42 protein-coding genes, 3 tRNA genes and 1 riboswitch (1 of these 46 only partly in view) are annotated in these 43,996 nt (G+C 51.6%); of the genes, 29 read left to right on the plus strand and 16 right to left on the minus strand.

What is annotated here, in order from left to right; genetic code table 11:
- The 4 genes from ACLQ3M_RS07240 to ACLQ3M_RS07255 form a co-directional block, all read left to right on the plus strand.
- Positions 1 to 404, plus strand: the end of a protein-coding gene (locus ACLQ3M_RS07240) for an alpha-amylase family glycosyl hydrolase (RefSeq protein WP_411677023.1). Its footprint begins 1,144 nt before the window's first position; only the last 404 of its 1,548 coding nucleotides appear in the window; its start codon lies beyond the left edge, outside the window; it ends in the stop codon at positions 402 to 404.
- 428 nt (positions 405 to 832) lie between these two features.
- Complete coding sequence (locus tag ACLQ3M_RS07245; RefSeq protein WP_411677024.1) at positions 833 to 1,198, plus strand: HsmA family protein; 366 nt, start codon at positions 833 to 835, stop codon at positions 1,196 to 1,198.
- A 135-nt stretch (positions 1,199 to 1,333) separates the two neighbouring features.
- Positions 1,334 to 3,130 (plus strand): adenine deaminase, encoded by a 1,797-nt coding sequence (gene ade / locus ACLQ3M_RS07250; protein ID WP_411677025.1) that lies wholly within the window; start codon positions 1,334 to 1,336, stop codon positions 3,128 to 3,130.
- A 40-nt stretch (positions 3,131 to 3,170) separates the two neighbouring features.
- Positions 3,171 to 4,199, plus strand: a complete 1,029-nt coding sequence (locus ACLQ3M_RS07255; protein ID WP_411677026.1) for a hypothetical protein — start codon at positions 3,171 to 3,173, stop codon at positions 4,197 to 4,199.
- Positions 4,200 to 4,274: 75 nt separating this feature from the next.
- Here the strand turns inward: ACLQ3M_RS07255 and ACLQ3M_RS07260 are convergent, their stop codons facing one another.
- The 3 genes from ACLQ3M_RS07260 to ACLQ3M_RS07270 all read right to left on the minus strand — a co-directional run bounded on the left by ACLQ3M_RS07260 (position 4,275) and on the right by ACLQ3M_RS07270 (position 5,673).
- Entirely contained in the window at positions 4,275 to 4,700 is a 426-nt protein-coding gene (locus ACLQ3M_RS07260; protein WP_411677027.1) for an Hsp20/alpha crystallin family protein, read from the minus strand.
- Between the two features lie 74 nt (positions 4,701 to 4,774).
- Positions 4,775 to 5,200 (minus strand): Hsp20/alpha crystallin family protein, encoded by a 426-nt coding sequence (locus tag ACLQ3M_RS07265; RefSeq protein ID WP_411677028.1) that lies wholly within the window; start codon positions 5,198 to 5,200, stop codon positions 4,775 to 4,777.
- Positions 5,201 to 5,250: 50 nt separating this feature from the next.
- The gene (locus ACLQ3M_RS07270) at positions 5,251 to 5,673 is read right to left on the minus strand and encodes an Hsp20/alpha crystallin family protein (protein WP_411677029.1); all 423 of its coding nucleotides are present in this window, start codon (positions 5,671 to 5,673) and stop codon (positions 5,251 to 5,253) included.
- 329 nt (positions 5,674 to 6,002) lie between these two features.
- On the opposite strand from ACLQ3M_RS07270, the gene ACLQ3M_RS07275 reads away from it, so the two are divergent.
- Positions 6,003 to 7,112, plus strand: coding sequence for a hypothetical protein (locus ACLQ3M_RS07275; protein ID WP_411677030.1), 1,110 nt, complete (start codon positions 6,003 to 6,005; stop codon positions 7,110 to 7,112).
- A gap of 114 nt (positions 7,113 to 7,226) precedes the next feature.
- On the opposite strand, the gene ACLQ3M_RS07280 is transcribed toward ACLQ3M_RS07275, so the two are convergent.
- Both ACLQ3M_RS07280 and ACLQ3M_RS07285 read right to left on the minus strand, forming a co-directional pair.
- The gene (locus ACLQ3M_RS07280; protein WP_411677031.1) at positions 7,227 to 8,966 is read right to left on the minus strand and encodes an ABC transporter ATP-binding protein; all 1,740 of its coding nucleotides are present in this window, start codon (positions 8,964 to 8,966) and stop codon (positions 7,227 to 7,229) included.
- Positions 8,967 to 8,977: 11 nt separating this feature from the next.
- Positions 8,978 to 9,493 carry a peptidylprolyl isomerase gene (locus tag ACLQ3M_RS07285; RefSeq protein WP_411677032.1) on the minus strand — a complete coding sequence of 172 codons (516 nt, stop codon included), beginning with the start codon at positions 9,491 to 9,493 and terminating at the stop codon, positions 8,978 to 8,980.
- A 272-nt stretch (positions 9,494 to 9,765) separates the two neighbouring features.
- Here ACLQ3M_RS07285 and ACLQ3M_RS07290 point away from each other — a divergent pair, with 272 nt between their 5' ends.
- Both ACLQ3M_RS07290 and ACLQ3M_RS07295 read left to right on the plus strand, forming a co-directional pair.
- On the plus strand, positions 9,766 to 10,560 hold the full coding sequence (locus ACLQ3M_RS07290) for an exodeoxyribonuclease III (protein ID WP_411677033.1): 795 nt from the start codon (positions 9,766 to 9,768) through the stop codon (positions 10,558 to 10,560).
- Positions 10,551 to 12,143, plus strand: a complete 1,593-nt coding sequence (locus tag ACLQ3M_RS07295) for an MBL fold metallo-hydrolase RNA specificity domain-containing protein (RefSeq protein ID WP_411677035.1) — start codon at positions 10,551 to 10,553, stop codon at positions 12,141 to 12,143. Before ACLQ3M_RS07290 ends, ACLQ3M_RS07295 begins: the two co-directional genes overlap by 10 nt.
- Before the next feature lie 52 nt (positions 12,144 to 12,195).
- Here the strand turns inward: ACLQ3M_RS07295 and ACLQ3M_RS07300 are convergent, their stop codons facing one another.
- The 3 genes from ACLQ3M_RS07300 to ACLQ3M_RS07310 all read right to left on the minus strand — a co-directional run bounded on the left by ACLQ3M_RS07300 (position 12,196) and on the right by ACLQ3M_RS07310 (position 17,958).
- Positions 12,196 to 13,518 (minus strand): diguanylate cyclase, encoded by a 1,323-nt coding sequence (locus tag ACLQ3M_RS07300; RefSeq protein WP_411677036.1) that lies wholly within the window; start codon positions 13,516 to 13,518, stop codon positions 12,196 to 12,198.
- Between the two features lie 45 nt (positions 13,519 to 13,563).
- A riboswitch (cyclic di-GMP riboswitch) is annotated at positions 13,564 to 13,647 on the minus strand.
- 100 nt (positions 13,648 to 13,747) lie between these two features.
- A complete protein-coding gene (locus tag ACLQ3M_RS07305) occupies positions 13,748 to 15,046 on the minus strand; it encodes a 2-hydroxyglutaryl-CoA dehydratase (protein ID WP_411677037.1) in 1,299 nt (432 codons plus the stop codon).
- Positions 15,047 to 15,060: 14 nt separating this feature from the next.
- On the minus strand, positions 15,061 to 17,958 hold the full coding sequence (locus ACLQ3M_RS07310) for an acyl-CoA dehydratase activase (RefSeq protein WP_411677038.1): 2,898 nt from the start codon (positions 17,956 to 17,958) through the stop codon (positions 15,061 to 15,063).
- A 173-nt stretch (positions 17,959 to 18,131) separates the two neighbouring features.
- Between ACLQ3M_RS07310 and pyrB the strand changes: the two genes are divergently transcribed.
- The 3 genes from pyrB to ACLQ3M_RS07325 all read left to right on the plus strand — a co-directional run bounded on the left by pyrB (position 18,132) and on the right by ACLQ3M_RS07325 (position 21,808).
- Positions 18,132 to 19,205: an aspartate carbamoyltransferase gene (gene pyrB, locus ACLQ3M_RS07315; protein ID WP_411677039.1), complete on the plus strand. Its 1,074-nt coding sequence runs from the start codon at positions 18,132 to 18,134 to the stop codon at positions 19,203 to 19,205.
- Between the two features lie 84 nt (positions 19,206 to 19,289).
- Complete coding sequence (locus ACLQ3M_RS07320) at positions 19,290 to 20,036, plus strand: YebC/PmpR family DNA-binding transcriptional regulator (protein ID WP_411677040.1); 747 nt, start codon at positions 19,290 to 19,292, stop codon at positions 20,034 to 20,036.
- Between the two features lie 44 nt (positions 20,037 to 20,080).
- Positions 20,081 to 21,808 carry a PASTA domain-containing protein gene (locus ACLQ3M_RS07325; RefSeq protein WP_411677041.1) on the plus strand — a complete coding sequence of 576 codons (1,728 nt, stop codon included), beginning with the start codon at positions 20,081 to 20,083 and terminating at the stop codon, positions 21,806 to 21,808.
- Positions 21,809 to 21,937: 129 nt separating this feature from the next.
- On the opposite strand, the gene rpsR is transcribed toward ACLQ3M_RS07325, so the two are convergent.
- The 5 genes from rpsR to ACLQ3M_RS07350 all read right to left on the minus strand — a co-directional run bounded on the left by rpsR (position 21,938) and on the right by ACLQ3M_RS07350 (position 25,142).
- Positions 21,938 to 22,195, minus strand: a complete 258-nt coding sequence (gene rpsR / locus ACLQ3M_RS07330; protein ID WP_066643583.1) for a 30S ribosomal protein S18 — start codon at positions 22,193 to 22,195, stop codon at positions 21,938 to 21,940.
- A gap of 37 nt (positions 22,196 to 22,232) precedes the next feature.
- A complete protein-coding gene (locus ACLQ3M_RS07335) occupies positions 22,233 to 22,697 on the minus strand; it encodes a single-stranded DNA-binding protein (RefSeq protein WP_411677043.1) in 465 nt (154 codons plus the stop codon).
- Positions 22,698 to 22,703: 6 nt separating this feature from the next.
- Positions 22,704 to 23,048: a 30S ribosomal protein S6 gene (gene rpsF, locus ACLQ3M_RS07340; protein WP_411677044.1), complete on the minus strand. Its 345-nt coding sequence runs from the start codon at positions 23,046 to 23,048 to the stop codon at positions 22,704 to 22,706.
- 135 nt (positions 23,049 to 23,183) lie between these two features.
- Positions 23,184 to 24,059 carry a UTP--glucose-1-phosphate uridylyltransferase GalU gene (gene galU / locus ACLQ3M_RS07345; protein ID WP_411677045.1) on the minus strand — a complete coding sequence of 292 codons (876 nt, stop codon included), beginning with the start codon at positions 24,057 to 24,059 and terminating at the stop codon, positions 23,184 to 23,186.
- Between the two features lie 12 nt (positions 24,060 to 24,071).
- Positions 24,072 to 25,142: an RING finger protein gene (locus tag ACLQ3M_RS07350; RefSeq protein ID WP_411677046.1), complete on the minus strand. Its 1,071-nt coding sequence runs from the start codon at positions 25,140 to 25,142 to the stop codon at positions 24,072 to 24,074.
- A gap of 229 nt (positions 25,143 to 25,371) precedes the next feature.
- Between ACLQ3M_RS07350 and prfB the strand changes: the two genes are divergently transcribed.
- Positions 25,372 to 26,496: a peptide chain release factor 2 gene (gene prfB / locus ACLQ3M_RS07355; protein WP_411677072.1), complete on the plus strand. Its 1,125-nt coding sequence runs from the start codon at positions 25,372 to 25,374 to the stop codon at positions 26,494 to 26,496.
- A 30-nt stretch (positions 26,497 to 26,526) separates the two neighbouring features.
- Here prfB and ACLQ3M_RS07360 read toward each other — a convergent pair whose 3' ends face one another.
- Entirely contained in the window at positions 26,527 to 27,534 is a 1,008-nt protein-coding gene (locus tag ACLQ3M_RS07360) for an ATP-binding protein (protein ID WP_411677047.1), read from the minus strand.
- Positions 27,531 to 28,532 (minus strand): DnaD domain protein, encoded by a 1,002-nt coding sequence (locus ACLQ3M_RS07365; RefSeq protein ID WP_411677048.1) that lies wholly within the window; start codon positions 28,530 to 28,532, stop codon positions 27,531 to 27,533. The genes ACLQ3M_RS07360 and ACLQ3M_RS07365 overlap by 4 nt, the downstream gene beginning before the upstream one ends.
- Positions 28,533 to 28,678: 146 nt before the next feature.
- Between ACLQ3M_RS07365 and ACLQ3M_RS07370 the strand changes: the two genes are divergently transcribed.
- The 7 genes from ACLQ3M_RS07370 (at position 28,679) to ACLQ3M_RS07400 (ending at position 35,134) form a co-directional block, all read left to right on the plus strand.
- Positions 28,679 to 28,754 (plus strand) — tRNA-Gly (locus tag ACLQ3M_RS07370).
- Positions 28,755 to 28,899: 145 nt separating this feature from the next.
- Positions 28,900 to 30,720 carry a translational GTPase TypA gene (typA, locus tag ACLQ3M_RS07375; RefSeq protein WP_411677049.1) on the plus strand — a complete coding sequence of 607 codons (1,821 nt, stop codon included), beginning with the start codon at positions 28,900 to 28,902 and terminating at the stop codon, positions 30,718 to 30,720.
- Positions 30,720 to 31,613 carry an exonuclease domain-containing protein gene (locus tag ACLQ3M_RS07380; RefSeq protein ID WP_411677050.1) on the plus strand — a complete coding sequence of 298 codons (894 nt, stop codon included), beginning with the start codon at positions 30,720 to 30,722 and terminating at the stop codon, positions 31,611 to 31,613. The genes typA and ACLQ3M_RS07380 overlap by 1 nt, the downstream gene beginning before the upstream one ends.
- Positions 31,614 to 31,714: 101 nt before the next feature.
- Entirely contained in the window at positions 31,715 to 32,563 is an 849-nt protein-coding gene (pgeF, locus tag ACLQ3M_RS07385) for a peptidoglycan editing factor PgeF (RefSeq protein ID WP_411677051.1), read from the plus strand.
- Entirely contained in the window at positions 32,553 to 33,455 is a 903-nt protein-coding gene (locus ACLQ3M_RS07390) for a radical SAM protein (RefSeq protein ID WP_411677052.1), read from the plus strand. The genes pgeF and ACLQ3M_RS07390 overlap by 11 nt, the downstream gene beginning before the upstream one ends.
- 61 nt (positions 33,456 to 33,516) lie before the next feature.
- Positions 33,517 to 34,203 (plus strand): PAQR family membrane homeostasis protein TrhA, encoded by a 687-nt coding sequence (trhA, locus tag ACLQ3M_RS07395; protein WP_411677053.1) that lies wholly within the window; start codon positions 33,517 to 33,519, stop codon positions 34,201 to 34,203.
- A gap of 67 nt (positions 34,204 to 34,270) precedes the next feature.
- On the plus strand, positions 34,271 to 35,134 hold the full coding sequence (locus ACLQ3M_RS07400) for a polysaccharide deacetylase family protein (RefSeq protein ID WP_411677054.1): 864 nt from the start codon (positions 34,271 to 34,273) through the stop codon (positions 35,132 to 35,134).
- A 4-nt stretch (positions 35,135 to 35,138) separates the two neighbouring features.
- Here the strand turns inward: ACLQ3M_RS07400 and ACLQ3M_RS07405 are convergent, their stop codons facing one another.
- Positions 35,139 to 37,496: an HAD-IC family P-type ATPase gene (locus ACLQ3M_RS07405; RefSeq protein ID WP_411677055.1), complete on the minus strand. Its 2,358-nt coding sequence runs from the start codon at positions 37,494 to 37,496 to the stop codon at positions 35,139 to 35,141.
- A 590-nt stretch (positions 37,497 to 38,086) separates the two neighbouring features.
- On the opposite strand from ACLQ3M_RS07405, the gene ACLQ3M_RS07410 reads away from it, so the two are divergent.
- From ACLQ3M_RS07410 to ACLQ3M_RS07460, 11 genes are all read left to right on the plus strand, one after another.
- Positions 38,087 to 38,989, plus strand: a complete 903-nt coding sequence (locus tag ACLQ3M_RS07410) for an O-antigen ligase family protein (RefSeq protein ID WP_411677056.1) — start codon at positions 38,087 to 38,089, stop codon at positions 38,987 to 38,989.
- 195 nt (positions 38,990 to 39,184) lie between these two features.
- Positions 39,185 to 39,263, plus strand: a tRNA-Ala gene (locus ACLQ3M_RS07415).
- A 44-nt stretch (positions 39,264 to 39,307) separates the two neighbouring features.
- Positions 39,308 to 39,383, plus strand: a tRNA-Ala gene (locus tag ACLQ3M_RS07420).
- Between the two features lie 164 nt (positions 39,384 to 39,547).
- Positions 39,548 to 39,742: a DNA-binding protein gene (locus ACLQ3M_RS07425; RefSeq protein ID WP_411677057.1), complete on the plus strand. Its 195-nt coding sequence runs from the start codon at positions 39,548 to 39,550 to the stop codon at positions 39,740 to 39,742.
- Complete coding sequence (locus ACLQ3M_RS07430; RefSeq protein WP_411677058.1) at positions 39,723 to 41,261, plus strand: DUF4118 domain-containing protein; 1,539 nt, start codon at positions 39,723 to 39,725, stop codon at positions 41,259 to 41,261. Before ACLQ3M_RS07425 ends, ACLQ3M_RS07430 begins: the two co-directional genes overlap by 20 nt.
- Positions 41,245 to 41,943 carry a response regulator gene (locus tag ACLQ3M_RS07435; protein WP_411677059.1) on the plus strand — a complete coding sequence of 233 codons (699 nt, stop codon included), beginning with the start codon at positions 41,245 to 41,247 and terminating at the stop codon, positions 41,941 to 41,943. The genes ACLQ3M_RS07430 and ACLQ3M_RS07435 overlap by 17 nt, the downstream gene beginning before the upstream one ends.
- A 159-nt stretch (positions 41,944 to 42,102) precedes the next feature.
- On the plus strand, positions 42,103 to 42,294 hold the full coding sequence (locus tag ACLQ3M_RS07440) for a hypothetical protein (protein ID WP_411677060.1): 192 nt from the start codon (positions 42,103 to 42,105) through the stop codon (positions 42,292 to 42,294).
- On the plus strand, positions 42,294 to 42,719 hold the full coding sequence (locus ACLQ3M_RS07445) for a hypothetical protein (RefSeq protein WP_411677061.1): 426 nt from the start codon (positions 42,294 to 42,296) through the stop codon (positions 42,717 to 42,719). Before ACLQ3M_RS07440 ends, ACLQ3M_RS07445 begins: the two co-directional genes overlap by 1 nt.
- Entirely contained in the window at positions 42,716 to 43,186 is a 471-nt protein-coding gene (locus ACLQ3M_RS07450; RefSeq protein ID WP_411677062.1) for a potassium channel family protein, read from the plus strand. The genes ACLQ3M_RS07445 and ACLQ3M_RS07450 overlap by 4 nt, the downstream gene beginning before the upstream one ends.
- Complete coding sequence (locus ACLQ3M_RS07455) at positions 43,183 to 43,449, plus strand: NAD-binding protein (protein ID WP_411677063.1); 267 nt, start codon at positions 43,183 to 43,185, stop codon at positions 43,447 to 43,449. The genes ACLQ3M_RS07450 and ACLQ3M_RS07455 overlap by 4 nt, the downstream gene beginning before the upstream one ends.
- The gene (locus ACLQ3M_RS07460; RefSeq protein ID WP_411677064.1) at positions 43,437 to 43,796 is read left to right on the plus strand and encodes a polysaccharide deacetylase family protein; all 360 of its coding nucleotides are present in this window, start codon (positions 43,437 to 43,439) and stop codon (positions 43,794 to 43,796) included. Before ACLQ3M_RS07455 ends, ACLQ3M_RS07460 begins: the two co-directional genes overlap by 13 nt.
- Positions 43,797 to 43,996: the final 200 nt, after the last annotated feature.

Below are 43,996 nucleotides of genomic sequence, written 5' to 3' on the forward strand. Positions count from 1 at the left end.
TGCAGTGGAACAGGGGAAAGAACCGTGGCTTTTCCGCCGCCGATCCGGAAAAGCTGTATCTGCCGGTGGACGAAAGGGATTGTGCACCGACTGTGGAAGAGCAGGAAAAGGACGGCGGTTCCCTCTTGCGTACGGTCCGCAGGGTGTTGGCCCTGCGGCATGAAAATCCGGATTTGCAGGCGGTGCCAAACTTCGAGGTCGTTTACGCGAAGGAGAACGAATATCCCTTTGTATTCCGGCGCGGAAAATTTGTCATAGCGGTAAACCCATCCTGCAAGGAAACGGAAATCCCTGTGGCCGCGGAGGGAACGCCCAGATTTCTGATCGGCAGCAGTTCTTTGAAGAGCAGCCGGCTTGCCATGGGAAAACAGTCTTTTGCCGTTTTTGAATGCGCCGAATTGTAGCTGTTTCCAAAATTGAAGGTCTGGCTTGCGGCTTGCCGGGGGTTCTGAATTTCCCAAAACTTCTTTTGCGGCGATGGGGGAGAACGGGTTCCTCTTTGCAAGAATTGTCAAAAATGTTTTTTTATAATCATAAAGTATCATATTGACGGAAGAAAGCTGGAAGACATAATATGTATTACTCTCCTATGAAAGGAGGGAATACAAATGCGTTGGCGTTGTGGCTGGGTTTGGTGCAGTCGTTGGCGCTGCTGGTGCTGGTGCTGCGGACCCATTCGATAAATGGTTTATTTGCAATAATGCTTGCCTGATCGGCAAGCATTATTGTTTTGTATCCGGCCGGATGAGAAATGGATTTTTTTGTTTGACCGTATTATAATATCGTAATAAAACAGCTTCTTAAAATTTGAAATTTGGAGTGGGATGATTTTATGCTTTGGGCAGTTACGACCATTTCGCTGGCACTTGTCTTCTATACGATTGGTGTGTGGAGTGAAAAATGGCAGGGATCCATAAAAAGCTGGCATCTTGTCCTTTTCTGGATCGGATTCGTTTTTGATACCACAGGAACAACCTTGATGAGCAGACTTTCCAGTGTTCCGTTAACCGTCAGTTTTCACAGTGTAACGGGGGCGGCTGCAATCCTGCTCATGGCGGCTCACGCAATCTGGGCGACCTTTACTCTAACCAAAGGGAGCGATCTGCAAAAACGCAATTTTCATAAATTCAGTATTCTGGTTTGGGCTCTGTGGCTGATTCCTTACTTTTCCGGCATGATCGCCGGAATGACGCGCTGACAGCTGTCTCTGCAGTCCCCCCGGGGCAGGAGCCCCGAATCATGATTCACAGGGCTTTTGTTTTGTAAAAAGATATGTTACACTTATGGCAATCTTTATAACAGTTCAAGGCATGAATCCAACAGGAGGGAAAACATGATCAATCATTTTTGCAGTTCGCCGCTGTGGGAAAGCAGTAAAACCCTCGCCGCGGTTGCTCAGGGAAACGAACCCGCCCAAACGGTGATTTTTAATGCTAGGCTAATCAACGTCTGCACGGGGGAGATACTGCCTCATACGGACGTTGCGGTTTCGTGCGGAAGAATCGCGCTGGTGGGGGACGCGAAACATTGCGTCGGAGAAAACACCGTTGTCATAGACGCTCAGGGCCAATACATTGCGCCGGGTTTTCTGGACGGGCATATTCATGTGGAGTCTTCCATGATGGGGGTAGGGGAATACGCGCGCGCGGTGTTGCCGCACGGAACCACCGGGATTTATATGGATCCGCATGAAATTTGCAACGTCCTTGGACTGGACGGCGTCAAATGTATGCTGGAGGACGCAAAGCGCACTCCCCTGAAAGCGATGCTGACAACGCCTTCCTGCGTGCCGGCCGTACCCGGCTTTGAGGATACCGGCGCTTCAGTCGGTCCGGCGGATATTGCGGAAACGATGAAATGGGACGAGACGGTCGGCCTCGGCGAGCTGATGAATTTTCCCGGCGTTCTTTCTTCGTCGGACCACACGCACGGGGAAATTGCCGAGACCCTGAAAGCCGGTAAAATCATTACGGGCCATTATTCCATGCCGGAAACAGGAAAAGGGCTGAACGCTTATATTGCTTCCGGAGTCCGGTGCTGCCATGAATCGACCCGTATGGAGGACGCGCTTGAGAAAATGCGTCTTGGCATGTACGCGATGTTTCGGGAGGGCTCCGCGTGGCACGACCTCCACGAAGTGGCGAAGAGCATCACGCAGCATAAGATCGACACCCGGTTCGCCGTTCTGATTTCCGACGACACCCACCCCTATACCTTGATGAACAACGGCCATCTGGATCATATTGTCCGCCGTGCGGTGGAAGAGGGGATCGACGCTGTCACGGCAATTCAGATGGTAACCATCAACTGCGCGCAGTGCTTTCAGATGGATCAGGACCTCGGCTCCATCGCTCCCGGAAAATGCGCGGATCTTGTTTTTCTTGACGATCTGGAAAAGGTACATGTTACAAAAGTGCTGATTGACGGCAAAGTCGTTGCGGAGAACGGGAGTTTAACGGAGCAGCTGAAACCGTATTCTTATCCGGAATGGGCGACGCGGTCCATGCATATCCGCGACGCGATTACGCCGGAATCGTTCCGAATTTCTGCAAAAGGGAATGAAGTTACGGCGCGTGTAATTGAAGTGATTCCCGCGCGGGTGGGGTCCTACGAACGCCATGTGAAGCTGGCGGTGAAAAACGGTCTGGTGGAGTCGGATCCGTCGCAGGATGTTCTGAAAACCGCGGTTTTTGAGCGCCACCAAGAAACCGGTAAGGCCGGATTCGGGTTTGTAAAGGGATTTGGGATTCAGTGCGGCGCGATGGCCTCCACCGTCGCTCACGACGCGCATAATTTGCTGGTGATCGGTACAAACGACGAGGACATGGCGCTTGCCGCGAATACGCTGATTGCCTGCGGCGGAGGCATGACCGCCGTGCAGAACGGAAAAGTCCTCGGCACGGTTCCGCTGCCGATCGCGGGCCTGATGAACGACAGGCCGGTCGAAGAAATGAGCGAAATTGTCGGTTCCCTCGGGGAAGCCTGGCGGAAAATCGGCTGTAAAATGGTCTCCCCGTTTATGACGATGGCGCTGATTTCGCTGGCCTGCCTGCCGGAGCTGCGCCTGACGGACCGCGGCCTGGTCGACTGCACGACGTTTCAGTTTGTTCCGCTGTTCCTTTCGGAATAGCGCGGCTTTTTGCCTACGGAGTGCGCACTGAAGACGTTCGATGGATGTGAGAACCGCAGGAATCGCTTGTTTTACGCAGGAAAGGATCATGGGAATGGAAGTCTTTTGGAATTTTTGCCCGGGACAACCTGCTCCGCACGGAGAAAAACCGGGCCGAGCAATTTCGGTTGACTGGAGTTTTTCTTATGACGGACTTCAATACCGGATTCCGCACATTTACCGTTTTCGGGAGGGAATCGTTTTTGATGCGGTTGCCGTGCTGGACCGCGCGGCGGCCCGCGCTTTTTACGACCGGTACCGGGACAAAGAAGCAGGGATGTCTTTGGAAGAAATTGAATTCGCGCGCGCAACCTCTCCGCTGCCGGAAATACTTCCGATCAAGGAATTTTATGTGAATGGGCGGAAAGTCAACAGCGGATGGCGCGGGCAGGGAAGACCTTATTTTCCGTGGGATCCGCACGACGGGGGAGAATTGCTGCCGCTGATTGAAGAAAACGGGTTTTTAGAGGACGCCTGTTTTGCGTGGACGCGGTGCCACGTGCCGTTTCCTCCTTTTTATAAGTTGAAAACTCTGAAGATCCGCCTGTATGAAACGCGGAAATCTCTGCCGGTCGGCGTTCGTTTTTCCCTTCCGGTCGGGAAAGAGGCAGCGGGGCGTGAAATTGAATTCATTCATCCTGTGACGGGGAATGCGCACCGCCTGATCGTAGAAAGTCTGGAAGGGACGGATCTCGATCTTGTTTTTCGCAGTTCGCCGGGTTCCGGGCGGCGCTACTGTCCGCTGCTGCGATATATGATCGATCCGCCGCTGCCGGAAACCGACAAACTGGAAGTGCGTCAGGAAGGGTCTCAAACGAGCTCATCCGCCGGCGGCGCAATCGGGGTGATCGGCGGGGCGGAGGGTCCTACCGCCGTCTTTTTCGGCGATCCGCTTTCCGGAACGCGAGGTCTTCCTGTCAGGCAAGTCTTCTTGTCACCGGCGGAATCAATTCCGGAACAGGTAAAAATCCGGATCCCGTTTTTGACCGTGCCCAAAAATCCGGAAACGGAAATCGTTTTGTCCCTCTAAATTGCGGATCCACAGAGATAGAAAGAGAAAGAGCAGGGGATGCAATGTGCATCTCCTGCTCTTTTACAAAACGTATTATTTTACTTCGATTTTACGGGGTTCCGGCTTTGCCTCGACCAGTTTCGGCAAATCAAGGCTCAAAACGCCGTCCTGATAGCTGGCGCTGATTTTTTCAGCGTCGATGCCCTGAAGGTCGAAGCTGCGGCTGAAGGCGCTGTACCTTCTTTCGCGGCGAACATAGTTCTTCTGGTCGCCGCCGGATTCTTCCTTATGTTCGGCGCTTAACTGAAGTCTGCCGCCATCCACGGAAATGTTGATGTCCTCCTTGCTGAATCCCGGCAAGTCGGCCTTCAGCACAAACTTGTCGCCTTCATCCACAATGTCGGTTCGGAAGGGCACGGTGTCCATCCCTACTCCGCCGAAAAAACTGCTGTTGAGCATCCGGTCAAAGGTATCGAAAATACTGCCGGTGCTGCTTTCAAATGGAACCAGATCAAACATACTGAAAACCTCCTTTAATTAATCGTTTTCTATGAAAAGCTCCTCGAGGGGAAGCGCTTTCATTACAAACAGTATTATTGTATCTCAATTTTACGGGAAGAGGGTTTGGCTTCGACAATTTTGGGCAGATCGAGCGTCAGCACGCCGTCCTGATAAGCTGCGCTGATTTTTTCGGCATCGATCCCCTGAATGTCAAAGCTGCGGCTTAAGGTGCCGTATTTTCTTTCTCTTCGAATGAAATTCTTTTTTCCATCGTCCGTTTCCTCTTTCCGCTCGGCCGAAAGGGTCAACATGTCTCCGCTTACGTCGACCTTAATATCCTCCTTGCAAAAGCCGGGCATGTCGGCCTTTAAAACGAATTTGTCACCTTGGTCAAGAATATCGGCGCGGCAGGGCGCGCACTCCGCGTTATACCCACTGAAAAAACTGCTGTTCAGCATCCGGTCAAAATAGTCGAACACGCCGCCCGACCTTGAATCAAAGGGAACCAAATCAAACATTAGAAAAACCTCCTGTCAACATTTTCATTCCTGTGCTTAGTATAAGCACGTTATTTTACTTCAATTCTTTTCTGCGATGATTTTGCCTGGGCCGATTTCGGAAGCTCCAGTTCCAGAACCCCGTCGCTGTAGCGGGCGCAGATTCCTGCGGAGTCGATTCCGCTGAGATCAAAGCTGCGGCTGAAAGCGCCGTACCTTCTTTCTTTTCGAATATAGTTCTTTTTATTTTCATTGACTTCTTCTTTATGTTCCGCGTTAAGGGTCAAACAATCGCCCTCCACGTTAATGTTGATCTCCTGTTTCTGAAAGCCGGGCAGGTCCGCTCTCATAATATATTTATCGCCCTTGTCGAGAATATCGGTCCGAAATGTCTGGAAGGAATCCGTCCCGTTCCAGAAACCGCCGTTCATGAAACGGCTGAATTCATCGAACAGACCGTCCGTGCCGCGGTCAAAAGGAATCAAATCAAACATATAAAAGCCTCCGTTTCCATTTGATGATTGGTATCGGGAACTGTTCCGTTCCCCTTTTGACAGTTTCAGTATATCTGCTGATTATGAATAAATTTTGAAATAATTTTTGAATATTTGTGAATTTTAGCACTCTAATGAAAAGAGTGCTAAAACTTTTCCGGCATAGAGTTCCCAATCCTGTTTAAGGAGCGCTTTAGCTGACTGGGTTTTTTGAGTTTTTGCCAGCTTCCCTTTATTTTACCAATTTTCATAATATGTTTCTAATTTCTATGAAATTTATCATCTATGACTCGTATAATGGAGAACGTTGTCATTCTGTGGAGATGAATATGATGAAGAAACTGACAAAATCAATGTTTTTGCTGGTTACGCTGGTCTTTCTGCTATTGAGCTCGGGGTGCGCTTTGGCTCAGGCCTGCGCGAAAACTGCAAACACAGCCGTGGCGCAGCAGATGTCAAAACGCAGGGGAGCCAAAATCAGCCGCCCGGCCGTCCCGGAGTTGCAGGCGGGATACAATCTGGTATCCCTTCCCACCTATGACGGATCGGGGCAGCTGACGCACCCAAAGCTTCTTTATTTTCCAAACAAGTGGAACGGCTGGAAATACTGGCTGTCGTTCACGCCTTACCCAGACGGAAACGATGATTACGAGAACCCCTCCTTGGTTGTTTCTGACGACATGGTGCATTGGCAGGAGCCGGATGCCCGCGAAAATCCCGTTTCCGGAATCCCGTCGGATGTCGGATACGGCGGGCACTATTCGGACTCCCATATTGTGATGCGCAACAATGTCATGGAGCTGTGGTATCGCTATAATAAAGGAAACCGCGAGACAAACCGGCCGGACTATTCCATCGATTATTATTACCGCAAAACCAGCTTTGACGGAATTCACTGGACCCAGCCGGAGCTGATGCAAAGTTCGAAAGGCGGCATTCTGAGCCTTGATGTCAATTATTCTGACGGAGAATACGAGTTCTGGTACACGGATTACAAGCATCGTCTGCTGCATGCGGTGAGCAAAGACGGCAGCGCTTGGAGCAGCCCGAAGGTATGCAGTCTTTCGCTGGGTAAAAATTACGCACCGTGGCATCAGGACATTATTCAGTATCACGGGGAGTACTATCTGCTTCAGACGGGGGTAAACCTGACAAAGTATTCTTTCGCGCTGTTCCTTTCCCGTTCTGCGGACGGGATTCATTTTTCAAAGGGGGTGCCGTTCTACCCGAGCGACGACCCGGTGATTCTGTCGCAGGCCTGGTTGTACCGCAGTACGCTGGTCGAGGAAGATAACAGGTTTGTGTTTCTGATCGCCGCCCGTTTTCCCGACGGACGCTGGTACCTGATGAAAAGCGGCCTGTCCGTCGCGGAATTCGATCAGGCCCAGGGACAGGAGTTTATTATTGAGCCGCGGTCGCCCCAAGTGAAAGCCCTTTAAGTAAGAATTGACAATCTCCCTTTGATATGCCTGCCTCCGGCCCAAGGCTCCCGGCAGCACAGAAAAGCCGTCCGGTCCGCTCCCGCATGGGGGGCAAACCGAACGGCTTTTCCATTACTCATTCAACCCTTCAAATTGAAGGTTATAGTACCGGGCGTAAACCCCGTTTGCATTCAAAAGAGCATCATGCGGGCCGCGTTCGATAATTCCGTCGTCGCCGATCACGATGATTTCATCCGCGTTCCGGATGGTTGAAAGGCGATGGGCGATGACGATAGTCGTACGGCCCCGGCTGAGCAGGTCGAGCGAAGCCTGAATCCGGCGTTCGCTTTCATTGTCAAGCGCGCTGGTCGCCTCGTCCAAAATCAGGATTTTGGGATTCTTTAAGAAAACGCGCGCAATGGAAATCCGCTGCTTCTGTCCTCCGCTTAAACGGGCGCCCCGCTCGCCGACGTATGTATCGTATCCGTCTTCCAGATCCATAATAAAATCGTGGATGTTGGCTTTTCGCGCGGCTTCCATGATCTCCTCGTCGGTTGCGTCGGGTCTGCCGTAGGCGATGTTTTCACGGATGCTGCCGGAAAACAGGTAAACGTCCTGCTGCACGATGCCGATGGAGCTGCGCAAGGAACTCAGACGGACTTTTCTTACGTCGATTCCGTCAATGGAAACGCTGCCGCCGGTTACGTCGTAAAAACGCGGCACAAGGGAACACAGGGTTGTTTTCCCGCCGCCGGACGGGCCGACCAGCGCGATGGTCTGTCCCGCGCTGATTTTCAAATCAATGTGGTTCAGAACCTGCTCGGTGTCATTGTAGCTGAAGGAAACATCCTTGTATTCAATGTTTCCCTTTACATCTTCCAAATCCACCGCGTCAGGGCTGTCCACAATATCCGGTTCGGTTTCAATCACTTCCAGAAAGCGTTTGAACCCGGAATATCCTTTTTGAAACTGTTCCGTAAATTCAACCAGGACGTCGATGGGGTTGATAAAGATCGTAATATACAAGGCGTAAATCGCAAGGTCCGATACCCGAAGGCTTCCGTTCGCGATGAAAAAACCGCCGCTGAGCAGAACGGTCAGATAAAGAAGCCCCTCAAAAAAGGAGTTTCCGGCGCGAAACGTGCCCATGATTTTATAGCTGCCGACCTTTGAATCCAGAAACTGCAGATTGCTGCGCTCGAATTTGTCCTGCTCCAGCGCTTCGTTTCCAAAGGATTTGACCACGCGGATTCCGGCCAGGCTGTCCTGCACGCTGGAGTTGACTCCGCTGATTTTTCTTCTGTTGTCCATAAAGATCGCGCGCATTTTCTTGTTCTGGCTGATGCTGAACAAAACCATGACAAGCGCAACGGCGGCAAGAATCAGAGTCATGGGCACGTTGATGAACAGCAGCAGGAGGAAAGAGCCGAGCAGCTTAACTACGGAAATGAAGATGTTCTCCGGTCCGTGGTGCGCAAGCTCGGAAATGTCGAACAGATCGGAGACAAGCCGGCTCATCAGGTCGCCCGTGTTGTTGCGGTCGTAGTAGGTGAATGAAAGCCGCTGATAGTGCTCGAACAGATCCTGCCGCATGTTGCTTTCCATTCTGGCACCCATGATATGGCCCCAGGAGGTAATAAAGTACTGGCAGCCGAAGCGGGCGAGGCACATGACCAGAAGAATCCCGGCGAGCGGCAAAAGGATTTTTAAGATACCTTTCGGGTTTACTTCGAACACTCCGTTGGTCAGATAGCGAAGAAGCTGGGGCAGGGAGATGTCGATTGCGGAAAGAAGCAGCGCGCATAAAATGTCAAAATAAAAAAGCGCTTTGTATGGTCGGTAGTATCGGATGAATTTTTTAAATACGGGCATATTTTCTTCCTCTAAACGGTTTTCGGCTGTTCGTAGGTTTCTCCGAAGGTTTCCACCGCAACGGATTCGATGGCCTCGTCTTCGAGGGGCTTGTCGTCATAATCCCGAGGCACGTTCACAATGCGGTCGACTTCCTCCATACCGGAAATCACGCGGCCGAAGGACGCGTATTCACCGTCCAGATATGGGGAATCCTCAACCATGATGAAAAACTGGGAACCGGCGCTGTTCGGGTCCACAGTACGCGCCATGGAAATCACACCCCGGGTATGCTTCAGGTCATTCTGGAAGCGGTTTGAAGTAAATTCGCCCCGAATGCTGTAACCGGGACCGCCGGTTCCGTTGCCGAGCGGGTCGCCGCCCTGAATCATAAATTTAGGAATGATGCGGTGAAACAATGTGCCGTTGTAAAACCCTTTTTCAATCAACGAGATAAAATTATTTACGGTATTCGGCGCAACGTCGGGGTAAAGTTCTATTTTGATCACGCCCTTTGAGGTTTTCATGGTAACCATCGGATATTTCATGCAGGAATCCTCCGTTTAATGTTATTCGATTTGCACAATACTCCCATTATAGCCGGGAAACCGATTTTGCACAAGAAAATCTTGCAAAACTTGCAGATTGTACAGGGCGGAAAGCTGAACACGACTCTTTTTTATAGAGTATTATGAATATTCTCTCTCTTTTTCATTGATATATTGCCCACATCATTTTTTGCAGGTGCGAAGCTTGCCGTTTTTCATGGCAGATTATGGCTGAATATGGTATACTATTGTAAAAACAGGGAGGAAAACCGGTGAAATTGATTTCTTGGAATGTCAACGGCCTGCGCGCTTGTCTGAATAAGGGGTTTCTTGATTTTTTCAACCGCGCCGACGCGGATGTTTTCTGTATTCAGGAAACAAAAATGCAGCCCGAACAGGCGGAGCTGATTCTGGCGGGGTACCGCCAATACTGGAATTCAGCACAGAAAAAGGGATATTCCGGGACGGCGGTTTTTTCTCGGCTGGAACCGCTTTCCGTGCATTACGGGATCGGTGTCCCGGAGCATGACACCGAAGGCCGTTGCATTACGCTGGAATTTCCGGATTTTTATCTTGTTACGGTGTATACGCCGAATTCCCAGCGGGAACTGACCAGGCTCTCCTACCGCATGCAGTGGGAAGACGCGTTCTGTGATTATCTGACCTGCCTGAATGGGGAAAAGCCTGTGATTGTCTGCGGGGACATGAATGTGGCCCATGAGGAGATCGACCTCAAAAATCCGAAAAGCAATCGGCGCAACGCGGGTTTTACCGTGGAGGAACGGGAGAAGATGACCCGACTGCTCGGGTGCGGCTTTACGGATAGCTTCCGCTGGCTTTATCCGGACCGGGTCGCTTATTCCTGGTGGTCTTACATGTTTCATGCCAGAGAAAAAAACGCCGGCTGGCGTATTGATTATTTTCTGGTTTCCGACCTGCTGCGGGGCAGAATTGAGGACAGCGGAATTCTGGCGGAAGTGATGGGAAGCGATCACTGCCCGGTTGAATTGATTCTCCGGGAAGGGACCAAATTGGATGAAGAAAGAGAGGAAAACAGATGCAGCTGATTTTTTACGGAGCGGACAAAGAAGTGACGGGGAGCTGCCATTGCCTGGAGGCCTGCGGAAAACGGATTCTGATTGACTGCGGGCTTCAGCAGGGTGCGGACGGCGGCGACAACAGGGAATTTCCTTTTTCAGCGCAGCAGATTGATTCTGTCATCGTTACACACGCGCATATCGACCACAGCGGACGTCTTCCGCTTTTGGTGAAAAACGGATACCGGGGCAAAATCCATGCGACGGGCGCCACCTGCGATTTGCTTTCCATTATGCTGCGGGACAGCGCGCACATTCAGGAAATGGATGCAATGAACGAAAACAGGAAGGGAAAGCGGGCCGGGAAAAAGCCGGAGGAACCGCTTTACACGGTTGAGGATGCTCAGGACACGATCGAGCGCCTGGAACCCTGTGTTTACGGGGACATGGTGCAGGTCTGCGAGGGGGTCCGGTTCCGGATGGTGGACGCCGGACATCTGCTTGGCTCCGCCTCGGTGGAGCTGTGGGCGGAAGAAAACGGCGAAGTGAAAAAAATTGTGTTCTCCGGCGATATCGGCAATCTAAATCAGCCCATTATCCGCGACCCGCAGTATATTAAGGAAGCGGATTATGTGGTGATGGAATCCACGTACGGCAACCGGGAGCATGATCCGATCGCCAACTATATTCCGGACCTTGCAAAGGTATTTGACCAGACGCTGGCGGCGGGAGGCAATGTAGTCATCCCCAGTTTTGCGGTGGGCCGCACCCAGGAGCTGCTCTATTTTATCCGGGAAATGAAAGCGAGAGGGCTGGTCAAAAGCGTGCCTGATTTTCCGGTTTATGTGGACAGCCCCCTTGCGGCCGAAGCGACGGAAATTTACAGTGGCGACCTGACCGGTTACGCGGATCAGGATACCGTCCGCGTTCTCCGCGAGGGCTTCCGACCTCTCCGTTTTTCCAATCTGCATCTCTGTGAAAGTGTGGAAGAATCCAGAAGCTTAAACATGGACGGGGTCCCCAAAGTGATTATTTCCTCAAGCGGAATGTGTGAAGCGGGCCGCATCCGCCATCATTTAAAGCACAATCTGTGGCGGAGCGAGTGCGCCGTCGTATTTGTCGGGTATCAGGCTAACGGCACGCTCGGCCGGATTCTGGTCGACGGGGCAAAGCAGGTGAAGCTGTTCGGCGAGGAGATTGCCGTCAAGGCGCAGATTCATAATTTTAAAGCCCTTTCCGGCCACGCGGACCACAACGGACTTCTGCGCTGGATCGGCGCGTTTACGCAGAAACCCAGACGCGTGTTCGTCGTTCACGGCGAGCAGGAAATCTGCCGTGAGTTTACGGAAAACCTCAACGCCCTCGGCTACCAGGCCTATACCCCGAATTTCCAGGCCGTCGCGGATCTTTTGAGCAATTCGATTGTGAATGAGGGCGTCGAGCCCATGCATGCGAAGGCAAAGGCCAGAAGGGTTCAGGCCGCGTTCGCGCGTCTGGTGGAGGCTGGACGCCGCCTGATGCGTGTGATTCAGGAAAACGAGGGGGGCGCAAACAAGGACCTCGCAAAATTTTCGGATCAGATCAATTCTCTCTGTGACAAGTGGAGCCGCTGAAAGATAACGGAAAAGAGCCCGCGCACTGCGCGGGCTCTTTTTTTACTGTAATCTATGTAGCCGGAGTTTGAATCATTTGAGTCTTAGAAGAAACATCCTTCTGATTTTCCGCCGTGTTTCCGACATAAATATGGTACTGATCCTTTCCGTGGGCTTTTGAATAATACAGTGCGTGATCTGCTTTTTTGTACAGTTCCCGGTATTCCTCTCCGTCTTCCGGATACAGGGACACGCCGACACTGCCGCTGACTCGGTACGAAGAGTCCTCAAGGCGGATTTCGCCGAACAGATTTTTGACCGCGTTCAGTTTTTCCGTTAAGGTGTCGGAGGAGGAATAGTCCTTCATAAACACAAAAAATTCATCGCCGCCGATTCTACCAACGATATCGGAGCAGCGAAACAGCCCGGACAGCTTCTGCGCAACCTGGGAAAGAGCCGTATCCCCCTGAATGTGCCCCAGCGTATCGTTGATCCGCTTGAAATTGTCAATGTCGATCATGATGGCGGCGTGGCGGCCGCTCTTTCCCGCCCCAGCCAGAAAATCCTCAATCAGAGTTTGGGTAAAGCTCTTGTTGTAAATGCCTGTCAAACCGTCTTTGCGCGACTGCTTTAGAATTTCCAGTTCCTGTTTTTTACGTTCGTCAATATTTTTGACGTAACCGATCACTTTCAGCCCGTCACCGGAATTTCCGCTCCGGATGACGGAAGAAGAAACCCATTTTAATGCGCCGGAAGGCAGCTGCTGCCGGTATTCAAGGGTGATCTCGGGAATCTCGGATGCTCGAAAAGCTTCCATTAGATTTCGCCGGTCAAAGGTTTGAAAAAATTTCTCTTTATCTTCTTCGTAAACGGCATAATCCGCAATGCTGCGAATCATATCGTCAAACATTTCGGTATTTAAGAAAGAAAAAACTCTTTGATAACCCTCACGCCCGTAAATCAGACGATTATGGGTTAAGTCTGCTTCAAAGATGCGCTCGCAGGTTAATTCAAGCGCAGACCGATAGATCTTCTCATTTTCATATAGCTGAACCTGAAGCCTTCGGTTTTCTTTCAGTTCTTCCGTTTGATTTTCAACGCAGGTCATCAGATGGTTGAAAGAAACGGACAGCCGATGAAAATTATCGTTTTCATCATAACAGGAAAATCGAGCGCGGAAATCACCCCGGATTGCCCGGTTGATCGCATCCAGAAAATCAGAGGTTGGTTTGTCTACATAACGGTACCAGATCGCCAAAAGAAGGAGGAGCGAAACTAATGAGGAGAGGATCACGGATTCCGCCGTGATCTTGTGGAATCCGTTTGTCAGTAACGCGGTCAGAATTTCGGACAATGAAAAACCTAAAATCAAAAACCAGAACGATTTCCCTTTCACGGAATGACTCCTCCAATCCATCACCGCATGGGAATTTGCGGTGAAAAGTGCAACCGGCTGGCGTGCCCTGTCGGGTTTAGCCCCTTGGCTTTGCGTCTCCGTCTTTCGGCGGATTTGCCATTTTACTTATTGGCAGGAACTATTGCATAAGAAAAGTATAAATCACAAAAAGAATCTATGCAATATGTTTTTGTCCGGAAAAGGCAATTCTGGAGATATAAACAAATATTTATTTACTGTATTGGCTAATATTTCCTTTCTGATTCGGAAGTTTTTCTCTTGCCACAGCCAGCATCAGCTTGATCCTGTTTTCCTGGTTGACTCTGGTCGCGCTGGGGTCGTAATCGATTGGAACAATGTTGGAACGCTCGTCAACGGCTTTGATTTTGTGGATCATACCTTTGCCGCAGATATGGTTTGGCAGACAGCCGAACGGCTGCGCGCAGACGATGTTTTCATAGCCCTGTTCGGTCAATTCCATCATTTCGGCCGTCAACAGCCAGCCTTCTCCCATTTTGTCACCGTAGCCGATAATGTCCTTGACAAGGCTTTTGGTGTGAGTATAAGGAGTCGGCGCCAGAAACTTTGGTTCGGTTTTGACCGCGTCAATCAGAATGTCCTGCATTTTCGTCAGGTAGTTCATCAGCTTTTGCACCACGAATTTTTTCGCCGGGTTTCCCCCGTACAGGCTGATGTCCTCCAGACGGTTGTCCACCTTGAACAGCGCGAAGCCCATAATACCGGGAACGTTGATTTCACAGTCCTGCCCGCGCAGAAATCCCTCCAGATTGTTGTTTCCCAGCGCGGCGTATTTCACATAGATTTCGCCGACGATACCGACTTTGACCTTTGGTGTTTTCTGAACCGGAACGGCGGCGAAATCGTGAACGATCGCGTTCAGGTTTTTCCTTTGTTCTTTCAGAGACAGGCCGCGGCCCCGGTTAAACTGCTCCGAAAGGTCCGCAATCCATTTTTCAACCTTTTGCCCGCTGTCACCCTTGTTGATTTCGTAAGCCTCCGTCTGATTGTGCAGCAGCATCAGCGCGTCGCCGTAAACGACGCCTGCGACAAATTTCCGCACCATGGAAAGCGTGATCTGAAAGCCCGGATTCCGTTCCAGAAACGACAGATTAAGAGAAATCACGGGAACCTGTTCCAGGCCGGCTTTTTTCAGCGCCTTGCGCAGCAGATGGATGTAGTTGGAGGCGCGGCATCCGCCGCCGGTCTGGGTTATAATCAGCGCGGTTTTGTTCAGGTCGTATTTTCCGGAATGCAGTGCGTCGATAAACTGCCCGATGACAAGAAGAGCCGGGTAACAGGTGTCGTTATGAACGTATTTGAGTCCCTCCTGTACGATGTTGGGGCCGGTTGTGCTCAGCAGTTCAAATTGATAGCCGCAGTTTTTCATAACATTGACAATCAGCCGGAAATGAATCGGCGCCATCATCGGACACAGGATGGTGTAATCCTTTTTCATTTCCTTTGTAAACAGAAGACGCCCCTGCTTGTTGTATTTCAGTTTTGCCATAGTAACGCACCCCCTCACGGTTCCAGAGCGGCGAACAGGCTGCGCAGCCTGATTTTCACCGCGCCAAGGTTTGTGATTTCATCAATTTTGATCTGCGTGTAGATTTTATTGCCCTCTTCCAGAATCCTGCGGACTTCATCGGTTGTAATGGCGTCGACTCCGCAACCGAACGAGACCAGCTGAACCAGATTCATATCCGGTCTGGAACAGACGTATTTTGCCGCGGCGTACAGTCTGGCGTGATATGTCCACTGGTTTAAAACATCCGTATGGACTTTGCCGACTCTTCGGCTGACGATGTCCTCCGTAATGACGGCGGCGCCCAGACTGACGATCAGCTTGTCGATGCCGTGGTTGATTTCCGGGTCCAAATGATAAGGCCGGCCGCTCAGAATAATGATCGGAAGCTTTTCCCGCTCCGCCTGCGCGATCATTTCGTCGCCCCTTTGCCGGACCTGTTCCATGTACCGGCCGTATTCGCCGTACGCCGCTTTCGCCGCGCGTTTTACTTCTCGTACGGTGATGTCCGGAAAGCTTTTTTGCAGAATGGCATGCATTTTGACAGGGAAATCGTGTTTGCGGTGAATGCCGACGTAATCGTGAATCAGGTTGCGGCCCTCGAGCGTGCTCATGTTGGCGGCGATCACTTCCGGATAATAGGCGACAACCGGGCAGTTGTAATGGTTGTCGGAGATTCCTTCGTCGAAATTGTACGACATGCAGGGGTAGAAAATATTCTGAATCCCTTCGTCGATCAGCGCCTGCACATGGCCGTGCATCAGTTTCGCGGGAAAGCAGACGGTGTCGGACGGGATGGTGCTCTGTCCGTTCAGGTACAGTTCGCGGTCCGACATCGGGGAAAGCACCACTTCAAACCCAAGGGAGGTAAAAAAGCTGTGCCAGAACGGGAGCAGCTCGTACAGGTTAAGCCCCATGGGAATCCCGATTTTTCCCCTGGGCCCCGGCTCGGATTTGCGGTAGGAAGCCAGAAGATCCATTTTGTAGGCGACCATGTTCAGCTCGCTTTTCGAGTTGCGCTTGGTAACGGGCTTTTCGCAGCGGTTCCCGCCGATAAAGCGCCGGTTCTCCCCGAAAATATTAATGGTCAGTCTGCAGTGATTGCTGCACAAACCGCAGTTGGTTACTTTTACTTCGTGCTTGAAATTTTCGAGCTCTTCCGGGCCGACCAGCGTGGTTTGCGCCGCCGGTTTGCTCATGGCGTAAAGCGCCGCGCCGTAGGCGCCCATCAGACCGGAGATGTCGGGTCTGGTGACCTCCACGCCGAGCTCCTTTTCAAAAACGCGCAGTACCGCGTCGTTCAGAAAGGTTCCGCCCTGAACGACAATATTTTTCCCGAGTTCTTCGGCGTTCGGGACGCGGATGACCTTGTAGATCGCGTTTTTCACCACGCTGACCGAAAGGCCGGCGGAGATATCCTCCGTGGTCGCGCCGTCCTTCTGCGCCTGCTTGACCTGGGAATTCATAAACACAGTGCAGCGGGAGCCCAGGTCCACGGGATGCTCCGCGAACAGCCCGAGCTTCGCGAATTCCGGAATTTCGTAGCCGAGCGTGTTGGCAAACGTCTGCAGAAACGAACCGCAGCCGGAAGAACAGGCTTCGTTCAAAAAAATATTGTCCACAGCGCCGTTGCGAATTTTAAAGCATTTCATGTCCTGCCCGCCGATGTCGATGACAAAATCGACGTTTGGGCGGAAGTGTTTGGCGGCGGTAAAATGCGCGACGGTTTCCACAATGCCGTAGTCGATTCCGAACGCGTTTTTCAGAAGCTCTTCTCCGTAGCCTGTGACCGCGCTCTTCGAAATACGGAGATTTGGGTGTTCTTGATCAATACCGAGCAGATAGTCCCGGATGATAGGGACCGGGTTGCCGGAATTACTTTTGTAGATGGAGTCTAAAATTTCCCCGTCCCTGCCGAGCAGAACGGCTTTGACCGTGGTGGAACCCGCGTCGACGCCCAGATACGCGTCACCGCTGTATTTATCGATGTCGCCGCGCGGAGCTTTGCACTGCGCGTGCCTTTGGCAGAATTCTTCATATTCCGCCGCATTCCGAAACAGCGGAGGAATGGAGAGAAAGCTGCCGGTGGAACCGTATTTCCGGATGCTTTCCAGAGCTTCCACAAGATTTGTCTCAACCGCCCCGCAGTACGCAGCGCCGATGGCGACATAATAAAGGGAATCCTCCGGGCAGACGCCGGTTACCTTCAGTGCGCGGTCGAAGCTGTCGCGCAGCTGCGGCAGAAAAGTCAGCGGCCCGCCCAGATAAACCACCTTGCCGCGGATTGGCCGGCCCTGGGCAAGACCGGCAATCGTCTGGTTTGCGACGGCGGCGAAAATGCTGGCGGAGATGTCCGTTGCCCTTGCGCCCTGGTTCAGCAGCGGCTGAACGTCCGACTTCGCAAAGACCCCGCAGCGTGAAGCGATGGTGTAAATTTTCTCATACCGGGCTGCGAGGCTGTCCATTTCCTCCAACGAAACATTCAAAAGGGTAGCCATCTGATCGATAAAGGCACCGGTTCCGCCCGCGCAGGAACCGTTCATGCGCACCTCCAGTCCGCCGGAAAGAAACAGAATTTTTGCGTCTTCTCCGCCGAGCTCTATAATCACGTCCGCGTCGGGGATCAGCTTTCCGACCGCGATGCGGGTCGCGTAAACCTCCTGAACAAAGGGAAGGCCGCAGGTCTGGGAGATTCCCATTCCGGCGGAGCCTGAAACAGTCAGCTTTGCCGTCTCGTCCAGACTGAATTCACGGCGGACTTTTTCCAGAAGTTCCGTCATTTTTTCAGTGATTTTTGAATAATGCCGTTCATAGGAACGATACAAAATATTGCCTGTTTCATCCATGACGACGCATTTTATTGTGGTGGAGCCAACATCCAATCCAATTTTCATCGCAATGCCCTGCCATTTCCTCAGTCGTTTATATGTTAACAACTCATTCTAATTCAATCATAGCAAATCTGTCAAGGGATTCTTTTTTAAAATTGAAAGTCCGTCTTGTACTTTTGCCGCCGCGATGTTAAAATATTACTCGAAATCAACAGAGAAAGTACGGGGTGAACCTGATGCAGCTTTATGACATGATAGATCTGGACCAGCTGTCCGTGGAAGAAATCATGGATTTGATCGCGCTTTCCGACAGTATCCGCAAGAACCCCTGGGCCTATCGGGAGTCCTGCCGCGGCAAAATAATGGCGACGCTGTTCTACGAGCCTTCCACGCGCACAAAAATGTCGTTTCAGACGGCAATGTACCGTCTTGGCGGCGAAGTGATCGGCTTTGACAATCCGGAAAATACGTCGGTCTCCAAGGGGGAAAGCCTGAAGGACACCATCACGGTCGTCAGCGGGTATGCGGATGTGATTGTGATGCGGAATCCTCGGGAAGGCGCTGCGGCTGCGGCGTCGCTTTATTCAAAGTCTCCCATTATCAACGCGGGGGACGGCGGGCATCTGCATCCCACGCAGACTTTGACGGACCTTGTGACTTTATATAATGAAAAGGGAAGGCTGGACCATTTGAGGATCGGCCTGTGCGGGGACCTGAAAAACGGAAGAACCGTCCATTCGCTGATTCGGACGATGACCCGTTTTCCAGGTTCCTCTTTTGTTCTGATTTCCACCCCGGAACTGGCGCTGCCGAAATATGTGCGGGACGTTATGGACGCCGCGGGCTGTTGCTACACTGAGGCGGCAAGTCTTGAGCAGGCTCTTCCGGAACTTGACGTGCTATATATGACCCGGATTCAGCAGGAGCGTTTTGCAAGTCTTGAGGAATACGAGCGGCAAAAGGGAGTCTTTGTTCTGGACGGCGTAAAACTCAGAAGCGCCAGACCGGATTTGAAAATACTGCATCCGCTGCCCCGCGTGGACGAAATCACGGTCGATGTGGACAACGACCCGCGCGCTTCTTATTTTGACCAGACGGTCTACGGCGTATATGCCAGAATGGCCCTGATCCTGACCATTCTGCAGAGTCGGGACAGGCCGGAAAAAAGAAAAATTCCGCGTTCCACGCATCCGCACCGCTGCTCCAACCCAAAATGTATTACACAGACGGAACATTATTTGCCGAGCCTGTTTACGGAAGCCGGGGACATGCTTCTGTGCTCTTACTGCGACGGAGGCACCTTGATTTAGAGGGCTCCGGCCCTGCTTGCCATTTCCGGAAAACTGTGCTATGATGAAAAACAAGTGCTATTTAAAGTTTGGAGGACTTTATTTATGTCGGGCCATTCAAAATGGAATAATATTAAACGTAAAAAAGAAAAAACAGACGGAGCCAAGGCGAAGGTCTTTACAAAAATTGGGCGCGAACTGGCCGTGGCGGTGAAACAGGGCGGCGGACCGGACCCGAATGCAAATTCTCGCTTAAGGGACTGCATTGCAAAGGCAAAAGCTGCCAATGTTCCTAATGACAATATTGAACGCATCATCAAGAAAGCCGCGGGCGAAGGGGACGAAAACAAATACGAGACCATTCAGTACGAGGGCTATGGCCCGAGCGGAATCGCCGTCATTGTGGAAACGCTGACGGATAACCGCAACCGCACCGCCGGCGATATCCGGCATTATTTTGATAAGTTCGGCGGAAACCTTGGCCAAAACGGCTGCGTTTCCTTCCTCTTTGAGCGTAAGGGCGTTATTTTAATTGAAAAAGAAGGCCTTTCGGAAGACAAGGTGATGGAGGACGGACTGGAAGCAGGCGCGTCCGATTTTCAGTCGGATGACGACGTCTTTGAAATTGACACGGAGCCGGACGATTTCAGCGGCGTCCTGAACGATCTTGAAAAGAAAGGCTATGAATTCGTGTCTGCCGAAGTCGAAATGGTCCCCAGTACGACTGTGAAGCTGGAAGATCCGGATGCGGCTGTGAAAATGCAGCGCTTGCTCGACACCCTGGAAGACAACGACGACGTGCAGAACGTATGGCACAATTGGGATAATTCGGACCAGGATGAAGAAAACTAAACAAACCCGGCAAAGATCGTGATGAATGGTTCGGAGGCGGCAATATGACTGATCCGGCAAATCTGTGTATGAACTGCATGTCCGAAAAAACAGAAGAAGGGGCTTGTCCGCACTGCGGGTACCGCGGGGATGAGCCTCAGATGAAGCACGCCCTTCCGCTGAAAACGATGCTGCAAAATCGGTATCTGGTCGGCGTGGCCCAAAGAAGCAACGGAGAGGGAATTACTTACATCGGATATGACACCGTCTTGAACATTCCGGTCGAGCTGCACGAATTTTTCCCACAGACTCTTAGTGAAAGGGCCGCCAACGGAGCGGATGTGCGGGTCATCGGCGGCAGCGAAATTATTTTCAACGAGTCCTTTGCCCGTTTTTTAAGCTATTCAAGAGAAATTGCTCATATGCGGGAGCTTTCCGCGATTTTGCAGATTTATGATATTTTCGAAGAAAACCACACGGCGTACACCATTTCAGAGTGGAACGACAGCATTACGCTGCGTTATTTTGTAGAAAGAAGCGGAGGAAGGCTCAGCTGGAATACCGCTCGGCAGCTTTTTATGCCCGTCCTTTCGGCACTGAGTGTCCTCCATGCCCATTCCATCGGGCATCTTGGAATTTCCCCGGATACGCTTTCCATCATGGAGGATGGCCGCATGAAGCTCGGCGGGTTTTCCATCGGGGCCGTCCGGCAGATGGACACCGATCTGCCGCCGGACATGGTCCCCGGCTGCGCTGCCATCGAGCAGTATATCATGGATTACAAACCGGACGAGGCGACGGATGTATACGGCTTTGCCGCATCTCTGTTTTTTGCGCTGACCGGAACTCTTCCGCCGGACGCGTTAAAGAGAAGGAACGACCCTCGCCTTTATATTCCCACGGCTGTGCTTCAAACTTTGCCGCCCTATTTGGTTACCGCACTGGCCAATGCGCTTCAGGTATCCCCGGACCGCCGGACGCCGACCTTTGAACGCCTGCGCACGGAGCTTTCGCTTGCACCCGCGGTAACCGCCGCGCTGGAGGAAACCAGACGGATCGGCCGGGTTCAGACTAACGCCGAATCCCATCAGCAGAAGAGCCGGGAAAAGAAGAAGCGTGAGCTGCCGGGGTTTGTCTGGGTGCTTGCCTCATGCGCCGTGATGCTGGTCGTTTTTACGGCAATCGGGGTTTTCTGGATCAGCCGGACTCCTGCCGACAGCCGCAATCTGACGACCGGAACCACGGCGGAGACTTCGTCGGCTGCATCCTCGGAATCTTCGGGGCAGCAGTACTCCGCGAAAATGATGACGCAGGATTCTTCCGCTGAAGAACAGATCACCGTTCCGAATCTGGTGGGACAAAATTATGACCAGCTGGTTGCCGCCGTATCGTCCAACACGGAAACAGAGTACCAGGTTCTTCTTTCTTCCAGGCAGTTTTCCGATACGGTTCCGGAGGGATGCATTATCTCGCAGCAGCCGGCGGCAGATGGTAAGATGGCGAAGGGGACGGCCATTGTGGTGGTCGTCAGCGAAGGGACGGCGGTGAGGACTCTTCCTGAGATCGCGGGGGAAACTCTGCCGGATGCTTCTGAAGATGTGACTTCGGCGGGATTTGTTCCAACCAAAGCGGAAGCGTATAGCAGCAAAGTTCCGTCCGGCCTTGTCATCGGTTATCAGGACGCAAAGCAAGGCAGTCAGATGGCATACGGGTCCAAAGTCGTCATTGTTGTCAGTAAAGGACCGAACCCGAACCCTTCCGCCAATTCGTCAGGCGCTTCTTCCGGCGGTTAAAAACGAGGATGCACAAGGCCGGGGCAAAAAGCCCCGGCCTTAAATTTAGCGAACCGCATGACATGTAAAAAACTGCCCCGGCGCCGGCTTCGGCCGGCATTCCGGGACAGCGTTTTAATTTTATCAGACTCAGTCGCTGCTGAACGGAAGCAGAGCAAGGTGACGCGCACGCTTGATTGCTACAGTCAGTTCGCGCTGGTGATGAGCGCAGGTGCCGGTAACTCTGCGGGGAAGAATTTTAGCCCGCTCAGAGACAAAGCGGCGAAGCTTTGCGACATCTTTATAATCAATGGTATCGACTTTATCCACGCAGAAGCTGCAGACCTTTTTACGGCCTTTGCGGCCGCCTCTGCGCTCCCTTACGGGTCTGTCTTGATTGTCAGCCATGAGAAACCTCCTTATTCATTTTCAAACTAATGGTTGGTCAGAAGGGAAGATCGTCGTCGGACGGGATTTCCTCAAAATCAGCTGTATCGCCGTTTGCATACGCGGGCGCCGGCTGCTCACTGCGGTCATTCGTCGGACTCCCGGTCCGGGCGGAATAATTGCCGGAGGAAGCTGTTCCTTCCCGCTTCGGCTCTGCAAAATGAACGTTGTCGGCAATAATCTCAACCGCCTTGCGTTTATTTCCGTCTTTGTCGGTGTAAGACCGGGTCTGAATGGAACCCTGCACAGCAGCCAACTGGCCTTTACGGAAATATTTGCAGACAAATTCAGCGGTGTTGCGCCATGCCACGACATCAATAAAGTCCGTCTGACGATCGGTACCGGCTTTTACATAGGATCGGTCCACGGCAATGGTAAAACTGGTTACGGAGATCCCGTTCGGCGTATGCCGAAGTTCGGGATCCGCGACAAGCCTTCCCATTAAAACAGCGACATTCAGCATTTCAGGTCACGCTTCCTTTTTCTCTTCCGTCTTGTCCGTTTCCGGTTTCTTTTCCGGAGCTTCCTTCTTTACGGTCAGGGAACGGAGTACGCCGTCGGTAATGTTGTAAATACGGTCCAGTTCCGCAGTGAACTCCGGAGAACTGGTAAAGGCGATCAGCGTGTAATAGCCTTCTTCTTCCTTGTGAATCGGGTAAGCCAGTCTGCGCTTGCCCCATTCGTCAACATTGTCGATAGTGCCGTTTTCCGCGATCAGATCCTTGAACTTCTGAACGGTGGAAGTGATCCCTTCTTCTCCCAGTTTGGTGGAAAGAATAAATACGGTTTCATAGGAAATTTTTACATCTGCCATTGTTAAAACACCTCCTTCTGGACTTGTGGCCCCGGAACAGAGCCCGGAGCAAGGATAAAAGCCGCGAAAGCGGCTTATCATGCTTTATTATATCAGTCGGTGAGGAATCCGTCAATAGAAAATTTGTCCCGCGCGTTACAGCGATTTACAGATTTCTTTCAGATACTCACGGAATTCCGGCCCGATCTCCGGATGGTTCAGGCCGACCTCAACCTGAGCTTTCATGATTCCCAGCTTGTTGCCCATGTCATAGCGCGTTCCGGTGTAATCGACCGCAACCATACCGTCGCGCCGCGCGAGGGTGCGCATGGCGTCAGTCAGCTGAATCTCTCCGCCCGCGCCGGGGTCCGTATGGTCCAGAATGTCGAAAATCTCGGGGGTCAGAACGCAGCGGCCCAAGATGGAATAGAGGGAAAGCACCTTGTCCGGTGTCGGTTTTTCAACCATGTCGGTGCAGGAAAACCAGTTGTCCCTTAATGGCTCGACCTTCAGGGAGCTGTATTTGCCGATTGCTTCTTTTGAAACCTTTTTCACGCCCAGAACGCCCTTGCCGTATTCTTCGTAGGCCCGGATCAGCTGGGCGCAGGCGGGGTCTTCTCCGATGATGACGTCGTCTCCGTAGAGAACGGCAAACGGCTCGTCACCGACGAAGGACCTCGCGCAGCCGACGGCGTGGCCCAGCCCGCGGGTTTCCTTCTGGCGGACAAAGTAGAAGTTGGCCTTGTGGGCGATTCCGACGATCTCTTTCAGAATTTCTTCCTTTTCCGCGCCGCTTTTCGTCAGCCTAGCCTCAAGCTCCGGCACGCGGTCAAAATGATCTTCGATCAGGCCCTTGCCGCGATTTGTAATAATCAGGATATCCGTAATGCCGGAACGGACCGCCTCTTCCACAATATACTGTATGGCCGGCTTGTCCACAATCGGGAGCATTTCCTTCGGCATGGATTTGGTGGCGGGCAGGACTCTGGTTCCGAGCCCCGCCGCCGGAATAACGGCTTTTGTAACTTTCATATCTGAATTCTCCTAATAAAAGATGGATGGGATGTAAGAAAGAATTAAATAGCATATCCCAAGACAGATTGCGAGGGAAATGTTAACCCCGCCCTCTTCCTGCATCCGGACGGTGCTTTCCGAGGGGCGGGCGGTTTCTTTCCGAATCGCGCCGATTTTGCCGATGCAGTGTTTTAAATACATACGGTTTCCGGAAAAACCGAAAATAAACATCAGGATCAGCTGGGCGAAAAATACAAGAGCCGGCACCATCATTAAATAGAGCTGATAAGTGGGAAGTTTTGCAATGAGTCCCATCAGCTTTTCAATCTGATCGTTGCTTGGGGTCAGCGTGTCGCCGGCAATGCCGGTTTGCAGGAACAGGGACTGGTAAATCGGATTTAGAAAATGCTCGGATACCCAGGCGGACGCTATGTACAGGCCGAACATAACCGCCGTAACGACGGAACCGACTTTGTACATTTTTCGGTAAAGCATCCACGCTCCGGGAAAAAGAAAGGCGCAGAAATTAAACCTGTTTTTCCCGAATTTTTTCAGGTTCATAAAAATAGGCAGGTAGTACTGCGAGTTGCTCTGAACAAAACGCGCCACGTCGCCAACCGGAATATCGTCAATCGGTTCATTGGGATTAGGAATGCCGACGGAGGGGTAATACGGCGGCGGGCTGCCGGGGAAGCCGGTCTGCCCGTAATTTCCGTATGGCGGCGGAGGATTGTTTCCCTGCCCGCCATACGGAGCGTTGTTTTGCGTCCGGCTGGGCGGGGGTGGTGTAACGCCCGGGTACTCCGGACGGTCAGAGGACAGGGACTGGCCGCAGTGCTCGCAGAACAGGGCCTGGTCAGAGTTAAAAGAACCGCAGCGCGGGCACTGCTTCGTCCTTCCCTGAGTTCCGTCCTCTTTATGCTGCCTGGGCGGCGTCCAGGCGTCCGGTGTGCCGTGCTTGTCTTCGTAGACACATTTTCCGGCTTTCGCGTAGCAGTCCCGATGATACGGCGCTCCGCATTGGGGGCAGACTACAATATCGTCCTCGGCCGTGAATGTCTTGCCGCAGACCGGACATTTCAAACCGACATAATTCGTCATACTGGAACCTCCTTCAATGTTTCCATTGTATAAAAAATTCGGGAAAACTTCAATGTTTTGCCTCATAAGTTTTCAACTAATTCATAAATTTGGATCAAACAGACAAAATCAGTGTCTGTTTGACCCTGATCTGGAAAACGAACGCGCCGGATTCATAAAGTATTTTTTGACTTTAATCTTAAAATAATCTATAATCAAACGGATAGATTTTATTCTGAAGGATGATATGATGCTGCAATATGAAGAACTTCGGCTTTCGCTGCAGGGCCTGGAGCCGGAGCTGAAGGAACTGGCCGACGCGCTCGGCCTTGACGGCATGCGCAAGGAAATTGCCGAGCTGGACCAGAAGGCGACCGCGCCGGATTTTTGGGATAACATGGAAAAATCGCAGAAAATTCTTCAAAGGTCCAGTTCACTCAAAAATAAAATAGAATCTTATGAACGCCTGAAATCCGCTTATGAAGACCTGATGGCCTTGATTGAGCTGGCGGATGAAGAAAGCGACCTTTCTCTGCTGCCGCAGGCACAGCAAGAGCTGAACGAGTTCCGCGAGGGGCTTGATTCCATGCGGCTGACAACGCTCTTGACGGGCGAATACGACGCGAAAAACGCGATTCTGACGTTTCACGCGGGCGCGGGCGGCACGGAGGCTCAGGACTGGGCGGAGATGCTGTACCGCATGTACTGCCGCTGGGGCGAGCGCCACGGATTCACCGTGCAGACGCTCGATTATCTGGACGGCGAAGAAGCGGGCCTGAAAAGCGCCAGCATCCTGGTCAGCGGAGAAAACGCATACGGCTTTCTGCGGGGCGAGTCGGGCGTCCACCGACTGGTCCGCATCTCTCCGTTCGACGCTTCCGGGCGCAGACATACTTCGTTTGCCTCATTGGAGGTAATGCCGGAAATCGACGACACGATCGAAGTGGAAATCAACCCCGACGACATTAAAATCGACTATTACCGCGCGAGCGGCGCCGGCGGGCAGAAGGTCAACAAGACCTCCTCCGCCGTCCGGCTGACGCATATTCCAACGGGGATTGTCGTTGCCTGCCAGGTGGAACGCAGCCAGTACCAGAACCGCGACGTCGCCATGAGAATGCTTAAATCCAAGCTGATGGAAATCAAGGAGCGCGAGCATCTGGAGCGCATTGAGGATATCAAGGGCGTGCAGAAGGAAATCGCGTGGGGCTCCCAGATTCGCTCTTATGTGTTTATGCCCTACACCTTGGCGAAAGATCATCGCACCGGCTTTGAATCAGGCAACATCGACGCCGTGATGGACGGCGATCTGGACGGATTTATCAATGCCTATTTAAAATCCAGAAGCCAGGAGAAACTCGCCTCCGGGGAATGACCGAAATAGAAATGAGACCGCCGGGCGGTCTCATTTTTTTGTGTGCCGGTATAAAAGCTTCTGCATGCGGTTATCGTGGCCGAGGAACATCAGCCTGACGTAGTTTCCCGCGATTCGCGAGGCGAACCGGTCGGAATAGCGGTCCTGAAGTTCCCGCATGGATAAATTGGTGCTGATAATGGTGGGGCGGCGCAGCAGCAGCCGCGTGTTGACAATATTGTAGATGGCCGCAACAGAGAACGAGCTGCGGAATTCCGTCCCCAGGTCGTCGAGGATCAGCAGATCGCACGATTCCAGCAGACTGCCGGTGTCTCCGGTTTCTTCCCGGCCGAAGTGCTCGTTTTCCAAACGGGAAATCAGGTTGTTCACGGAGCAGTAAACTACGCCGTATCCCTTTTGCAGCACTTCATTCGCAACGGCGAGCGACAGGTGGGTCTTGCCCAGCCCGGTTGCGCCCTGCATAATCAGATTCTGGGAGGAAGCGGTCGAGAAAGTTTCCGCATATTTTCTGCAGTTTTGCAGAATCTCGCGCATCGCGCTTCTAGGGGAGCGTCCCGAACCGTGCTCCGGCTGATCCGGATAATAATCCAGAGAAAATCCCTCGAAAGTGGAAAGGGAAAGGGGAGTCAGGGCGTTGAGCCTGTTGTAGGCTTCTTCCTTCAGCACAATTTTCAGGCAGGAACACATCCGTCCGTCCACATAACCCGTATCCCTGCACTTTTCACAGTGATAAATCGGCTCCAGATCTTCCGCTTTCATGTTTACCGATCGGAGCAGATCAGAAATCCGGGACCGAAGCGAACGGTTTTCCTCATGAAGGCGCTCCAACTGTTCTTTCGCGTTTTTGCCGCCCAAAACGGCCTTGGCGGAGAAGACCGCCGTTTTTGCAAGGCGGCGCTCCAGCTCCTCTACCTCCGGGCAGACGCTGTAAAAAACGGCCCTGCGTTTCTCGGCCTGAGATTCGGCGGTCCGGCGGCGTTCCCGCAGAACCCGGCCGGCAGCCTCGTATACTTCCCGATCGTATCCCGTCAGAATCACTTCCTGTCAAAATTGTCAAATACGCCCGAACGCTCAAATTCATCCAGATCCTGGGAGAGGGAGCTGCTCTTGCCGCCCTTGCGCGCCGCCGCCCGCTCCATCTTTTCCCGTTCCGCCTGCAGCACGGTGGAAATATTGGCCTTTTTCCAGCGCTCCAGAATCCGGTTCATATAACTCGCGCTGAATTTTCCGGTCGCGTCCACGGCCCTGTCGTAGGCCTCACGGATCATGTCGGCGCTGAATTTCCACTGTGTAATCCAGAGGTCTGCGAACGCTTCTTCCTTTGTGGAGGGCGAGCGGTGGGGCATTCCGACAGCCTGCTCTACTTTTCGCCAGGCCTGGCGGCATTCGGTCAGCCGGCGGAGCTTTTCCTCCGCCTTTTCATGGGTGTTGATTTCTTCATCGGCCCAGTTCATCGCCATTTTCTCTATGTACCGCATGTTCGCTTTGCTGATGCTTGCGGTGTATTGCAGCAGCATGATGATCACGTCGCTGGGCAGGCCGAACTCGTCGTGGATCATCAGAAGCGTTGCGGATTCGCCGCCGGAAATCAGACGCCCCAAAACCTGCTGGGCAGATTGCATCAGGCACGAAATCTCCGTGGACTCTTCGACCCGTTTTGCAACGAATCCGCTGTCCGGTTTCTGCGGACGGGAAAGAACCCGGCGGGCGGAGCCGGAGGAATGGGACTCGGCGGGCGGCTGCTCCGGCTGTTCCGGGGCCTTTGCGTCCGGCGGCACGGCCTCGGGTTTCGTTTGCTGGTCCGCAGGGAAAAAACCGGCTTCCTGCCAGTAAAGCAGCGCGTCGCCAATGTCTGCCCGGTCGATTCCCAAAGCCGCCGCGACGTCCTGCGCTTCAAACGTTTCCCCCGCGTGGCGCAGAATCCATAGAAGAACCTTAAGCTGAACCGATCCGGCCAGCTTCAGATATTTATCAACGACGGAACAGGGGACTGCAAATACCGAATTCCATGCTCCCAAATTTACCGTATAACTCATTTCATCCCTACCCGATTTTTATTTCAACCGTAATTATAGCATAACCCCGCAAAATAGGGAACCTTGAATGTATGCGGATTTTTTTCTGTTTCCGGCTTGACAAATCAAAAGGTTTTGGATATAATAGCACTTGCACTCAGGGTGTTGCGAACGTAGCTCATCTGGTAGAGCGCCACCTTGCCAAGGTGGAGGTAGCGAGTTCGAGCCTCGTCGTTCGCTCCAATTCTTTTTTTAGAGAAAAGCCGCCGCGGAACTTCCGCGGCGGCTTTTTTAGGGAACGGCTGCAATATTTTGGTTCGTTGTTCACAAATCCTTCGGCACATGGTATAATAATAATGTTTGCGAATTTGAAAGAAGAGGGAAATCGATGGATGTAAGAAACAATGTCAGAAACGTCGCGATTATTGCTCACGTCGACCACGGGAAGACGACGCTGGTGGACCAGCTGCTAAAGCAGAGCGGAGTTTTTCGTGCGAACGAAGTAGTCAGCGAGCGGGTTATGGATTCCAATGACCTGGAGCGTGAACGCGGCATTACGATACTTGCCAAAAATACAGCCGTGATGTATGACGACGTCAAGATCAATATTGTGGATACTCCCGGCCACGCCGATTTCGGCGGGGAGGTGGAGCGGATTCTGATGATGGTGGACGGCGTGCTTTTACTGGTCGACGCGTTCGAAGGGTGCATGCCTCAGACCCGTTTTGTACTGAAGAAAGCGCTGGGACTTGGCAAAAAGCCGCTTGTTGTTCTCAATAAAATCGACCGCCCCGGCGCAAGGCCGGAAGAAGTGGTTGACGAAGTACTCGACCTGTTTATCGAACTCGGCGCGAATGAAGATCAGCTGGAATTCCCAGTGGTATACGCTTCCGCCCGCGACGGTTATTCCTCGGAGGATCCGAATGTCCGCGAGGGGGACATGAAGCCCCTGTTCGACGCCATCCTGAAAAACATTCCCGCACCGTCGGGAGATGCGGAAGGCCCGATGCAGGTCCTGTTTTCCAATATTGATTATGACGATTACGTCGGCAGGATCGGCATCGGCCGTGTAGAGCGCGGACATCTGCATGTGGGCGACAGCGCCGTCCTCTGCCACCGCGACGGGACAACCGCCAATGTAAAAATTACGAAGCTGTATCAGTTTGAGGGCCTCAAACGCCGTGAGGTGGAAGAAGCGCAGCTGGGTGACCTTATTGCCGTTTCGGGCATCACGGGACTGAACATCGGGGAAACCATCTGCTCGCCCGACCGGGTCGAGCCGCTTCCGTTTGTCAAGATCGACGAACCGACCGTTTCCATGATGTTTATGGTCAACAACAGCCCGTTTGCGGGAAGAGAGGGCAAATACGTCACTTCGCGAAACCTGCGCGACCGGCTGTTCAAGGAAGTGGAGACGAATGTCGCGATGCGCGTCGAGGAAACGGATTCTCCTGATACGTTCAAGGTTTCCGGCCGCGGCGAACTGCACCTGTCCATTTTGATTGAGGAAATGCGCCGTCAGAATTTTGAATTTCAGGTGACGGGGCCGCAGGTGATTTACAAGGAGATCAACGGCAAGAGGTGCGAACCGATTGAGCTTCTGATGATCGAGGTTCCGGATAATTATGTCGGCGCGGTTATGGAAAAGCTCGGTACGCGCAAAGCGGAGCTTGTCAACATGAGCGCCCGCGGAAACGGCACCACCCATCTGGAATTCAAGATTCCGGCGCGCGGCCTGATGGGATACCGGCAGGAGTTTCTGACGGATACAAACGGCAACGGCATTATGAACAGCGTGTTCGACAGCTACGAGCCGTATAAAGGCGAAATCGTCCAGCGTCCGCAGGGCTCGCTGATCGTCCATGAGACGGGCGAATCCACAGGATACGGCCTTTTCGCCGCACAGGACCGCGGGAGGCTCTTCATCGGACCAGGCGTGGAGGTTTACGAGGGGATGATCGTCGGGGTCAGCCCGAAGTCGGACGATATCGTTGTCAATATCTGCAAAAAGAAACACGCGACCAACACCCGTGCTTCCGGCTCCGATGAAGCGCTGAAGCTGACACCGCCCAGCATCATGAGCCTGGAACAGTGTATTGAATTTATCTGCGCCGACGAACTGGTCGAAGTAACACCGAGCAGCATCCGGATGCGTAAAATGATTCTGAGTAAGGAACTACGGATGAAACAGGCCGCTAGGAAAAAATAATGAAATTCGTCATTTTAGACCTGGAGTGGAACGGCGCTTACAGCAGGCGGCTCAAGGGCTTTATGAATGAGATCATCGAGTGCGGCGCGGTAAAGGTGGACGAGAAATTTCATATTCTTGACACGTTTGAAATGTTCATTCGGCCTCAGGTCGGAAAAAAGATCAGCGGAAAAATCAGCGATCTGACCAGCATTACAAACGAGGATTTGGCCGACGGCCCGCAGTTTCTGCAGGTTGTCAGCCGGTTCCGGCGCTGGACGGGCGACGCCGTGGTGATGACGTGGGGGACTTCCGACATTCTGGCGCTGATTGAAAATTACCGCTATTTCTGCGGCAACAGACGAATTCCGTTCCTGAAACAGTATGTTAATCTGCAGGCTTACTGCGAACGCTGCCTTTCCTATGACCGGACCAAGCAGATGGGCCTTTCGACGGCCGCGCAGCTATTGGAAATTGACGACAGCGATTTGGACCATCACAGGGCGCTGGCCGACAGTATGCTATCGCTGCGCTGCTTTCAAAGACTATATAACCCTGAAAAACTGAAACCGTTCCTGCAGGATGCCGAAACCGAGGAATTTTACAATCGCATGGAATTTCGGACGGTGACGGTCTGCGACCTGAACCATCCGCAGATTAAAGCGTCGGACTTGGCCTTTTGCTGCGATTTGTGCGGCAGGCGCGCCCGGCGGTCTGGTAAATGGCAGCTTCGCAATAAAAGCTTCCGCGCCCCGTTTATCTGCAAGCACTGCGGGCACCGGTTTTACGGCAGGGTTCAGTTTAAATTGAAATATGAAGGCATGATTGTAAAAAAAGCGGTTCTGCCGTTTCAGGAAGAACCGAAAAGTCCCGAAGAGGCGCAGAGCGCGGAGACGCCAAAAGAGAGCGAATAAGCTCTCTTTTTTTGTCCGTATCACCGCAAAACAGGTTTCTCGTTGTACTCATCGGCGTTGTGTGCTACAATCGAAATCACAGAAAAAAGCGGAGGCTTGGTATGATATTGCTGGAAAAACAGGTGAAGCTAAATCGGAAAAATGGGGTTGAATTCCTGACATTTCCGGCATTGGAGGCTCTGCCATGTGTGCGTCATGCGTTTTCCACGCGGATCGGCGGAGTCAGCCGGAATGAATTTTCTTCTCTCAATCTGGCGTTCGGCAGGGGGGACCCCGACGAAAACGTGACGGAGAACTACCGGCGCATCTGCGCGGCGGCAGGCTTCGACGCGGACTCGCTGGTCTCGTCCTCACAGGTGCACAAAACCGTGATTCGCCGGGTTGGACGAAAAAATTGCGGGGAAGGGTTTTTAAAGCCGAAGCCCGCGGGCGTGGACGGTCTGATTACGAACGAAACCGGAGTAACGCTGGTGACGCACTACGCGGACTGTGTGCCACTTTTCTTTGCGGATCCCGTTCATCAGGCGATCGGCCTTTCGCACGCCGGCTGGCGCGGCACAGCCGCACGCATCGGTGCGGAAACGGTTCGGGTGCTGTCCCGGGAATTCGGCAGCTTTGCGCGGGACCTGGTCTGTGTCATCGGGCCGTCGATCGGCCCCTGCTGCTTCGAAGTCGATTCCCCGGTCTATGAGGTTTTTTCGCGGATGACGGATCTTTCGCCGGATGAATGGATTCATAAGGACAGCGGCGGAAAATACCATATTGATCTGTGGGAAGCAAATCGGCGCGTTCTGGTGCGCGCCGGCGTGCCGGAGCAGAATATCACGGTTTCCGGATTGTGCACACAGTGTCATTCCGACCTCCTGTTTTCCCATCGGGCGACCAAAGGAAAACGCGGCGGTCTTTCCGCGTTTCTTGCCCTGAAAGGGGAGGAAGACCATGCGGATTGAGCACTGTACGCTTTGCCCGCGCCGTTGCGGTGTCCCGCGCGAAGCAGACGAAGGAAAAGGATTTTGCCGAATGGGGGCGGACCCGGTGGTAGCCCGCGCCGCGCTTCATTTCTGGGAGGAACCCTGCCTGAGCGGGACGCGCGGCTCCGGTGCCGTGTTTTTCACGGGCTGCTCGCTTCAATGCGTTTTCTGCCAGAATTATCAGATCAGCACGGAGCGGCGGACGGGCAGAATACTGACCCCGCGGGAGCTGTCGGATGTGTTTCGGCGTCTGGTGTCGCAGGGCGCCCACAATATCAATCTTGTCACGGCAACGCACTTTGTGCCGGCTGTGGTTCAGGCGCTGGTTTTGTGGAAGCCGCCGGTTCCGGTCGTCTACAACTGCGGCGGATATGAGACACGGGAAACGCTGCGGATGTTGGAAGGTTTGGTGGACATCTACCTGCCCGACCTGAAATATGCCGACGGGGAACTGGCCGGACGCCTTTCCGGGGCGGAAGACTATGTGCGGGTTTCGCGCGCCGCCGTACTGGAAATGGCGCGGCAGACCGGTCCGGCTGTTTACGAGGAAGACGGAACGATGAGCAAGGGGACACTGGTGCGCCACCTGATGCTGCCGGGCCACACACGGGACTCCATCGCCGTGCTGGACTGGCTTGCGGCGAATCTTCCGGGGGTCCCCGTCAGCCTGATGGCCCAGTATGTGCCCTGCGGCAAAGCGGAGCAGATTCCGGAGCTGAACCGACGGATCACGCGGAGAGAATACGAGAAGGTTCAGAATCACCTGTTCTCGCTGAACCTGGACGGTTATGTTCAGGAGCAAAAGTCGGCGAAAAAAGATTTTATTCCGTCGTTTCAGCTGGAAGGATTGGAATGCCTTGACAGGCGTTAAATATTGATGTAAACTATATCATATAGTAATTGATACTATATGTGATGGGATGCGATATAACATGGAAAAGAACGCAGGACAAACGAGATGCAAATTGAGCAGAGAAGAACTTCAGCTGCCGAGCTATACCGCTCTGGAAGAGATTCTCAACGCGGTCACGCACGGCCTTGGGGTATTGTTTGCCATAGCCGGGCTGATTTTGCTGCTGATAAACTGCAGGCGGGACGCGGTTACCCTGATCAGCGTCTCCATATTCGGCGGCACCATGATTCTGCTGTATCTGGTATCGACCCTGTATCACGGCATGGGTGTTTGCAGGGGAAAGCAGATTTTGCGGATTCTGGACCACTGCACTATTTTTTTACTGATTTCGGGTACCTACACGCCCGTTTCCCTGCTTTGTTTTGGCGGTACGACCGGTTGGGTCCTGTTCGCTATCGTCTGGGGTGTTTCTGTTGTGGGGATTGTTTTGAACGCAATCAGCGTTCAGCGGTTCCGGGTCTTTTCCATGTGCTGCTATCTTGGCCTGGGGTGGGTGGTCATTTTCTTTTTCAAGCCGCTGATTGCCGTCCTTGACGCCGGCTCGGTAAGGAACCTGATCGTCGGCGGAGTCTTTTACACGGTCGGCGCCGTTCTTTACGGAATCGGAAAAAAGAGAAAGTACATCCACTCCGTCTGGCATCTGTTTGTTCTTGCGGGAAGCGTTTTTCATTATTTTGTTGTTTACCGCATCGCTCTGCCGATGTAAGGGCTTAAAAGTGAAATTTGTGATATCCGGCTGCCTGCCTCCATATATTAAACGGAGGCGGGTTTTTATGTTTTTATCGGTGAAAATTCACAGGTACTTTCTTTTTATAGCGATTGCAGTACTGCTTGTATCAGGTTTCTGCGGCGGAGCCGTTGCGGCGGTTCAGCAAGCGGGAGCGGACCGCGGCGTACCGCTTCCCATCATTATGTACCACAGTATTTTGCGCGAGTCGCGCAGGCAGGGGAACTATACCGTATCTCCCGATACCTTGGATAGCGACCTTGCGTGGCTGAAAAAGAACGGTTATCAGACGGTTGTGGTTCAGGATCTTCTGGACTATGTAAATCGGCAGGTTCCTCTACCGGAGAAACCCGTCATGATAACTTTTGACGACGGGTTTTACAATAATTATTACTATGCCTTTCCAATTGTGAAAAAATATCAGGAAAAGATCGTAATCTCGCCGGTCGGTTATTACACGGATTTGTATACCGGCGGCGATGCGGACCATGCGAACTACTCCTATCTGACCTGGGGGGAAATCGACGAAATGATGCGTTCCGGCCTGGTCGAGTTTCAGAATCATTCCTATAACCTGCATTCGACCAAAAAGAGGTATGGAGCCCTGAAATTAAAAAAGGAGAGCACTTCGGCCTATCAGTCTGTACTCAAGCAGGATCTGGAAAAAATGCAGCAGGAAATGAAAGAAAACACCGGCTATACGCCCACCGCGTTTGTTTATCCGTTCGGAGCCGTCAGCAAGGAGTCGATCCCGGTTTTACATGAAATCGGATTCGAGGCAAGTATGAACTGCATGAAAAAAATGAATTATATCACGCGAGACCCGGACTGCCTATTCGGGCTTGGGCGATATATCAGGCCGACCGGAATTTCCAGCGATTCTTTTTTTCGTAAATTAGGATTGAAGTAACCTGTCATTTACGAAGAAGAATCCGTTCGATGAAATGGTAGACGACCGCCATGACGCTGGCGGAGAATAAGAACATCGGCACCAGAATCAGCAGCATTGGAATTGTGGGGGCGGTTACTTCAAATACGGCAGGGAAGAAGACCAGCGCCAGAATGAAAGCGGCGGTCATGGAAGCAAAGAGAAACGCTCTGGCCGTATTAAACGGAAGGCAGACTTTAAACAGGATTAAAAGCCCGGTGTAACCGGTAATCAGAACGGCGAGCGAGGATTGTTCCGCCGCGGAAAACCCGAGGTACGAAGAGAGGGAGACAAGAAGCAGAATATTAAGGGTCATCGTTACCGCACCGGGCAGCGACTTTTTCATGACATTCCCGATAAAACTTCCGTGCAGGCGGTCCCGGTTCGGTTCCAGCGCGAGGAGGAAAGACGGCGTTCCGATGGATACGGCATTGATCAGCGTAAACTGAATCGGCTGAAACGGATACGCGGATGCCAGAAACAGGAAGAATACCGCGATGGCGGCGGAAAAGATGGCTTTGACAAGGAAAAGGGACGCCGATCGCTGCAGGTTGTTGATGCAGCGGCGGCCCTCCGCAACGATGCGGGGCATGGAGGAGAAATCGGAATCCATCAGGACAATCTGAGAAACGGTGCGCGCGGCGTCGCTTCCGGAGGCCATTGCTACGCTGCAGTCGCTCTCTTTCAGGGCGGGAACGTCGTTCACACCGTCTCCCGTCATGGCAACGGTATGTTTTTTTTCTTTCAATGCCTGGATTAAGGTCAGTTTCTGCTGCGGTGTCACCCTTCCAAAAACCGTGAAACGCTCGGCGGCTTCCTTCAATTCTTCCTCGCTTTTCAGCTGGGATGCGTCCACGCAGCGGTCGGAGTCTTTCAGCCCGGCTTTTCCGGCGATGCTTGCCGCCGTTCTGACGTCGTCCCCCGAAATTACTTTCAGCTCGACGCCCTGGTCCGCAAAATAGGAGAGAGTTTCCCGCACGCCCGGCCGGATTCTGTCGCTGAGCAGGACGAGAAGCAGCGGGGTGAGGCCGTCCGGCAGGTCATGATCGCCAAGAGGACTGTCGGAATGAGCCAGCAGAAGAACACGCTTGCCGCGGTTCGCGTATTTTTCCACCTGCGGCCTGATTGTTTCGAACTGATCTTTCAAGATAAATTGCCCTGCGCCGAGAACAAAGCTGCCTTTTTCCTGAAAACACGCGCCGCTCCATTTCCGAGCGGAAGAAAACGCGATCTTGCCGGTGCAGGTCCAGCCCGGGGACTGCGGCATGATTTCCCGAACGGCGGTCATGGTCGGTGAGTTGTCGTCCATGGCGTTTGCAAGTGACGAAAGCGCTTCCTCTGCCTGTTCCTTTGTGATGTCGCTTAGCGGTACGACTGTCTCAGCCTGAAGGGTTCCCTGTGTCAGCGTACCGGTTTTGTCCAGACAGAGGGTATCCACGTGAGCGAGTGTTTCAATCGAGTACAGCTCCTGAACCAGCGCCTTATGCCGCGACAGCCTGAGCACGCCGACGGCCAGAACGACGCTGGTCAGCAGTACCAGCCCCTCCGGAATCATTCCGATCAGGGCGGCGACCGTCCCGACCACGGCGGGCCGGAGCGCCTGCCCGGAAACGGCCATCTGCTTGTAGAACATCAGAACGCCGATGGGAATAATGGCAAAACCCGTAATTTTGATGATGCGGTTGATCCATGTCATAATTTCGGAATTGGGCTTTTTCAAATAGCGAACGCTTCCCGCGATCTGCGAAGCGTAATTTTCTTTTCCAATGTGCTCCACCTGCGCCCTGCAGCTGCCGCCGGCCAGAAAGCTGCCGCTCAGCAGGCTGTCGCCGCGCTGCTTTGACACCGGGTCGGATTCGCCGGTGATCAGGGATTCATCTGCTTCGCATTCTCCGTCCAGAATGACGCAGTCCGCGCAGACCTGATTTCCCGTTGAAAGAAGCAGGACGTCGTCAAGAACAAGTTCGGAAACCGGAATTTCGTTTTCTTTGCCGTCGCGAATGACATGGGCCTTCGGAGCGGTAATGAGAGACAGACGGTCAATCATTTTTTTCGCCCTGATTTCCTGAATGGTGCCGATCAGTGTATTGCAGACGATTACACCGAGAAACAGAAGATTTTTATAGGACCCGACCATAATGATCAAGGAAGCGAGAATAAGATTTAAGATATTAAAGGGAGTAATCAGGTTGCTTTGAATAATCTGGCCCACCGTGCGGGTTCCGGATTCCTCTTCGCCGTTTGCAAGGCCGTGATCCCGCTGAAATTCAACCTGATCTGAATTCAGTCCGGATGAATAGTCGGGGTGAAAGCGTTTACAATAAGAATTGTTATTTTCCATCATGATTCCGTTTTCCCAGCTTTTTTTATGTTTTGTTGTCTACTATCGTATCATAAAAATAGCAGTTTCATGGAATGTTTCCAATAAATTGTTAAAAACTTAAAAAACAGTTCATCTTTTTCGTTATAATTAACAAATAGAGTTGATTCATACGGGGAGTTTCGATTTATAATTTATCTTGTTTCGCGTTGGTAATGTGATATAATTGTCAATTGTGGCCTGAGGAGCGGAAATTTGAAAAAAAGGAGATGACCGCTATTATTCAAGCTGTGAAAGAAAGCATCAGGTTTGACTTTTTTCAGCGGGTTCAACTGATCTGTGCGGATTTTGATCGGTCTTTGGTATTATTGCTGGCTGCCTCGATTTTTGCCCCGTTTTATTTCAGTATGGTTATCATAATCGGCATTGCTCTGATGACGATGGTTAACTGCAAAAAAAGGGTTCGCGCATTTGAGGCCCCTTATACGAAATTCCTTTTCGTTTTTTTAATTGTTACATTTTTTGTCGCTGCAATTTATGACAATTATATCGGTATGGCTTATTCCATCTTGATTTATGCGGTTGTAAGTTGCGCGTTGTTTATACGCAGTATCATGACGCGTTCAATTTTCAATCAGGCGATGGATCTGATTTGTGTCGGGAGCATTATCAGCCTGTTTGTGGCGTTGTATCAAAAAGCTTCTACATTCGCAAGCGCTCCGGATTACAGGCCGGTGTCTGTGTTTACCAATGCAAATTATTATGGCATGATTATTGAATTTGTTGTGTTAATTGCTCTTTACCGTGTTTTTACGAATTCTGAACTGAGTGCATTTTACTTTGCGGTGATCGGCCTCAACTTTATCGGCCTGTATCTGACCGCAAGCTTCTCTTCCTTCACCGCGATGTTCGCGGCGGTCACTCTGATGCTTCTTTTGAAAAAGAAAAACAAAATTGCGCTGATATTTATCCTTTCGGTTGGAGTATTGGCCGGGCTGCTTACAATCTTTCCGCAGCTGATGCCAAGAGGCTCGCAGGCGATTGACCATACGCTTTCACAGCGGCTTTCCATTTGGTCGGCATCTGTAAAGGGGATTGAACAGCATCCGTTTTTTGGCCGAGGCGCCATGGCCTATCAAATGATTTATCAGCAGTTCTCCGGTTACAAAACTTACCATTGCCACAACTTGATTCTTGACATTTTACTGAATTTTGGGGTAATCGGATTTGGTGCCATAGGAATTTACTTTGGCGTGCAGGCAAAGCTTTTGCTTCTGCGGTTCCGCAATCATATATTTATGGATATGAACATTCTGATGACAGCCGCCGCTGCCGCTGTTTTTGTTCACGGACTGACGGACGTCACGATTTTGTGGATTCAAACGGGCGCCCTTTTTGCACTGATCTATTCTTCTACCGGAATCGGGTCGGATTATATTGATAAAAACGTACGGGTTCCGAGCTTGCTTCCCGACTATTCCGGAGATCCGGTTGCGGCTTTGTACCTGAAAAATTAATCGATGCTCCTGCCTTCGATTGGCGGGAGCTTTTTTGAGTTTGGAGAATAATTGGCTGAATCCTATCGAAAGTCTCAGAAAAAAGTGAAATTAACAGTTGCAATATCAACCGCAACGTGATATAATATCAACCGTCGTCAAAAATGATTACTTGACAGTCGCGCGGGTCGCGCCGCAAAATTGAGAATAACACATGGGCCTGTAGCTCAGCTGGGAGAGCGTTCGGTTCGCATCCGAGAGGTCGTGGATTGTTTGTAAAACCACATCGGGCTCAGCGCCATCAAAGCAGTAACCTGTCTTATCATTAAAATTTCATATGGGCTTGTAGCTCAGCTGGGAGAGCGCCGCGTTCGCAACGCGGAGGTCGACGGTTCGATCCCGTTCAGGTCCACCAATATGGGGCATCGTTAATAACGATGCCCCATATTTTTTATATTTAGATTTATAATGTCGTTACGAGATACTGTTAGTAAAAATTTTTTAAGGCGTAATTTGTTTGCTTGCATATTTCGAGAAAATGAAATATAATGATTGCAAATTCTTATGAGGTGAAGGATCATGGATTATATGACGGTTAAGGAAGTTGGAGAAAAATGGAGCATCACTAGCCGGATGGTGAATTACTACTGCGTAGCCGGGCGAATTCCAGGCGCCATAAAAAAGGGAAACCTTTGGCTTGTTCCAATCAAATCAGATAAACCAATTGATTGCCGCACACGGGGAGGCAAGAAAAGTGACTTCCTTCAAAAATAAAGAACCGCAACACGGTTTTCGATATGCGCTAACTACAATCGGGATGATTACCGCCGCGACAGGGGTCGGTTGGATATTCCGCATCGCCGGTTTTCCCGAGACGAACATTGTGATTGTTTACCTTCTCTCTATTCTGATGACGGCTCGACTGACGCGTGGATACGCCTATGGAATTTTTGCATCCATTCTTTCTACCTGCACGTTCAATTATTTCTTTACCACGCCATACTACACGCTGTCCGTCAATGATCCGTCCTACCTGATCACTTTTGTAATCATGACGCTCACCGCATTTATTACCAGTACTCTGACTTCCAAAGTGAAGAAAAATGCTCTGGATGCACAGGGAAAAGAATCAGAAACGAGCGCTTTGTTTCAGTTGACCAATCGGCTGACTGATGCCGCAGACGTGTCCGATATCGCCGGCATCACTACGGATACGATCAGTAGCATTATGAACTGCCGTGCCGCCTGCCTTTGCTTTGACGAAAGAGGCCAACCCGAACAGAGCTTTATTCAACAGCAGGGTGCGGGGAAACAGGTTCGACGTAAGGTAGAGGACACCGCTGAACTAAAACACCGTATGGAAGGTCTGCGAACCGCTTATGATATAGGCGATGAGTTTTATGATTGGCCGATTTACGGCAGAGAAGCCATCTTGGGCGTTTTGAGAATACCGGTAGAAACCGCCGTTTCCATGAGCGAGCCGCAGAAGCGCCTTTTGCGCTCCATGATTGAAAGTGCCGCGCTTGCCATGGACCGCTTCCGCAGCGCAATGGAGCAGCAGAAATCAAGGGAAGAAACGGAACAGGAGCGGTATCGTGGAAACCTTCTGCGCGCAATTTCTCATGACCTCCGCACGCCTCTCTCCGGCATTATGGGCACATCTGAAATGCTGATGGGTATGACCCAAAAAGAGGATGAGCGCTACACGCTGGCTTCAGACATCTATAAGGATGCCGATTGGCTTCATTCCATGGTGGAGAACATTTTAAATCTGACACGCCTTCAGGATGGTAAGCTTGTCCTGAGCAAACAGATGGAAGCGGTGGAAGAAGTGGTAGGTGTTGCGGTTGCGGCTTTTTCAAAGAGAGAACCGGAGCATGAGATCGTTGTGCGGGTTCCCGACGAGATGTTACTAGTTCCGATGGATGCAAGACTGATAGAACAGACACTGGTCAACCTCATTGATAATGCCATAAAGCACACACCGCCAAATGGAGAAATCGACGTTTGCGTTAAAGAAGATAAAGGGAAGGCATCTGCCGTGTTTACTGTCGCAGATCGCGGAACAGGAATTGCGGAGGAAGATTTGCCTCATATCTTTGAAATGTTTTACACGACTCGCACAAAAGGGGCTGACGCTCAGCGCGGCGTCGGCTTGGGGCTTGCCATTTGCAAATCAGTCATATCCGCGCACGGGGGAATGATTACGGCCCATAACAGGCATGACGGACCGGGTGCGGAGTTTGTGTTTACGCTGCCTATGGAGGTGAAAAACAATGTTCAACAGAAATGAACAGATTCTCGTTGTGGAGGATGACACGCAAATCCGGAATTTCATCTGCTATGCGCTGAAGCAGGAGGGGTTTTCCTATACAACGGCCGGTACAGCGCAGAACGCACTCTCTCAGCTGGTATCCGGGCAGATTGATCTGATGCTGCTCGATCTCGGCTTGCCGGATTTCGATGGAATGGAAGTAATCAAAAAAGTCCGCGAATGGTCCGAGATGCCGATTATCGTTGTTTCGGCTCGCGATCAGGATAAGGAGAAGGCTGCGGCATTGGACGGTGGAGCCGACGATTATCTGACAAAACCGTTTTCAGCCACAGAACTTATGGCCCGTATCCGCGTTGCGCTTCGCCATCTGCGTAAAATTGAAAGCAGCAAAACGCAGTCAATTCTTTCTGTGGGAAAGCTGAAGATAGACTTCGACAAGCGATTGATTTATCTGGAAGATGCGGAACTGCATGTCACACCGTTGGAATATGATCTTTTGGCCCTGTTTTTTAACAACATCGGGAAAGTACTGACGACAAAATATATTTTAAAGGAGATTTATGGCGTCGGATATGGTACGGATACACAGGCGCTTCGGGCGCTGATGGCCGGGCTCAGGAGAAAAATTGAGAAAAACCCTGCCAGGCCACGGTACATATTGACTGAGATAGGCGTAGGTTATCGGCTCGTGGATGAGTAAATTAAATACAGTTAATGCCGCTTTGGGATTCCCAAGGCGGCTTTTCTGTTTCTCACAGCTTTCTCACAGAAAACGGCACCCTCTCACACCCAAGTCACAGGATAAGCGCTAAGATAGCACTGCAAAGAAACCATGAGGCTTCAAAGGAGGCTTTGATTTATGAAAACATTTGAGACGACTGACCGAAGCAAGTCTAGAGTAGATACATACATTTCAAATTTTATGAAGCGGCACCCATTTGCTGCATTTCTCATGGTTTTTGTTGGAGGGCCGCTTATCACTCTTCTGGCCGTTGCTGCGGCAGTGTATTTAATTGCGTTGCCGCTGGGATTCATTATGGGGTGGTTTTAATGAAAGAGAAGGAGGTCTTGGTTGTGATGAAGACTCAGGAACTATCAGAGTGCAAAAAGGAACTGACGGCGCTTTGTAATGCGGTTAAAACATTCGCAAGTGAAGGAGAGTATCAAAAATGCAAAGCGCTGATTTTTGATGCTATGGGGAAATATCCGAATGCTCCGGAGCCACACAATCTGCTTGGCGTACTGCTTGAAAAGCAGGGGGACCATCCTGCGGCTATGAAACATTTTCGCGCCGCCTGGGCGCTTGACCCCACATACCTGCCGGCGAAACAAAATCTCGACAGCTTCGGGACCTTCTTCTCACATGGCAGTTATGCGTTTGATGAAAACGATTGTCCGGAGGAAATGCACGATCAGTATAGAATCAATTACGATGAACGTGGCATTGGCCACATTGACAGGAGAAATTGCAAATGAAACCGTTTGGAAACACAGAGGCAAACAAGCATTATACCATCGTGATCGGCTGCGGCAGGTTGGGTGCAAACCTTGCGAATGCGCTCTCTGACGAGGACGGAAATGTCCTGATTATTGATAAAAACAAGGACGCTTTCCGCAAACTGTCGCCTTCCTATGGAGGGCTTACAGTAGTCGGAGACGCCACGGATCTTGGTGTCTTACAGGAAGCGCAGATTAATAAAGCAGACGTCGTTGTTGCTGTAACAAATAATGATAACGCAAACATCATGGTAGCGCAAATAGCTCGTGAATTATTTCAGATTGACCGTGTGATAGCCAGACTATATGATCCTGAACGAGAATGTGTTTATCGTGAGTTTGGGATTGATACAATCTGCCCCGCCATTTTGTCCGCCAAGGAAATTGATAAGATCTTAGCAAAAACAGATATGTCTGCGGCCGATTCTCAGGAGGGAGAAGCATGAAAACAAGAGTGTTGCTGATTGGAGGAAGAAACAAGGCAAAATCCCTGGCTTCTTCTCTAATCAATAAGGGATATCATGTAACGGTGATTAACGATACATATGAGGATTGTATGAAACTGGCTGAAATTGAAAAGCTGACGGTCATCAACGGAGACGGCACAAGGCCGTTTGTCCTTGAGGATGCCAATGCAGGTGACGCTGATATCGCAATTGCGCTGACCTCGAAGGACGAGGATACACCCATCCGTCGATGCCGACTCTGAGTATCTCTAAAGCATCCGATGAAATCACGAAGATGCATAGCTATATCAAGGAAAATTTCAATTACACAATGACATTATTTCGCCCGCCAATGGGCGAATTCTCTGAAAGAACGCTTGCTTTAGTACAAAGCCTAAAATATAGATCAGTCTTTTGGAGTTTCGCCTATGTTGACTGGGATCCTCAAAAACAGATGGGGTCTGATAAAGCGTATAAGAAAGTGGTGGGCAGTCTTCATAACGGAGCAATTTACCTACTTCATGCCGTTTCCAAAGATAATGCGGAAATATTAGGTTCCTTTATCGACAAGGCAAAAGAAGAAGGCTATGAATTTGCGAGATTGTCTTAATAGTTTTAATTTCGGGCTGTAATTTTCATATTTCTATATATTAAGGGCGTTTCTGATCAAATCAGAAACGCCCCAGATTGTCGAAGAACCCACCTGACGCGTTAAGCGAAGGATGGGCTCTTTTTACAATTTGCGTGAAGAGAAAATAGAAAATGAAAAATCAACATAAAGCCGGAAGAATGACGATCCCGCCACTTCCA

The sequence above is a fragment of the Caproicibacter sp. genome (assembly GCF_046707225.1).
GTDB lineage: Bacteria > Bacillota > Clostridia > Oscillospirales > Acutalibacteraceae > Caproicibacter.

What these genes read in the sequence shown, in the direction of transcription:
- ACLQ3M_RS07350 (WP_411677046.1), bottom strand. Translation starts at nt 25,142, where the DNA reads ATGACGAATTATGTCGGTTTGAAATGTCCGGTCTGCGGCAAGACATTC.
- ACLQ3M_RS07390 (WP_411677052.1), top strand. Translation starts at nt 32,553, where the DNA reads ATGCGGATTGAGCACTGTACGCTTTGCCCGCGCCGTTGCGGTGTCCCG.
- rpsF (WP_411677044.1), bottom strand. Translation starts at nt 23,048, where the DNA reads ATGGCAGATGTAAAAATTTCCTATGAAACCGTATTTATTCTTTCCACC.
- ACLQ3M_RS07335 (WP_411677043.1), bottom strand. Translation starts at nt 22,697, where the DNA reads ATGCTGAATGTCGCTGTTTTAATGGGAAGGCTTGTCGCGGATCCCGAA.
- ACLQ3M_RS07275 (WP_411677030.1), top strand. Translation starts at nt 6,003, where the DNA reads ATGATGAAGAAACTGACAAAATCAATGTTTTTGCTGGTTACGCTGGTC.
- ACLQ3M_RS07245 (WP_411677024.1), top strand. Translation starts at nt 833, where the DNA reads ATGCTTTGGGCAGTTACGACCATTTCGCTGGCACTTGTCTTCTATACG.
- ACLQ3M_RS07440 (WP_411677060.1), top strand. Translation starts at nt 42,103, where the DNA reads ATGAAAACATTTGAGACGACTGACCGAAGCAAGTCTAGAGTAGATACA.
- ACLQ3M_RS07380 (WP_411677050.1), top strand. Translation starts at nt 30,720, where the DNA reads ATGAAATTCGTCATTTTAGACCTGGAGTGGAACGGCGCTTACAGCAGG.
- galU (WP_411677045.1), bottom strand. Translation starts at nt 24,059, where the DNA reads ATGAAAGTTACAAAAGCCGTTATTCCGGCGGCGGGGCTCGGAACCAGA.
- typA (WP_411677049.1), top strand. Translation starts at nt 28,900, where the DNA reads ATGGATGTAAGAAACAATGTCAGAAACGTCGCGATTATTGCTCACGTC.
- ACLQ3M_RS07400 (WP_411677054.1), top strand. Translation starts at nt 34,271, where the DNA reads ATGTTTTTATCGGTGAAAATTCACAGGTACTTTCTTTTTATAGCGATT.
- ACLQ3M_RS07450 (WP_411677062.1), top strand. Translation starts at nt 42,716, where the DNA reads ATGAAACCGTTTGGAAACACAGAGGCAAACAAGCATTATACCATCGTG.
- pgeF (WP_411677051.1), top strand. Translation starts at nt 31,715, where the DNA reads ATGATATTGCTGGAAAAACAGGTGAAGCTAAATCGGAAAAATGGGGTT.
- ACLQ3M_RS07455 (WP_411677063.1), top strand. Translation starts at nt 43,183, where the DNA reads ATGAAAACAAGAGTGTTGCTGATTGGAGGAAGAAACAAGGCAAAATCC.
- ACLQ3M_RS07405 (WP_411677055.1), bottom strand. Translation starts at nt 37,496, where the DNA reads ATGATGGAAAATAACAATTCTTATTGTAAACGCTTTCACCCCGACTAT.
- ACLQ3M_RS07425 (WP_411677057.1), top strand. Translation starts at nt 39,548, where the DNA reads ATGGATTATATGACGGTTAAGGAAGTTGGAGAAAAATGGAGCATCACT.
- rpsR (WP_066643583.1), bottom strand. Translation starts at nt 22,195, where the DNA reads ATGGCTGACAATCAAGACAGACCCGTAAGGGAGCGCAGAGGCGGCCGC.
- ACLQ3M_RS07460 (WP_411677064.1), top strand. Translation starts at nt 43,437, where the DNA reads ATGCCGACTCTGAGTATCTCTAAAGCATCCGATGAAATCACGAAGATG.
- ACLQ3M_RS07270 (WP_411677029.1), bottom strand. Translation starts at nt 5,673, where the DNA reads ATGTTTGATTTGATTCCTTTTGACCGCGGCACGGACGGTCTGTTCGAT.
- ACLQ3M_RS07435 (WP_411677059.1), top strand. Translation starts at nt 41,245, where the DNA reads ATGTTCAACAGAAATGAACAGATTCTCGTTGTGGAGGATGACACGCAA.
- ACLQ3M_RS07295 (WP_411677035.1), top strand. Translation starts at nt 10,551, where the DNA reads ATGCAGCTGATTTTTTACGGAGCGGACAAAGAAGTGACGGGGAGCTGC.
- ACLQ3M_RS07320 (WP_411677040.1), top strand. Translation starts at nt 19,290, where the DNA reads ATGTCGGGCCATTCAAAATGGAATAATATTAAACGTAAAAAAGAAAAA.
- ACLQ3M_RS07255 (WP_411677026.1), top strand. Translation starts at nt 3,171, where the DNA reads ATGGATGTGAGAACCGCAGGAATCGCTTGTTTTACGCAGGAAAGGATC.
- ACLQ3M_RS07310 (WP_411677038.1), bottom strand. Translation starts at nt 17,958, where the DNA reads ATGAAAATTGGATTGGATGTTGGCTCCACCACAATAAAATGCGTCGTC.
- ACLQ3M_RS07445 (WP_411677061.1), top strand. Translation starts at nt 42,294, where the DNA reads ATGAAAGAGAAGGAGGTCTTGGTTGTGATGAAGACTCAGGAACTATCA.
- ACLQ3M_RS07365 (WP_411677048.1), bottom strand. Translation starts at nt 28,532, where the DNA reads ATGAGTTATACGGTAAATTTGGGAGCATGGAATTCGGTATTTGCAGTC.
- trhA (WP_411677053.1), top strand. Translation starts at nt 33,517, where the DNA reads ATGGAAAAGAACGCAGGACAAACGAGATGCAAATTGAGCAGAGAAGAA.
- ade (WP_411677025.1), top strand. Translation starts at nt 1,334, where the DNA reads ATGATCAATCATTTTTGCAGTTCGCCGCTGTGGGAAAGCAGTAAAACC.
- ACLQ3M_RS07305 (WP_411677037.1), bottom strand. Translation starts at nt 15,046, where the DNA reads ATGGCAAAACTGAAATACAACAAGCAGGGGCGTCTTCTGTTTACAAAG.
- ACLQ3M_RS07285 (WP_411677032.1), bottom strand. Translation starts at nt 9,493, where the DNA reads ATGAAATATCCGATGGTTACCATGAAAACCTCAAAGGGCGTGATCAAA.
- ACLQ3M_RS07260 (WP_411677027.1), bottom strand. Translation starts at nt 4,700, where the DNA reads ATGTTTGATCTGGTTCCATTTGAAAGCAGCACCGGCAGTATTTTCGAT.
- prfB (WP_411677072.1), top strand. Translation starts at nt 25,372, where the DNA reads ATGCTGCAATATGAAGAACTTCGGCTTTCGCTGCAGGGCCTGGAGCCG.
- pyrB (WP_411677039.1), top strand. Translation starts at nt 18,132, where the DNA reads ATGCAGCTTTATGACATGATAGATCTGGACCAGCTGTCCGTGGAAGAA.
- ACLQ3M_RS07325 (WP_411677041.1), top strand. Translation starts at nt 20,081, where the DNA reads ATGACTGATCCGGCAAATCTGTGTATGAACTGCATGTCCGAAAAAACA.
- ACLQ3M_RS07265 (WP_411677028.1), bottom strand. Translation starts at nt 5,200, where the DNA reads ATGTTTGATTTGGTTCCCTTTGATTCAAGGTCGGGCGGCGTGTTCGAC.
- ACLQ3M_RS07410 (WP_411677056.1), top strand. Translation starts at nt 38,087, where the DNA reads ATGACGCGTTCAATTTTCAATCAGGCGATGGATCTGATTTGTGTCGGG.
- ACLQ3M_RS07280 (WP_411677031.1), bottom strand. Translation starts at nt 8,966, where the DNA reads ATGCCCGTATTTAAAAAATTCATCCGATACTACCGACCATACAAAGCG.